The following is a 55,140-nucleotide window of genomic DNA, read 5'->3' as shown; positions in this document are numbered from 1 at the left end:
GTGGATGGTGATGGCATAGGCGGGGGTCAGCACGTCGAGCTCGTCGAACGGATAGGCGACCTCGCGGCCGTCGAAGCCCGCGATCAGATTCCCCTCCTCCGGATCGATCCGCAGCACCACGCCGAGATCGCCGTTGAAGACCTCGCGGTCGTAGTCGTTCTGCACCACCATCACCCGGTCGCCCGGCGCGAAGCGCCAGCCGAAGCGCTCGACGGAGTGAGCCGGGGCGGGATTCAGCACCTGCTGGAGCGCGTGGTTGAGGTGGCGGCTGCCGAGGGCGCCGCGGGTCATCGGGCAGAGCACCTGCACGTCCCGCACGGGATCGAGGCCGAAGCGGCGGGGGATGCGCGCCGTAACGATCTCCACCAGCCGCTCCGCGCCGACCTCCGGATCCTCGATCTCGACCAGGAAGAAGTCGCCGGAGGGATCCGGGCTGCCCTCCGGCATCCGTCCGGCCTTGATGCGGTGGGCGTTGACGATGATCCGGCTCTCCGCCGCCTGCCGGAAGACCTCGGTGAGGCGCGCCACGGCGATCCGGCCCGAGGCGATGACGTCGGCAAGCACCTGGCCCGGCCCGACCGAGGGCAGCTGATCGACATCGCCGACGAGCCAGAGCGCGGCGTGCCGCGGCAGCGCGCGGGTGAGCGCATTCATCAGCGGCACGTCGATCATCGAGGCTTCGTCGACGACGAGGAGGTCGCAGTCGAGGGGGTTCTGCTCCCCGCGCTGGAAGCCACCCCGGGCCGGATCGACCTCCAGCAGGCGGTGCAGGGTCTTGGCCGGGCGGCCGGTCTGCTCGCTCATGCGCTTCGCGGCCCGCCCGGTCGGCGCGGCGAGCAGCACGCGGGCCCGGACGGTGGCGAGCACCCGCAGCAGGGCATCGAGGGTGCTGGTCTTGCCGACGCCCGGCCCGCCGGTGATCACCGCGACCTTGGCTTCCATTACGGTGCGGGCCGCCTCCCGCTGCGAGGGCGAGAGCACCCGCCCCGTCTCGGCCTCGACCGCGGCCAGGGCCGGGTCGACGGCGATCTCGCCCCAGGGCAGCGGCGCGGTCGCGAGGGCAGCCAGCCGCTCGGCGATGGCGCGCTCCGCCCCGTGGAGCCCGCGCAGGAAGATGTGGGTCTCGCCCCCGATCGTGTCCGCCACCACCGATTCGCCGCCGATCTCCTCGACGAGCGCCGTGCGGGTGAGAGCGGGATCGACCCCGAGCAGATCGGCCGCCCGCGTGACGAGGTCGGGCACCGGCAGGGCGCAATGGCCGTCATCCATCGCCGCCTGCAGCGCATAGGCGATGCCGGCCCGGAGCCGGGCGGGGGCGGTCGGCGGCAGGCCGAGCTTCGTCGCGATGGCATCCGCGGTGCGAAAGCCGATGCCGCGCACGTCGCGGGCGAGGCGGTAGGGGTCCTCGGTCATCACCGCGACCGCCTCCGCCCCGTAGGTCTTGTAGATCCGCACCGCCCGCGCCGTGCCGACGCCATGCGCGTGGAGGAAGATCATGATCTCGCGCACGACCCGGTGCTCGGCCCAGGCGGCGACGAGCCGGGCGGCCCGCACCGGCCCGATGCCCGAAACCTCGGTGAGCCGCTCGGGCGCCGCCTCGATGACCGTGAAGGTGTCGGCCCCGAAGGCCCTCACGATCCGCTTGGCCATCTCCGGCCCGATGCCGCGCATCTGACCGGAGGCGAGATAGCGCTCGATCCCCTCCGCGCCGGTCGGCGGCGTGCAGGCGAGGGTGTCGGCACGGAATTGCAATCCGTGCGTCCGGTCGCTGACCCAGGCCCCCGTCGCGGTGATCCACTCGCCCGCCGCGACGGTGGGTGCGTGGCCGACGACCGGCACGAGGTCGCGCCGCCCGCGTGCCTTCACCTTCAGGACGCAGAATCCACTCTCGGGACTGTGGAAGGTGACGCGCTCGATCGTCCCCGCGAGGGCATCGCGGGGCGCTTCGGCGCCGCCGGCCCGCGGCGGGCGGCGCGTGGTGGAGGAGGCGTGCATCGGCTCACGGCAGAGATCGGGAGCAGGCAGCCCGGCCGCAAGGTTCCCTCGCCGCAAGCTTTCCCTACCAGGTCTCCGGCACCTCGCCCGGCGGGAGCGGCGGCGCGACGCGCTCGCGCGGCAGGCCGAAGCCCTCGGCGCGCCAGGGCCGGTGATGCCAGCGCGGCGGCCCGTCGAAGCCCGGCCCCTCGTCGCAGACGCGGACGCGCCGCACGACCTCCTCGCCATCTGCATCGATGCGGCGCTTCACGAAAACCCGGCAGGTCTCGTCCGCGCGGGAGAAGCGCGGGGGCGCCCAGCCGGGCCGGACGCCGTAGGGGGCGGGACGCGGCTCATCGAAATCGGCCGCGACGGCCGGGCCGGCGAGGACGAACGCGGTGGCGGCGAGCGCGCCGAGGCGGACGAGGCGGGACATGGGATGGGACTCCGGGGCGGCGCCGGATCGGGACCGCCGATGCCGCCACCCTGGGCCCGCGGTCTTGAACCCGCTCTGAAGTCGCCGTTCGGCCGGCATACAGACACGGCGCGCAGGCTGCCCGGAGCAGCACCTGATCGCAGGTCTGCCGGGTCGATGATCCGACGCTCGTGGGAGCCCAGCGGCCCTCATGCTGAGCAACCATTCGATCGAGGGCGGGGGTTGGCTGCCCCTGGCGGGAGCGCTCAAACGGCATGGCTTGGCTCAGGCGGGACGGTTCTCCGCCCATTCCCGGACGACTGCAGCGTCAGCGGAAGGAGATCCGGGAACCAGCACGAGGACTCGCCGCGAAGCGGCTCCGTTTGCCTCCAGCGTGGCTGGCAAACGGTCGCTGCGCGACTTTTCGTGCTGGATCCCGGGTCGCATTCCGCTGCCGCCGCATGCGCCCGGGACAGGGGGAGCGGGCGAGAGGAGGCCGGGCGAGACGACGGTCTCGAACAGTCCGTTCGGAAACCGGATCAGCTGCCACCGGCCAAGCCGACCCTGACGGATGAAGCGTCAGGATTCGCCACGCGCCGCGCCGCGCCCGAAGACGGTGCGTTTTCGACTGAGGAGCATGGTGATTGCCATGGGAGGGTTTCGGCCGTGACGCTCAGCGAGCGACCCCTCCGTCGACTGGTCGTCTCCTTGGCCGCAGGCGGATCACCCGCATGGTTGCCGCATCCACCGCCTCACGCGAGTAGAGGAGCGGCCGATAGGCCCGCTTCGACCAGGGCTCCGCATGGTCGGCGTAGTGGGGCGAGCGCGGATCGCCCGACTGGCCCGGCCCGTTGATGAACAGGCTCGCGTCCCAGTTCCCCACATCCACCACCATGCGGAAGGAGGCGCCCGTGGTCAGCCGGAACGTGTCGGTCCGGTAGCCGGTATTCATCACGGTAACGCCCGAGCCGCCGACCGGCAGCGGGCCGATGTCGTGTCCGGCGAACCCGACACCCGAGAGCGGATGGAGGAAATGGGCCTGGTGCAACCGCCCCCAGCGCCAGCCTTGCGGGTCCGGGCCGAGCCGGGCGATCCCGTCGCGGAAGGCCGCCGCCAGGGTTTCAGCGAGCAGCGCGTCGCGGGCCTCCCGGCCGAGGGGCGGTCGGGGCGCCTCGAGAAGGGCGAGCAGCGTCTCGGTATCGCCCGGGGCGAGCAGGGTCTCGGTCGCGGCATCGGGCGCGACGGCCCGGAGAAGTCCCGGGCGCAGGTGATTCACCCACCAGATCTCCGCGAGGGCCGCCGCCGCGCTGTCCTCGTGCAGGTGCCCGTCGAAGGCGACGAGCAGCGCCAGGGCGGCGCCGAGATCCCCCTCCCCCGCGAGCGCCCCGCTAGCGAGGCGGGCGAGGCGCAGGGCCGGAAGCGAGAGGTCGTCACCCTGGAGCGCCGCCGAATCGGCGAGCGCGTGGCGCGGCTGGCCGTCGAGCACGGCGGCGATGCGCAGGGCCCGCCAGGGCTCATGCCATTCGTAGCCGATCGCGTGCGGATATCCCGGCGGCAGGTTCATCTCGTTCGCGCTCGCCACGATGCCGCCGGGCGGATCGATGGCGCGCGGCAGATCCTCCGGGCCGACGAAGCCGTCCCATTCGTAGCGCCCGTCGCCCGGGACCGGCATCAGGCCATCCCAGTTCGGCCGGCGCGGCGCCTTGCCGGCGACGAACCACGCGATGCGGCCCGAGACATCCGCATAGACCTGGTTGACGCTCGGCGCCGACCAGTGCCGCAGGGCGGCCCCGAAGTCCTCCGGGCTCGCGGCGTCCAGATAGGCGAGGCTGCCGAGATAGGCGGCCGTTCCGGGCTCGCTCCACACGGTGCGGAGCGCGAAGGCGCGCCGGGCCACGCGGTCCTCCCACAGCACCGGCCCGTGGCGGGTGAAGGCGAGGTGCACGATCTCGTCCGGGCCGCCCCGGACCAGGATGCGCTCCTCGATCCGGCGCATCCCCTCCCAGCCATCGCCATAGCGGTAGAGGTCCGGATCCTCCGGATGGGTCTCGTAGACGCAGAGATCCTCCTGATCGATGGGCGAGATCGTGAGGCTGAAGGCCGCCCGGCCGTTATGGCCGATGGAGATCCCCGGCAGCGCCGGTTCGCCCGCGCCGATCACGTCGAGCCCCGGCGCGGAGAGATGCACCACGTAGCGCAGCGAGGGCAGCGTGTAGGCCCGGTGCGGGTCGCTCGCCAGGATCGGCCGCCCTGTCGCCGTGCGGGAGGGGGCGAGGGCCCAGTTGTTCGAGCCGTCCGGCGGAGAAGCGTCGAAGGAAAGCGGCGCATCGCCCGCCGTCACGGCGCCGTGCTCGTTCACCACGGCCCAGCGCCACGCCTCCTCCCGCGGGCAGGCGAGCCGGGCCGGCGTGAAGCCGACGCCCGCGGTCGCGAGCCGCACGACCTCGATCACGTCCGGCGGCACGCCCGGGGGGTCGAGCCCCTCGGGCACCTCCGGGACGTGGTCGGGCGCGAGCGCCTTGCGATAGGGGTCGAGGGCGAGGGCACCGCGCGCCGCCACCTGCGCACGGGCAACCTCGGAGAGCGCGTTGCGCGTCAGCGCGTGGCTGCGGATGCGCACGACGTCGAAGGCATCCCAGCGCGCGGGCCGCGTGCCCATGGTCGCGAATTCCGGCGGCAGCCAGGACGGGTCCGCCTCCGTGAGGCCGATGAAGGCGTTGAGGCCGGCCACGAAGGCTTCCGCGATCGCCCGCGCCTGCGGCGTGCCGTAGGCCGCCCACTCGGCCGCCTCGTCACCCCGGTAGAGGAAGAGCCGCGATGCGCGGTCCTGGGCGAGGTAGCCGGGCCCGAAATCGCCGGCGAGCAGGCCGAGGCCGCGCTTGCGCCAGAGATCGAGCTGCCAGAGCCGGTCCCGTGCGGCGTTGAAGCCCTGGACCAGGAAGGCGTCGTGCCGGCTCTCCGCCCGGATATGCGGCACGCCCCAGCGGTCGACGCGGATCTCCGCCGGGCGTTCGAGGCCGGGGATGTCCAGGGTGAGATCGGCCTGATTCATCGTTCCTCCTGCACGGCAGGCCGGCAGTCTCGGCGCCCCGCTCGCGCCTGTCCAATCGGGTCGGGCCTGCGGCAGACCCACTGGCCGCAGGCCCGAATCACCGTCATGCTTTTCCGGCAGCGGAGCGCGCTGCTCGGGGTGTCCTGCCGCAATGCATCCCGGCACCCGCCGCGCCCCTCATGCTGAGGCGCCGCTGCGATCGTGACCGAATCCCGGCCATCACCCGTCCGTCAGCGCCCGGCGAGTTCCTTCAGCAGGGCCTCGTGGAAGCGGTCAGGCGCCTCGACCTGGGGCGAATGGCCGAGATCCGGGAACTCGACCAGCTTGGCGTCCGGAATGCGCCGGGCCACCTCCGGGCCGAGAAGGTCGTAGCGCCCGAGCCTCGCGGCGAGGTCGGCGGGCGCGCGGTTGGCGCCCGGCGCGGTGCGGTCCTTATCCCCCACGACCAGCACGGTCGGCACGCGCAGGCGCTCGAACTCGTGCACGACCGGCTGGGTGAAGATCATGCCCGAGGTCTGGGCCTGGTTCCAGGCCACCCGTTCCGCCCCCGGCCCGCCATAGAGCCCCGCCTGCATCTGGACCCAGCGGTCGTATTCGGGCTTCCACTGGCCATCGTAGTAGAACTTGAGCTGGTAGGCCTTAATGCTCTCGAAGGTGGTCTTGCGCTCCTGGGCGAAGGACGCCTCGATGGTCTGGTAGGGAACACCCTTCTCCTGCCAGTCCTCCAGGCCGAGCGGGTCGACCATGACGAGCTGCTCGACCGCATCGGGATACATCAGCGCAAAGCGGGCGGCGAGCATGCCGCCCATCGAGTGGCCGATGACCGTCGCCTTGGCGATGCCGAGCGCGTCGAGCAGACCCTTGGTGTTCGCGGCGAGCTGGGGCAGGCTGAACTGGTAGCCGGCCGGCTTGGTCGACTTGCAGAAGCCGACCTGATCGAGGGCGAGCACCCGGAAGCCGGCTTCGCGCAGGGCCGCGATGGTCTTCTCCCAGGTGGCGGCGCAGAAGTTCTTGCCGTGCAGCAGCACCGCCGTGCGACCGTTCGGACGATCCGGCGCCACGTCCATATAGGCCCATCGCGAGCGTCTGGCCCTGCGAGGCGAAGCCATGGCGGCGCACCTCGTGCGGATAGGTGAAGCCTTCGAGTTCCGGACCATAGGTCTCGGCGGCCTGGGCGGTGCCGGCGGGCGCGAGGCCGAACGGGGCGACGATCAGGGCGGCGAGGGCGAGGCGGTGCGTCATGGGAAGACCTCCGGCGCGGGATGCGGGGCAGTCCCGCGCTTGCGTTTCCGCCGCCGCCCGCTCATATAGGCGCCGGGAGGTTGGCGGGGGACGTTTCACTCGCCAACCGGGTCAGGTCCGGAAGGAAGCAGCCCTAACGAGAACGAGCGGGTTCTCGTCCAGCCTCCCACCCTCATTCCACGAGAGCGCGCGCCGGGCTTGTCGCCCGCGCGCCCTCCGCGACCGCGGCGCATGGACGAGACCTCCGGCACGCCTCTGACCGACGAGCCGGGTTTCCCGGGTTTCGCCATGCCGGCCGCCCCGGGGCAGGCCGCCGCGCCCTACCGGGTGCTCGCCCGCAAGTACCGCCCGAAGGACTTCGAGGACCTGATCGGCCAGGGCGCCATGGTGCGCACCCTGGCGAATGCCTTCGAGGCCGGGCGCATCCCGCAGGCCTGGATGCTCACGGGCGTGCGCGGCGTCGGCAAGACCACGACGGCCCGGATCCTCGCCCGCGGCCTCAACTACGCCCTGCCCGACGACCCGCAGGCCGGCCCGACGATCCGCATGCCGGCCCTCGGCCTGCACTGCGCGGCGATCATGGAATCGCGCCACATCGACGTGCTGGAGATGGACGCCGCGTCCCATACCGGCATCGACGACGTCCGCCAGATCATCGACGGCATCCGCTATGCGCCGGTTTCCGCGCGCTACAAGGTCTACATCGTCGACGAGGTCCACATGCTGTCCGAGAAGGCGTTCAACGCCTTCCTGAAGACGCTGGAGGAGCCGCCGCCGCACGCGAAGTTCGTCTTCGCCACGACCGAGATCCGCAAGGTCCCGGTCACCATCCTGTCCCGCTGCCAGCGCTTCGACCTCCGCCGGGTCGAGGCCGGGACGCTGATCGCCCACCTGCAGAAGATCTGCGAGGCCGAGGGCGTCGCGGCGGAGCCGGAGGCGCTGGCCGGCATCGCGCGGGCCGCCGAGGGCTCGGTGCGCGACTCCCTGTCGCTGCTCGATCAGGCGATCGCGCATGGCGCGGGCCGGGTCACGGCCGAGACCGTGCGCGACATGCTGGGCCTCGCCGACCGGGCGCGGATCATCGACCTGTTCGAGGCCGCCATGCGCGGCGACGCGCCGTCCGCCTTCGCGGAGCTGCGCGCCCAGCACGAGGCCGGGGCGGATCCCTCCGTCGTCCTCCAGGACCTCGCCGAGTTCACCCATCTGGTCACCCGCCTGAAAGTGGCGCCCGAGACCGCCCGGTCCGACAGCGCGCTCAGCGAGGCCGAGCGGGCCCGCGGCAGCGACTTCGCCGACCGGCTCTCGGTGCGGGCGCTCTCGCGCGCGTGGCAGATCCTCCTGAAGGCGATCCCCGAGGTGCAGGCCGCGCCCCGGCCGCTCGCCGCCGCCGAGATGGCGCTGGTGCGGCTCATCTACGCCGCCGACCTGCCGACGCCCGACGAGGCGCTGCGGCAGGTGAAGGAAGGCGGCAGCGTCGTGCTTCCGCCCGGCGGGCGCCCGCCGCCCGCAGCAGCAGCGGGTCCCGCCCTGCGGGCGCTTCCCGATCCGCGGCCGCGGCCGGATCCCGCGGTGGCCCTGGCTCCGGCTCCGGCCCCGCAACCCGCTTCCCCCGCCGTCGAGGCCGCGCCGGCGGTGCGGCTGCGCCGCTTCGAGGACGTGGTGGCGCTGGCGGATGCCCGCCGCGACATCGGCCTCAAGGCCGCCCTCGAGCGGGACGTGCACCTCGTGCGCTTCGAGGACGGGCGGATCGAGTTCCGGCTCGCCGAGGGCGGGCGCGCGACGCTCGCCAATGACCTCGCCCGGGCGCTCGACCTGTGGACGGGCCGCCGCTGGGTCGTCGCGCTCTCCAAGGAGACCGGCGCGCCGACGCTCGCCGCCCGCACCAGGGCCGAGATCGAGAGCCGCCACCAGGGCGCAGCCGCCCATCCGCTGGTCCAGGCGGTCCTGAGAGGATTCCCGGGCGCGCAGATCATCGACGTGCGCGAGAAGGCGGCGGAAGCCACGCCGGAGGATCTCGCGCCGCCCGAGGAACCCGACGCCGACCTGTAGCGGCCGCCGCCTCCGCGCCCCACATTGCTGAAGACCGTTTCCAGAGGACACGCCATGCGCGACATCATGGGGCTGATGAAGCAGGCCCAGGCCATGCAGCAGAAGATGGCCGACCTGCAGAACGAACTCGATGCCGTCGAGGTCTCGGGGGCGGCCGGCGGCGGCGCCGTCTCCGTGACGATGACGGCGAAGGGTGTCGTGAAGGGCGTGTCGATCGACGCCTCGCTCATGGTTCCCGACGAGAAGGAGATCCTGGAGGATCTGATCGTCGCCGCGATGAACGATGCCCGCGCCAAGGGCGAGCGCGCCGCCCAGGAGCGGATGCAGGAGCTCACCAAGGGCCTGCCCCTGCCGCCCGGCATGAAGCTGCCGTTCTAGCCGCCCGCGCCTGCTCTCCCGGGGGATCGAAGATCCCACGTGAGGGTGGAGACGGTTCCGCAAGAAGCCGCGACCGTGCCGCTGCCAGCGCGGCGCTCAGTGCTTTGTTCCGAACCGTCATACGGCTTCAGGTTGATTCCTTCCGAGACGAGTTAAGTGCGGGGAACCCCTCTCCCGTGCGGGAGAGGGGTAGGGGTGAGGGTCCCGGACCGTGCAGCAAGCACCCACAACCGTGGTGCTGGCAGCGGGCCGGTTCAGGATACTTGCTGAACCACCTGGTCCCTCACCCCTGCCCCTCTCCCGCACGGGAGAGGGGTTCCCCGTGCTCTTCCCCGTGCTCCTCATTGCCATCAGGTTCGCCGTTCCATGCCCCAAGCCGTCGCCGGTCCGGAGATCGAGCGCCTGATCCAGCTCCTGGCCCGGATGCCGGGCCTCGGGCCGCGCTCGGCCCGCCGGGCGGCGCTGCAGCTCATCAAGAAGCGGGAGGCGCTGCTCGCGCCCCTCGCGGAGGCCATGCGGGTGGCTTGCGAACGCATCGTGGTCTGCCACGAATGCGGGAATGTCGACACCTCCGATCCCTGCACGATCTGCCGCGACCACAGCCGCGATCCCTCGATCCTGGTCGTGGTGGAGGACGTCTCGGACCTCTGGGCGCTCGAACGCTCGGGCGCCGTGACGGCCCGCTACCACGTCCTCGGCGGCGTGCTCTCGGCGCTCGACGGCATCCGCCCGGAGAACCTCAACCTGTCGCGCCTCGTCGAGCGGGCGAGCGTGCCGGAGATGCGCGAGGTCATCCTCGCCCTCAACGCAACCGTCGACGGGCAGACCACCGCCCATTACATCACGGAACTCCTCGCCCACCTGCCCGTGAAGGTCACCAAGCTCGCCCATGGGGTGCCGGTCGGCGGCGAGCTCGACTATCTCGACGAGGGCACCCTCTCGGCCGCGATCCGTCAGCGCACCGCCTTCTGAGGCCCGTCACCGCGATTTGACCCTGGGCGGACGAATCCCTATCTCGAAAATTCACGAGCGGCGCCCGTCGGCGCCCCGATCCGGTTTACCCGCATGACCATCCGCCCCCTCGTCATCCTTCCGGACGCGCGCCTGCGCGTGACCTCCGAGCCGGTCGGCACGATCACGGGCGAGGTGCGCAAGCTCGCTTCCGACATGCTGGAGACCATGTACGACGCGCCCGGCGTCGGCCTCGCGGCGATTCAGATCGGCGAGCCGACCCGCATCGTCACGGTCGACACCTCGAAGGACAAGGAGGCGCGCAACCCTCTGGTCCTTCTCGACCCCGAGATCGTCTGGGCCTCCGAGGAGACGCGCTCCTACGAGGAAGGCTGCCTGTCGATCCCCGAATACTACGCCGAAGTCGTGCGGCCCGACCGGGTGCGGGTGCGGTTCCGCACCCTCGACGGGGAGGTCGTGGAGCAGGAGGCCGACGGCCTTCTCGCCACCTGCCTGCAGCACGAGATCGACCATCTCAACGGCGTGCTGTTCATCGACCATATCTCGAAGCTCAAGCGCGACCGCGTGCTGAAGAAATTCGCCAAGGCGGCCAAGCGCGGCCAGGAAGCGGCCTGATCCGTCGTCGCCATGCCGCTCAAGGTCGTCTTCATGGGCACCCCGGATTTCGCGGTGCCGACGCTCGCCGAGATCGTCGGGAGCGGCCACGAGGTCGTGGCGGTCTACACCCGGGCCCCGGCCCCGGCTGGGCGCGGCATGGCGCTCAGGCCCTCTCCGGTCCAGGCGCTCGCCGAGCGGTTCGGCCTGCCCGTGCGGACGCCCGCGACCCTGCGGAGCGAGGAGGCCGTCGAGATCTTCCGCGGCCATGACGCGGATGTGGCGGTGGTGGTCGCCTACGGCATGATCCTGCCGCCCGCGATCCTCGACGCACCGCGCCTCGGCTGCCTCAACCTCCACGCCTCGATCCTGCCCCGCTGGCGCGGCGCCGCGCCGATCCAGCGCGCCGTGATGGCGGGGGATTCCGAGACCGGCGTCGCGGTGATGCGCATGGAGCCCGGCCTCGATACCGGCCCGGTGGCGATGCTGGAGCGGGTCGCGATCACGCCCGAGATGACGGCCGGGGAACTCCACGACCGGCTGATGCCGCTCGGCGCCGACCTGATGAACCGGGCCCTCGGGGCCCTGGAGCGCGGCGGCCTGACCTTCACGCCCCAGGCCGCGGAGGGAATCGTCTACGCCCACAAGATCACCAACGAGGAGGCCCGCCTCGACTGGGCCGAGCCGGCGCAGCGCCTCCACGACACGATCCGGGGCCTCTCGCCCTTTCCGGGCGCCTTCTTCATGGCCGATCTCGGCCGCGGGCCGGAGCGGGTGAAGGTGCTGCGCGCGAGCCTGGCCGATGGAAGGGCTGAGCCGGGCACGCTGCTCGATGCTCACGGCACCGTCGCCTGCGGCGAGGGCGCGATCCGGCTCCTGCGCGTGCAGCCCGCCGGCAAGGGGCCGATGGAGGCCGGCGACTTCCTGCGCGGCCGGCGCCTGGAGCCCGGCGCGCGCCTCGCCTGATCCCGATGCCCCGCTACAAGCTCGTGGTCGAGTATGACGGCACCGCCTTCGCGGGCTGGCAGCGGCAGGCTGCGGACCGCACCGTGCAGCAGGCCCTCGAAGAGGCGATCGAACGCTTCGTGAACCGGCCGGTCCGCGTCCATTGCGCCGGGCGCACCGATGCGGGCGTGCATGCCTCTCACCAGGTGGTGCATCTCGACCTTGACCGGGAGTGGCGCACCGACACGGTGCGGGACGCGACGAACGCGCATCTGCGGCCGGAGCCGGTCTCGGTGCTGAGCGCGGCGCGCGTCGGTCCGGACTTCGACGCCCGCCATTCGGCGCTGAAGCGCCATTACCGCTACCGCATTCTCAACCGCCGCAGCCCGCCGGCCCTCGCTCGCGGCTATGTCTGGCACGTGCCCTGGGCGCTCGACGCCGCGGCGATGCATGCGGCGGCCCAGACCCTGCTCGGTCGGCACGATTTCTCGGCCTTCCGCGCCGCCGAGTGCCAGGCCAGCAGCCCGCTGCGGACCCTCGACCAGCTCGACGTGGAGCGCCGCGGCGACGAGATCCTGGTGGCGACCTCGGCGCGCTCCTTCCTGCATCACCAGGTGCGCGGGATGGTCGGCACGCTGATGCTGGCCGGAAGCGGACGCCTCGACACGGCGGGCGTGCGCGCCGTTCTCGACTCGCGCGACCGGGCGCGCTGCGGTCCGCTCGCGCCGGCAGCGGGGCTGACGCTGACGGGGGTGGATTACCCGGAAGCAGCGCTGTCAGCCCCCGGCTGACTGAACCAGCGCGTGCGCTCCGGCCGCCACGGCGGCCACGATGCCGGCGCAGGCGAGCGTCATCAGGGCCGCGGCCGGTCCGGCGAGGCCGAGCGTCTGGCGCACAGCGGTGGCGTGGACGCGCAGCAGCACGACCGCGAAGGCGACGGCCTGCATGAGCGCGAGGCCCGGGGTCGAGAGCCCGAGCACCAGCATCAGCCCCGGCACGGACAGCACCAGGAAGGCGACGATGAGGATCCAGTTCGTCACCACGACAAAGGGCACGTAGAGCGCCGTCAGGCGCAGCCGCCGCGTCACGCCGATCATGGCGAGCGGCACGGAGAGGAAGCAGGCCAGCGTGCCGCCGATCACCGCCAGCGTCACATGGTCCGGGCGCAGGAGCGGCGCCCGGCCGAGATCGGCCGGCCCCCGCTCCAGGGCAAGCGCGATCACCACGGCCGGCGCCGCCAGCACGATCGCCCCGAAGGACCGCCAGAAGCCGCGCTCGCTGCAATCGAAGCGGCGCAGCGCGCCTGGCCGCCCGTTGAGGAGATCGGCGGTGCCGCGCAGGGAGCGGCCGATTTCGTCCACGCTGACCAGCATGGCGACACGGCTCCCGCGCCGGATCCAGCATCCGGCAATCGCGAGATTCTACTTTCGTCGTAGACCGGTCAAGCCCGCTTCTGCAGCGCAGCATCGCCCGGGAAATAGGCATCGAGCACCCGGCGGAAGATCGCGGTCAGCCGGTCGAGGTCGGCCAGAGCCGCCCGCTCGTCGATCTGATGCATGGTCTGCCCGACGAGCCCGAACTCGATCACCGGACAGGCATCCTTGATGAATCGGGCATCCGAGGTGCCGCCGGTGGTGGAGAGGGCCGGACGACGCCCCGTCTCGGCCTCGATCGCCGCCGTGACGAGATCCACGAAGGGATCCGGCTGCGTGAGAAAGGCGACGGCATTGGTCGGCTGGACGGCCAGGGTGTAGCGCACCGCGTTGCCCGCCGCGGCATCGAGGCGGCGGCGCAGCTCGGCCTCCAGGGTCGCAGGCGTCCAGAGATCGTTGAAGCGAATGTTGAAGACGGCCCGGGCCTCGGCCGGGATCACGTTCGAGGCCGGGTTGCCGACATCCACCGTGGTGAATTCGAGGTTCGAGGCGTCGAAATGCGCCGTGCCCGCATCGAGCGGCGCGGCGAGGAGCGCCCCCGCGAGACGGATCAGGCCGGGGATCGGGTTCTCGGCCCGGTGCGGATAGGCGACATGCCCCTGCACACCGTGCACGGTCAGCGCGGCGGTGAGCGAGCCGCGCCGGCCGATCTTGATCATGTCGCCGAGGCGGTCGGGGTTGGTCGGCTCGGCCAGGATGCAATGGTCGAAGCGCTCGCCCTTCTGCCTCGCCCAGGCCAGCAGCTTGACCGTGCCGTTGACCGCCGGCCCCTCCTCGTCGCCGGTGATCAGAAAGGCGATGGAGCCGCCGAAATCCGGCCCGCGCTCGGCCAGGAAGGCGAGGATTGCGGCGGCGAGGCAGGCGATGCCGCCCTTCATGTCGACGGCGCCGCGCCCATGCACCTCGCCCTCCTCCACGACGCCGCCGAACGGATCGTGGCGCCAGGCGGCGAGGTCGCCGGGCGGCACCACATCCGTATGCCCGGCGAGGAGCAGGCAGGGTCCCGCCGTGCCGATGCGGGCATAGAGGTTCTCCACGTCCGGCGTGCCGGGCTCGGAGAAGACCGGGCGCTCGACGGAGAATCCCGCCGCACCGAGCAGATCCGCCAGAAGGCTGAGCGCCCCGCCCTCGGCGGGAGTCACGGAGGGGCAGCGGATCAGGCCCTGGGTCAGGGCGAGAGGCGACGGGGTGTTCGGCACGGGCGGCCCCGGATTGACGGCGGGAACGGATCCGTAGAGCATTTTCCGACACAGTGGATCCCGGTTCGCCGCAGAAAATGATGCAAACATCCGGCTTCCGGCCGGTCGCATCCGGGTTTATGGGCCGGATATGACGAGTCTCACCCCCGACGAGATCGAGCGCTATGCCCGCCACATCGTGCTGCGCGACGTGGGCGGTCCGGGTCAGGCGCGGCTCAAGGCGGCGCGGGTCCTGGTGGTCGGGGCCGGAGGGCTCGGGGCGCCGCTGCTCCAGTACCTAGCGGCGGCCGGGATCGGCACGCTCGGCATCGTCGACGACGATACGGTCTCGCTGTCGAACCTGCAGCGGCAGGTCATCCACGGCACGCCGGATATCGGCCGGCCGAAGGTGGAGAGCGCCGCCGAGGCGGTGCGGCGGCTCAACCCGCATGTGCGGGTGGAGACGCAGGCGCTGCGGCTCACCGAGGGCAACGCGGAGGCGCTGATCGCCGGCTACGACCTCGTGGCGGACGGCTCGGACAATTTCTCCACGCGCTACACGGTCTCGGATGCCTGTTTCCGGGCGGGCAAGCCGCTCGTCACGGCGGCGCTCGGGCAGTTCGACGGCTCGCTCACCACCATCCGGGCGCATGAGAACGGGCCGGACGGGCGGCCGAACCCGACCTATCGCTGCCTCTTCCCCGAGCCGCCCCCGGCGGGCGCGGTGCCCACCTGCGCGGAGGCCGGCGTGCTCGGGGCGCTCGCGGGCCTCATGGGCTCGCTGATGGCGCTGGAGGTGATCCGCGAGATCACGGGCTTCGGCGAGGGGCTGGTCGGACGGCTGCTGATGGTCGATGCCCGCTCGCTGCGATTCGAGACGCTCGCCTATGCGTGGGATCCGGCCAACCCGCTCAGCGGAACGGCGGCTCGTCGAAGCTCCTGAGCTTGCGCGAGTGGAGCCCGCTGCGGTTGCGGCGGAGCGCGTCGAGGGTGGCGAGCCCGATCAGCAGATGCTCGCCCACCGCCCGCTCGTAGAAGGCGTTGGCGGCGCCCGGCAGCTTGATCTCGCCGTGGAGCGGCTTGTCGGAGACGCAGAGCAGCGTGCCGTAGGGCACCCGCAGCCGGTAGCCCTGCGCCGCGATGGTGCCGCTCTCCATGTCGACGCCGATCGCCCGCGAGAGATTGATGCGCCGCCGCTCCTGCGACCAGCGCAGCTCCCAGTTGCGGTCGTCGTAGGTGACGACCGTCCCGGTGCGCAGGCGGCGCTTGAGGGCCTCGGCCCGCTCGCCCGTGACGGTCGCCGCCGCCTCCTGGAGCGCCACCTGGATTTCGGCCAGCGCCGGGATCGGCACGTCCGGCGGCACGAGCTCATCGAGAATGCGGTCGCGGCGCAGATAGGCATGGGCCAGCACGTAGTCGCCGATCGTCTGCGACTGGCGCAGGCCCCCGCAATGCCCGACCATCACCCAGCAATGCGGGCGCAGCACGGCGAGGTGATCGGTGATCGTCTTCGCGTTCGAGGGGCCGACGCCGATATTGACGAGGGTGGTGCCCTGGCCGTCGCGGGCGACGAGATGGTAGGCCGGCATCTGGAACCGGTGCCAGGGCGAGGCGGCGATGAGCGCATCCGCCGCGGCCCCGGCGACCTCCTCGGCCGTCACCGCGATACCGCCCGGCAGGACGAGTCGCTCGTAGCGGTCGGGCGCCTCCGCCAGGGTCTTCAGCCCCACCCGCACGAACTGATCGACGTAGCGGTGATAGTTGGTGAGGAGGATCCAGGGCTGGATCGCCCGCCAGTCGGCACCCGTATAGTGCACGAGGCGGCGCAGGGAGTAATCGACCCGCGGCCCGTCGAAGAGGGCGAGCGGGCGCGGCTCGTCGCCGGCATCGAACCACAGGCCGTCCGCGATCTCGTCGCCGACGGTCGAGAGCATCGGGGTCGGGAAATGGCGCGCGAGGTCGCTCGAAGTCTGTTCGCCGCGGCTCAACTCCGCCCCGGGCTCGACCACGTAGGGATAGGGGATTTCCTGCGCACTCAGGCCCACCTCCATGGTGGCGCCGTAATCGGCGACGAGAGGGCGAAGCTGCTCCAGCAGGTAGGCCCGGAAATGAGCGGGCTGCGTCACCGTCGTGGCGTAGATGCCCGGCCCCTGGAACTTCGCGGTCGCCCGCTTGATGCGCGGCATCGGCCCGGCCGGCCGGTAGGTCAGGCGCAGCTCCGGGTAGCGGAAGCTCAACCGCTCGGAATGGTCGGGCGGCACGCCGTCCGCGAGGAAGCGGGTGAGGGCCGCCTGCAGGCTCTCGGTGGCGGAGGCGTGCAGGGCGGCGAGGCGATCGACCGCCGTCTCCGGATCCGGCACGGTCTCCATCGGTCTCAGTTCATCGGCGAACACGATCGCGCGGCCTCCTCACCCTGGGACGGCGGGAGCGTGACGCCGGCCCCGCCATCTCCCTGTTGCGGCGACCTTGCCTTCAAGGCAAGGCCGTAAAGCCTTGCCCCGAAGCCAAGACCGCAGGGCCTCGAAGGCCGCGCAAGGGATGCCCGATCCGGACCAACGCCAAAGCCCCGGCGAGGCGAACCTCCCGGGTGCCGATCCGAAGGCGGCGGGGACTCTTTCGCGGCCGCGCGATCAGCGCGGCGCCAGGATCATGATCATCTGGCGTCCTTCGAGCTGCGGCTCGCTCTCGACCTTGGCGACGTCCTGCGTCTCGGCCTTCACGCGCTCGAGCAGGCGAAGCCCGAGATCCTGGTGCGCCATCTCGCGGCCACGAAACCGCAGGGTCACCTTGACCTTGTCGCCTTCCTCGAAGAACCGCTGCACGGCCTTCATCTTGACGTCGTAGTCGTGCTTGTCGATGCCGGGCCGGAGCTTGATCTCCTTGACCTCGACCGTCTTCTGGCGCTTGCGGGCCTCGGCCTGCTTCTTCTGTTCGTTGAAGCGGTAGCGGCCGTAATCGAGCAGCTTGCAGACCGGCGGCGAGGAATTCGGCGCGATCTCGACGAGGTCGAGACCCACTTCCTCCGCGAGCTGCAGGGCGTCGAAGAAGCCCATCACCCCGCGGTTCTGCCCGGACTCGTCGATGAGTTGAACTTCACGAACGCCGCGGATGTCCCGGTTGGCGCGCGGCCCTTCCTTCTGCGGGGCCGGCATGGCTCTCATAGGTCTGCGAATGGCTGTGATCTCCTCGTTGTTGTCGCTGTCGGCAGATCCTTCCGCCCCTGAGCCTCAAGGGCGGTCGCGGGCGGCCGCGCGGACAAACTCGTGTGAACCGCGGCACCTTGGCTAAACCGCGCGAGATGTCAACTCGCCGAAACGGAACTTGGTTGCGATCCTGTGCTGAACGTGCGGAATCTTGTCTCCACGGGGCTCTGCCCGGACTTCCGGCTGGAGAGCATGCCCAGGAGACGTGGAGCCCGGCTTCGCCGCGGATATCCGATCGATCAAGGCCTTACATCGGGGCTTCGAGACGCTCCCAACGGAGTCTAAGCCGCAGCGCTCGGGCGGTGGAGAAGCGCCGCATAGACTGCGAGCGTGTCGGCGGTCATGCGTTCGAGCGAGAAATTCTGCTCGACGTGCCGGCGCGCCCGGCGGGCGAGGGCATCCCGGGCGCTCGCCCCGAGCTGGAGCGCCTCCGCCATGGATTCGGCGAGCGGCGCCACCTCCCCGGCCGGGACGCGCCAGCCGGTCCGTTCGCCTGCCGGCACCTCCGGCGGCGCCAGCACGGTCTCGCGCACTGCGCCGAGATCCGACACCACCACCGGCGTTCCGATCGCCTGCGCCTCGACCGCCGCGCGGCCGAAGGCTTCCGGGGCGGTGGAGGGGACCGCCACCACGGAGGCCGCCCGGAAGGCGGCCGGCATGTCGGTGCAATGCCCGACCCGCCGCACGAGGCCCGCGAGGTTGTGGGAGGCGATCAGGGCGTCGAGTTCACGCAGGTAGCCGGCGCGCCCCTGGTCGTCCCCCGCCAGAACCACCGCGAAGTCCCGCAGGCCCTGCGCCCGCAGGGCCGCTGCCGCCTCGATCAGCACGCGCTGCCCCTTCCAGGCGGTGAGCCGAGCGGCCATGAGAACGACCCGCTCGTGCGGGGCGACCCCCCAGGCCCGGCGCAGGGTCTCGACCCGGCCCGGTTCGACCTGCGCGGCCGAGAAGGCGAAGAGATCGGTCCCCCGATGGATCACCTGGATCCTCTCCTCGCCCGTCTGCGGGTGCGCCGCCCGGATCAGCTCCGCCGTGTAGTGCGAGTTGGCGATGACCATGTCGCCGCGGGCCATCACCGAGTTGTAGAACTGCTTGATCGGAGTCTTCCCCGAATAGCTGCCGTGATAGGTGGTGACGAAGGGCAGGCCGAGCCGACGCCGGGCCCCGAGCGCCACCCAGGCGGGGGCTCGCGAGCGGGCATGCACGAGCTGCACGCCCTCCGCCCGGCAGATCCGGGCGAGGCGCCCGACATTCAATGCCATGGCGACCGGGTTCTTGGTGCGCGCCGGGAAAGGCACCCAGACCCCGCCCTTGGCCTGCAACTCGCCCACGAGGCGGCCGCCTTCGCTGGCGACGAGCGCCCGGGCCCCCACCGCCGCGAGGGCCGCGGCCACATCGACCGTGGTGCGCTCCGCGCCGCCCGCGTCGAGTTCCGGGATGATCTGGAGCACGGTGGCGCCTGCCAGCGGGTGGCGGCTGCTGGCGGGAAACGGGGCGGCCTGGCTCGACGGCATGGGGCTCCAGGTCCTCGCTCGGAGAGCCACAGGGTCCGGCCCCCGGCCTGCGGCCGTTGCGCCCCCGCGCGCTCCCTGGTGTAGACATTCGGTGACGCCGAGCATGACGTGACCTTCTCCCGATCGGATTTCCGATCTGTAAACGCTCGGCCCCGGAGACCCTGCCCCACGATGGACCAGTCGACGCGCCCCGCCACCCTCATGCCCGTCGCGAGCGGCGGGCGGACCCGTCACATCGCGACGCTCGTGCGCGAGGGCAAGGGACCGCCCGTGGTCTGGCTCGGCGGCTTCCGCTCGGACATGCGCGCCACCAAGGCGGAGGCGCTCGATGCCTGGGCTGCGGCGCGGGGCCGCGCCTTCGTGCGCTTCGATTACGGCGGCCATGGCGAATCCGACGGAAACTTCGCCGATTTCACCATCTCCGACTGGCTTCAGGATGCCGAGGCGGTGATCGGGCGGCATGCCGCCGAGCGGCCGGTCCTGGTCGGATCCTCGATGGGCGGCTGGATCGCGCTTCTCGCCGCGCGCCGGCTGCGGCCAGCGGGCCTCGTCCTGATCGCCCCGGCGACGGATTTCACCGAGACGCTGATGTGGGCGCAGTTCTCCGGGGCGATCCGCCGGCAGATCTCCCAGGAGGGCGTATGGCTGCGCGATTCGGCTTATTCGCCCGAGCCGACGCCGGTCACCCGGGCGCTGATCGAGGACGGCCGGCAGCATCTCCTGCTCGACGGCCCGATCGATCCGGGCTGCCCCGTGCATATCCTGCAGGGGATGGCCGATCCCGACGTGCCCTGGCCGCACGCGATGCGCCTCGTCGAGAGGTTGCCGGCTCACGGCGTGGTACTCACGCTGGTCAAGGACGGCGATCACCGGCTTTCGGATCCGGCGAACCTGGCGCGGCTGACCGCGGCGGTGGAGGGGATCGCCTGAGGCGCCCGGCGAGGGGGCGCGGCCCCCTCCCCAGCGGGAGCGGGACCGGCCCGATGCCGCGAGGCTCGTCCGTCAGTGCACGCTCACGGCCTGAAGGTCGTGCGCCCAGGCATTGGCGATGGCCGCGTCGCGGCTATCGGTGAGCAGGATCGGCGCGCCGCTCGCGGACAGGAGCGCGAACAGGCTGAGGCCGGGCGAGAGGTCGGGCGCCTGCGGGAAGAGGCGCTTCACGTCTTCCGAACTCATCGGCTTGATATAGGCAACGTGACCCTCGCCGAGAGCCGCGAGTGCCTGGGGATCGAGGGTCAGGTTCCGGTCGGTCATGGTCGCCCTCCTTTACGAGGCGGCAGAGCGGTTGGTCGCAGCGGGCCCCGCAGCAGCCCGGCGATCAGGGAATAATGTGGTGAGCCTCATTCGGTTTCGCGCGTCGCGATGTCGATCCGCCGCACGATGCGCTCCGGCTCCGGGCGCGCAAGGTCGATCGAGAGCAGTCCGTTCGACAGATCGGCCCCCAGCACCTCCATGCCATCGGCCAGCAGGAAGGCGCGCTGGAACTGCCGCGCGGCGATGCCGCGATGCAGGAAGGTCCGGCTCTTGTCGTCGGTCTGCCGGCCGCGGACGATCAGCTGGCTTTCCTCCAACGTGACGTCGAGCTGCTCGCGGGTGAACCCGGCCACCGCCAGGGTGATCCGCAGGCGCTCCGGCTGCCGCTCGGTGCGGGCGAGCCGCTCGATGTTGTACGGGGGATAGCCGTCATTCGCAGCCTTGGCGACACGGTCGAGCGCCTGCTCGATCTCATCGAAGCCGAGGAGGAACGGATGCCCAAAGGGCGAGGGACGCGACATGGACGAACGAAGCCCTTCTGCGACGAGGCACTTCGAGACTCGAGCCCGCGGATGCAGCGCTCAGGCTGCCGGCGGACATCCGCCAGCGCTGCAGATATGGAAGCGGGCCGCCGGCCCATCAAGAGCCGCGGGCCGTCCCATGGCCAAGTCTCTCCTACCAAATCTCGCCGGGCTGCACACCGTGTTCCCGCGGCAACGCGGCGGGAAACCCGGCCTGCCGCGTCGCGCCCGGTGGGCACGGATCTGGCCGGCTCGCCACGGTTCGGCTAACGCTCGGCAGGTCCGTCTTCGCCCGGCTGCTCCATGGTGTCGAGGGTTCCGATGCGCCGTCCAGCCTGGCTTCCGGTCCTGATCCTCACGCTCGCCTTCGACCACGGCATCGCCTACGGCCAGGGCGCCACCTCGGTCGCGGCGCCGGCCATGGCGCTCTCGCCTCAGCCGCCGGAGGGCGCCGGCGGCGACCCGCAGACCGCCGTGGCGCAGCCCGAGACCTCGTCCAAGCCCTCCGCCAACGTGACCACGTCGATCCAGGGCCTCCTCGGCCCCTATGCGGATCCCGGCGGCATCCGCAGCTTCCTCGCCAAGCGCGGCATCGAGTACAGCCTGACCTATGTGGGCGAGGTGCTCGGCAACCTGTCGGGGGGGATCCGGCGCGGCGCGATCTACGAGGGGCGCCTCGACCTGCAGGTCGATGCCGACCTGGAACAGCTGGCGGGCTGGAAGGGCGCCACCTTCCATACCAATTTCTACCAGATCCACGGCACCGGCCTGTCCCGGTACTATATCGGCAATCTCGACGTGATCAGCGGCATCGAGGCCCTGCCGTCATCGCGCCTCTACGAGCTGTGGATCGAGCAGAAGCTCTTCGACGACCAGCTCGGTATCAAGATCGGGCAGATCGCCGCCGATACCGAGTTCATCGTCAGCCAGACGGCGACCCTGTTCGTGAACTCGACCTATGGCTTTCCCGACATCACCGGCGTGAACCTGCCGAGCGGGGGGCCGGCCTACCCGCTCGCGACGCCTGCCGTGCGTGCCAAATACACGCCCAACAAGAATTTCTCGCTCCAGGTCGGCCTCTTCAACGGCGATCCGGCCGGGCCGTTCAAGCCGGGCCTCGACCCGGATCCGCAGCGGCGCAACCGCACCGGCACGAATTTCCGGGTGAGCGATCCGCCGCTTCTCATCGCGGAGGCAGCCTATGCGTACAATCTCGACAGCGAGCACCGGGGACGGCTGGTGATCGACGAGCCGGGCACGATCACGCTCGGCGGCTGGTATCATTTCGGCCACTTCGGCAGCCCGCGCTTCGACCAGACCGGCCGCTCGCTCGCGGATCCGTCGACCACCGGCATCGCCCGCCGCTTCCGCGGCAATGGCGGCATCTACGGGATCATCGACCAGACGTTGTTCCGCGAACCCGACAAGAAGGACGAGGGGGCGAGCGCCTTCATCCGCGTCTCCGGTTCCCCCGGCGACCGCAACGTGGTGGATTTCTACGTCGATACCGGCATCGCCTACAAAGGCCTGCTGCCCGGCCGCTCGGACGACACCGTCGGCATCAGCCTGGCGTATTCGCGCATCTCGCAGTCGATCCGCGGGCTCGACCTCGACACGATCCTGGCGACGGGCGCGCCGCGGCCGGTGCGCAACTTCGAGGCGCAGCTCGAAGTCACCTACCAGGCCCTGATCGCGCCCGGGATCACGGTGCAGCCCGATTTCCAGTACGTCTTCCATCCGGGCGGCAACGCGGTGAACCCGCGCTCCCCCACCGGCCAACGGATCAAGAACGCCGCGATCCTCGGCCTCCGCTCCACCATCCGCTACTGATCCGGTTTCCGGACGATCGGTTCGGAGAGCGGATCACAGCGTCTCCGCCCCTTCCCGCTCTCCCTTTGCGGGCCCGTTCGGGCCTGCACGACTGGATCGGCAGCGGAATGCGACCCGGGACAGGGGGAGAGCGGGCGACAGCAGGCCGGGCGAGACGATCCTCGATCGTCTCCGGATGCATCGGGCGGACATCCTCTAGGGCTTTCCGGCGGCTTCGGATGCGGGAAGGTGCGCTCGGTGGCGTCGCCGGCCGCGGCCAGCCGGGTCACGGGCGGGGCTCGGTCCGTCCCGGCAGACGAACCAGCTTCTGGCTGATCCGGTCGCGAAGATCTGCCGGGAGATCGAGTTCGACGACCCGCCAGGTGAAGCCGCGCAGGCGCAGCCGCAGGCGGTACTGTCTCTCGCGCGGCTGGTCGGGCGGGTAGCTGAACACGACGCCCCGGAAGCCCCGCATCTCGGCCGTCCGCGCGAGGGCGAACAATTCGGACAGGGTGCGTCCCGAGAGGCCACGATCCTTCGGGCTCGCCCCGCCCTCCGGACGCGTGACGCCGAGGCGCTGTGGCCAGCCGTCATCCATGAGGTCGACGAGCATCTCGGGCGTCACCAGGGTTCCGACCACCGGCTCGACCAGGCTCGCAACCGCATCGGTGAGGATCTGGCGGTCGCGGGACGACAGGTCGGGCCTGGCCTCGATCGCCTGCATGGCCGCGGCCGTGGCCTGCCGGCTCAGCGACAGGCGTAAGGTGCGGAAGTTCACCCGCTGCGACAGAGCCGCAACGTCGCCCGTCCGGACGGCCTCGCTCAACCGGTAGAGCGCCAGATAGGGCGAGAGCGAGTAGACGAACCACGCCAGCACGAGGCCGAGGAACAGGCACCACCACCGCATGATGTCAGGTCGCCAGAGCCCTGGAGGCCGGGACGGGGCCGGACTTCATGCGTGGCGCGCGAAGGGGGCAAAGGCGGCGATCACCTGCTCGTAGACCGGCCGCTTGAACGGGATGATGAGCTCCGACAAGTTCGCCAGCGGCTCCCAGCGCCACGCCTCGAACTCCGCCTTGTGGGCGCCCCCGCCCGGCCGGTGGATGTCGATCTCGCTGTCTGCGCCCTCGAAGGCGAAGGCGAACCATTTCTGCGTCTGCCCCCGGTAGCGCCCCTTCCAGGGCTGGCCCGCCGCGAAGGTCGGGAGATCGTAGCTGAACCAGCCGGGCGCCTCCGCGAGGAAACGCACCGCCTCCGGGCGCACGTTCGTCTCCTCGTAGAGCTCGCGCAGGGCCGCCTCCCGCGGCGTCTCGCCGGCATCGATCCCCCCCTGCGGCATCTGCCAGGCATGAGCTCCCGTTTCCGCGGCGAGCGCCCCCTCCCCGCGCCGACGACCGGCGAAGACCAGCCCGTCGCGGTTGAAGAGGGCGATGCCCACGCAGGGACGATAGGGAAGATCGGCCAGGGAGGAGCCGACTGGTCGGGTGTCGTGATCTGCCATGGGGTGCTCGATCGAGCCTGTTTAAGCGGTGCCGCATTGTTTGTGCGAGAGAAGTCGCGGCCCGGCAAGGCGTCCGGCCGGTCAACGGCGCGTGCGCAGCGCGTGGCTCGCGGGGACGAGCAGGATGCCCCGGGCCTCGAGGTCGCGGCTCCAGCGGAGGATGCGCTCGACCGTGAGGGGCAGCGCCATGGCGGTCCCCAGGGCGAAGCCCTTGCGGCGGGCCGTTTCCTCGAGACGGGCGAGTTCGCGGTCGATGGCATCGGGCAGCGGCTGAGCGTCGACCACCGCATCCGCCCGCGCCACCGGTGTCCTGGTGCGGCGCCCGACCTCGAGGGCAAGCGAGCGCGGCGAGGACCCGTCGTCAAGGAAGCCGAGGCCCCTGGCGCCGATCTCGCGCAGCACCGGTTCGAGAGAGGCGGCCTCGCCGGTGAGGCGCGCTCCCATGTAGTTGACGACTCCGATCGCCCCGGGCACCCGGGCGAGCACGAAGGCCAGACGACCGGTATTCTCCGCCGGCTTGGCCCCGGCCAGCAGCGTCTGGGGACCGGGGTCGTTGTCCGGATAGTCGAAGGGCTCCATCGGCGCCTGGACCAGGACCTCGTGGCCGGCCTCGCGGGCGCGGGTCGCCGCCTTGCCGATGTCGCTGCCATAGGGCGCGAAGGCGAGCGTCACCGCGGGCGGGAGCCGGGTCACCGCCTCCTGGGTCACCGTCTGCCCGATGCCGAGCCCGGTCACCACGAGGGCGATCCGGCCGGCCGGCGCGGCGCCGCTGCGGAGGCTCGTCGCCTCGGGGCGGGCATAGATGTCGAGGGCGCGCGCCCCGTCCGGGCCGATGCGCGGGAGGACGCCGTAGCGCCCCTTCTCGACGAGGCGCGGATCGGGCGCCGGGGCAAGGCTCAGCTCGGCCGGATCGGGCACCCGGATCACCACCGCGTCGGGGACGGCGGCTCCCTCCGGGCGCGTGACCGCGACGCCGGAGGCACGCTCCACCTCCCCGGCCGAGCGGCTCCCGTCCGGGGCGGCGGGGGCGAGCGTGGGTTCCGGTGCGGGCGCGACGGGCTCGCGCAGGGTGATCGTCACGACGGCGTGAGGCTCGCCTCCGAGCGGATCCTCCGTGAAGGCGATCAGACAGGCGAGCGCCCCGACGAGGACACTGGAGCCGGCGGCCAGGATGGGGCGCACCGGAATGGCGGCGCGCCAGCGCGCGAGGCGGGAAGGCGCCTCGTTGCGTATCCCGAGTGGACGGGAGAGCACGTCGTTCGCGAGGGTCACGGCGTCGGATCCGGCCTGGAGCATCCTCCGACGAAGGGGGTCCTGGTTCGTCGCAGACAATGCAGCAACTTCAAAGGTCTAGAGCAGATTCCGCTCTTGCCTGAACGAAGGCCGCTCTGGCGACCGCGCCGAACGAAAAGGCCCGCAGCGACGGCCGTCCGACCGCCATTGCGGGCCCTCATGGTTAATGCCTGTTTAACGGCGGCCCACCGAAGGGCCGCGGCATCAGTTCGGGACGCCGGTCTTTGCCGTGTTGGCGGCGCCCTTCTGCACGCCGTGCAGCAGGTCGACGGCGGCGATGAGCTGCTTGTCCTTGGCCGGATCCGGCGGGACATAGGCCGATGAGCCGCCGCGCTCCTCCTGGTCCTTCTGCTTGAGGTGGCCCTTCAGGCCGGCCTCGCCCTTGGTCTCGTCCTTGCCCTTCAGGTCGTCGGGCACCTCCTGCAGCACCTCCTGGTCCGGCTCGATGCCCTTGGCCTGGATCGAGCGGCCGGACGGCGTGTAGTAGCGCGCCGTGGTGAGCCGAAGTGCGCCATTGCCGCCAAGCGGGATGATCGACTGCACCGAGCCCTTGCCGAAGGAGCGCGTGCCGAGGACGAGGGCACGCTTATGGTCCTGCAGGGCGCCGGCCACGATCTCCGAGGCCGAGGCCGAGCCGCCATTCACCAGGACCACCACCGGCTTGCCCTTGGTGAGGTCGCCGGACTTGGCGGAGAAGCGCTGCGTCTCGTCCGGGTTGCGGCCGCGGGTCGAGACGATCTCGCCCCGATCCAGGAACGCGTCGGACACCATCACGGCCTGGTCGAGCAGGCCGCCCGGGTTGTTGCGCAGATCGAGGACGTAGCCCTTGAGCTTGTCGCCGGGCAGGTCGTTCGTGAGCTTCTCGATCGCCGCCTTCAGGCCATCGAAGGTCTGCTCGTTGAATTGCGTCAGCCGGATATAGCCGATATCGCCGCCCTCGACCCGCGAGCGCACCGGCTTGATGCGGATCAGGTCGCGGTTGAGCGTGATCTCCAGCGGCTCCTTGGCCTCCTTGCGGGTGATCTTGAGCTTCACCGGCGAGTTGACCGGACCGCGCATCTTGTCGACGGCCTGGTTCAGGGTCAGGCCCTGGACCTGCTCGTTGTCGATCTGGGTGATGATGTCGTTGGCGAGAAGACCCGCGCGGGCGGCCGGCGTGTCGTCGATCGGGGTGACGACCTTGATCAGGCCGTCCTCCATGGTCACCTCGATGCCGAGGCCCCCGAATTCGCCGCGGGTCTGCACCTGCATGTCGCGGAAGCTCTTGGCGTCCATATAGCTCGAATGCGGATCGAGCGAGGTCAGCATGCCGTTCACGGCCGCCTCGATCAGCTTTGCCTCGTCCGGCTTCTCGACGTAGTCGGTCCGGATCTTTTCGAACACGTCGCCGAACAGGCTCAGCTGACGATAGGTCTCGGCGGAGGCCGCCACCGCGCTCGTACCCGAGAGCAAGTGGGTCTGGGTCGCCACCGTGGCGGTCCCGGCGCCCAGAATCGCACCGAACAGGACGAGGGAAACTTTGCGCATTATCCGCGAACCTTCTCGCTTGCCGCCTTGGCCCACCACGGCTCCGGGTCGATGGAGCCACCGTCTTTTCTGAACTCGACGTATAGGACGGGATCATTCCGCCCGCCGGCTCCCGCCGAAGGCGCCAAGCCCGTGTCCCCCATCGCGGCGACCGGCTCTCCGGCAAGCACGAACTGACCGACGTCCACGTTGATCTGATCCATGCCCGCCAGAAGGAGATAGTAGCCGTCGCCGGCGTTGATGATCAAGAGACGTCCATAGCTGCGGAAAGGCCCCGCATAGGCCACCCAGCCATCCGCCGGAGAGGACACGACGGCCTTTGGGCGCGTCGCGAGCGAAATGCCGCGGGTGGTTCCGCCATTGCCGTCGGCCACCCCGAACGCCCGGATCACCTCTCCGCTCGCCGGCCGCGGGAGCGAGCCCCGCACCTGGGCGAAAGGCATCTTCGGTGCCAGGCGGGCCGGATCGCGCAGGGCCGCGGCGGCGAAGCGCTCGCGGGTCTCGCGGCTCTCGGCCTCGGCGGCGCGGCGCGCCGCCGTGATCTCGCTGTCGAGCTTGTCGACGAGGTCCTTCAGGCTGCGGGCCTGGGTGGCGAGGCCGCCCGCCCGCTCGCGCTCGCCCGCGAGCCCCGTTTCCGCCTCGCCGAGGCGGGTCTGGCGGGCGGCAATGAGCGCGGTGAGCCGCTGCTGCTCGCCGGCCCATCCGGCGAGGTCCTTGCGCAGGGTCTCCCGGTCGGCCGCGATGAGGCCGCGCAGGCGTTCGAGTTCGGCGAGATCGCCGGCCAAGGTCTCGGCCTCGCCCTGGAGTTCGGGAACCACCGCGCCGAGCAGCATCGAGGTGCGGATCGCCGCCAGCACGTCCTCCGGCTGCACCAGCACGGCGGGGGGCGGACGCCGGCCCATCCGCTGGAGGGCGGCGAGCACCTCGGCGATGACGCCCCGGCGCGCCTGGAGGGAGCGCCGGATCGCGGCTTCGCTGGCGGTGAGCGTCTGGAGCCGGGTCTCCAGGGCGGCGATGCGATCCTCCGCTTCCTGCGCCTTGCGGGTCCCGTCCAGGAGGGCTTGGTTGAGGCGGGCGCGGTCGCCCTTCAGCTCCTCCACCTCCTTCTCCAGGCGGTCGCGGGTCGCGGCGCTCGCGGCGAGCGCCGCCTCGAGGGCCTTCAGGCTCTCGGCGCGCTGCTCCTTCTCGATCCGGGCCTGCTCGACGGGGTCGGGCTTGACGGATTCGGCCGCGACGGAGTCGGGCTTGGCCGGCGCACGCTCCTGCGCGGCGGCGGCCCCCGCGGCGACCAGCAGGGCGAACAGGACGACGAGACGAGTCACGGCGCGCCGCGGTGGTAGGGATGGCCGGCGAGGATGGTCATGACGCGGTAGAGCTGCTCCAGGACCAGCACCCGAACGAGCCCGTGCGGCAGGGTCGCGGCCCCGAAGGCGAACAGCAGGTCGGCGCGGCGCTTCACGCTCTCGCACAGGCCGTCGGCACCGCCGATCACGATCGCAAGGCCGGGACGGCCGCCGTCCCGCCAGGCGCCGACCTGCTCGGCGAGCGCGAGGCTCGTCACCGGACGGCCGCCCTCGTCCATCACGACGAGCGCGCTTCCGGGTGGCACCGCATCAAGGATCGCCGCCCCTTCCTCGGCGCAGCGGTCGGGTGCTCGGCGGGCGCGGCTCTCGGCGAGTTCCGTCACCTGCACGGCGGAGAAGCCCAGGCCGCGCGCGAGCGCATCGGCCCGCTCCCTGTAGGTCTCCACGAGCTCCCGTTCCGGCCCGCGCTTCAGCCGGCCGACGGCAACGAGGGCGAGCCGCACCGGGCCCCTCCCCTTATCCAGGATGGGTTCGTCAGCCGGCGAGGCGATCACCCGGCCGGTCGGCGCCCCACATCTTCTCGAGATTGTAGAAGTGGCGCACCTCGGGCCGGAAGATGTGGACCAGAAGGTCCCCGGCGTCGATCAGCACCCAGTCGCAGGCCGGCAGGCCCTCGACCCGGGCATTGCCGTGGCCGGCAGCCTTCAGCTCCTGCAGCAGCTTGTCGGCGATCGAGCCGACATGCCGGTGGGAGCGGCCGGAGGTGATGATCATGGCATCGGCGATCGAGGTCTTTCCGGCGAGGTCGATCTCGACCGTGTCCTCGGCCTTCATGTCCTCAAGGCAGCGCCGGGCGATCCCCATGAGAGCCTCGATGAGATCCTCGGCCGGCGGCGCCGCCGCCTCGGGCCGAGCGGGAAGCTCGTGGATGTGAGCCTCGTGGGAAGACGGTTGATTCAGTGCCGACCCCTGTCGATGCGCGCCCTGCGGCGCCAGGACTTCAAGATAAGGGGCTGTGCCCCCCGCTTTCAATACGGTGACGCCGCGGACCGTCATCTTGGCCGGGGATCGCCTTGGCCGGGGATCGACGGGCCGGCACCGCGCAGGGCGGTCGAGGACAGATCGGAGCGCGGCCCGTGCAGGAAGACCCAGGCGGGCGGGGCCGCCCGCACGAGACGCGCCGCATGGCGCTCGTCGAGGCGGAAGCGGTCCAGCGCCCGGCCCGCCGGCGCCGCGGTCGCCCTCAGCGTGAAGCCGGGTCGGTCGATCACGGCGATCGGCATCATCCGGGCGATCGCGCGCCAGCCCTGCCAGCGGTGGAAGCTCGCGAGGCTGTCGGCGCCCATGATCCAGACGAAGCGCAGGTCCGGCCGGTGCCGGACCAGCCACTCCAGCGACTCGCGGGTGTAACGGGCCCCGATCGCCGTCTCGAACGCGGTCACGGCGATGCGCGGGTCGCGGGCGATCGCCTCCGCTCCGGCGACGCGCTCCGCGAGCGGCGCCAGGATGCGGCGGTCCTTCAGCGGGTTGCCGGGGCTCACCATCCACCACACCCGGTCGAGGGCGAGGCGGCGCAGGGCCAGCCGGCTGACATGCAGGTGACCGGCATGGGCCGGGTTGAACGAGCCGCCGTAGAGGCCGACCCGCAGACCCGGCGCGCTCGGCGGCAGGCGGACGATCACCGCGGGCTTACAGCATCGGACCTGATTCGGGGATCAGGTCTGTTGCTGTATCTCTTTGTTTTCGCATCGTTTTTCGCCGAAAACCGGCATCCACTTTTCGGCACGATGCTGTATCTCTTTGTTTTCGCATCGTCTTTCGCCGAAAACCGGCATCCACTTTTCGGCACGATGCTCTAAGGCCGGATCTGGCCGGAGCCGTGCACGCGATACTTGAAGGTGGTGAGCTGCTCGACGCCGACCGGGCCGCGGGCATGCATCCGCCCGGTGGCGATGCCGATCTCGGCCCCGAAGCCGAACTCGCCCCCGTCCGCGAACTGCGTCGAGGCATTGTGCACCACGATCGCCGAATCGACCTCGGCCAGGAAGCGCTCGGCGGCGCCTGTGTCGTGCGTGACGATGGCGTCGGTGTGGTGCGAGCCGAAGGTCTCGATGTGGTCGATGGCGGCGTCGAGCCCCTCGACCACCCGCACCGCGATGACCGCGTCGAGATACTCGGTCCGCCAGTCGGCCTCGCTCGCCGGGGTCACGCGCGGATCGACCGCCCGCGTCGCCTCGTCACCCCGGACGGCGCAGCCCGCCTCCAGGAGGTCGAGGACGAGGGGAGCGAGGTGCGTGGACGCGCAGGCCCGGTCGACGAGAAGCGTCTCGGCGGCCCCGCAGATGCCGGTGCGGCGCAGCTTGCTGTTGCGCACGATGGTGCGGGCCATGGCGAGGTCGGCCGCCGCATGCACGAAGACATGGCAGATCCCTTCGAGATGCGCGAAGACCGGCACCTTGGCCTCGTTCTGGACCCGGGCCACCAGGTTCTTGCCGCCGCGGGGCACGATCACGTCGATGCAGCCGTCGAGGCCGCTCAGCATGGCGCCGACCGCGGCGCGGTCGCGGGTGGGCACGAGCTGGATCGCGTCCGCCGGCAGACCCTCGGCGACGAGGCCCTCCGTCATGGCGGCGGCGATGGCGGCGGCGCTGCGCAGGCTCTCGGAGCCCGCCCGCAGCACCGCGGCATTGCCGGCCTTGAGGCAGAGCGCGCCCGCATCGGCGGTGACGTTGGGCCGGCTCTCGAAGATCACGCCGACGACGCCGAGCGGCGTCGCGATGCGCTCGATGGAAAGGCCGTTCGGACGCTCGAAGGCGGCGAGCCGACGCCCGACCGGATCGGGCAGGCCGGCGATCGCCTCGACGGCGGCCGCGATGGCCTCCACGCGGGCGGGGGTGAGTTCGAGCCGGTCGAGGGTGGCGGCGGGCAGGTCCTTGGCGCGGGCCTCGGTCAGGTCGGCGCGGTTCGCCTCCAGGATCGCCGGGGCCGCGGCGCGGATGGCGGCGGCGGCGGCGCGCAGACCCCTGTCCTTCTGCTGGCCTGAAACGAGCGCCATGCGGCGGGCGGCGGCCCGGGCCTGGCGGCCGATCTCCCGCATGAGGGCGTCGACGTCGTCGGCCCCGGCACGGGCCTTCAGGGTGAGCACGGACACGGGCGAAGTTCCTGCGTAACGTTTAGGCGGCTCCGATCACGGGCGCGGTCCTCCATGCCATGCGGCCCCCATCAGCGACAAGCAGAGAGAGAGAGAGAGAGAGAGAGAGAGAGAGAGAGCCGCGCCTATTCGCCGACCAGAGCCATGTCGTCCCGGTGGATCATCTCTGCGCGACCGGGATAGCCCAGCACCGCCTCGATCTCCCGGCTGGAGCGGCCGATGATCCGCGTCGCGTCGTCGCTGTCATAGGCGACGAGGCCGCGCCCGAGGATCGTGCCGGAGAGGGAGCGGATCACCACGGCGTCGCCGCGCGCGAAAGCCCCCTCGATCCGCGCGACGCCGACCGGCAGCAGGCTCGCCCCGCCCTGCAGTGCCCTCTCGGCGCCGGCGTCGATCACGAGGCTGCCGCGAGGCTCGAGCGAGCCGGCGATCCAGGTCTTCCGGGCGGCGGTGGGCGTCGAGGCGGACAGGAACCACGAGGCCCGGGCCCCCATCGCCACCGCCTTCAGCGGGTTCTTGCCCCGCCCGTCCGCAATCAGCATGTGGGTGCCGCCGCCGGTCGCGATCTTGCCCGCCTCGATCTTGGTGCGCATGCCGCCGCGCGACAGGTCCGAGGCCGGCCCGCCGGCCATCGCCTCGATCTCGGGCGTGATCCGCTCGATGACGGGCAGGTGGCGGGCGGTCGGGTCGCTCGCGGGCGGGGCGGTGTAGAGCCCGTCGATGTCGGAGAACAGGACCAGCAGGTCGGCCCCGATCATGGTGGCGACGCGGGCGGCGAGCCGGTCGTTGTCGCCGTACCGGATCTCGGAGGTCGCGACCGTATCGTTCTCGTTGACGACCGGGACGGCGCGGACCTCCAGGAGCTTGAGGGTGGTCGCGCGGGCATTGAGGTAGCGCCGCCGCTCCTCGGTGTCCTTGGGCGTCACCAGGATCTGCCCGGCCGCGATGCCGTGATGCGCGAGCGCCTCCGACCAGTAGCGGGCGAGCGCGATCTGCCCCACGGCCGCCGCCGCCTGGCTCTCCTCAAGGCGCAGCGGCCCCGCGGAAAAGCCCAGCACCGTGCGGCCGAGCGCGATCGAGCCGGAGGACACGACCAGCACATCGACGCCGCGCCCGTGCAGATCCGCGATGTCCTCGGCGAGGGCCGCGAGCCAGGCATGGCGCAGCCGTCCCCTGGCGCGGTCGACGAGGAGCGCGGATCCGACCTTGAGGACGACGCGGCGGAACTGATCGAGGGCGGGTGTCATCGGGATGGCCGAAGCGGGATGAGGCTTAACCGCATAGCCGGAGACGGGCCGTCGGGACAGCCCCGCCGACGCCGGATGCCTCGGCGTCGTGGGAAGATCTCGGCGGTGACGATCGAGGCGCGGGTCGCGCCGGCCTCAGGGCTGCCAGGCCTCTGCGGGCTTCGCCTCCTCGGCGCTGGCCGCATCCATCGCCGCCATCAGGGCCCGGAGCGCCTCCGGCACGCCCTGGCGGGTCGCGGCGGAGAGGACGAGCGGCGGACGCCCGGCAGCCTCCTCCAGGCGGGCGACCTGCGCGGCCAGCGTCTCGGGATCGAGGATGTCGGCCTTCGACAGCGCGACGATCTCCGGCTTCTCCGCCAGGCCGTGCCCATAGGCGTCGAGTTCCGTTCGCACCAGTTGGTAGGCGGCCCCCGCATCTTCGCTGGTGCCGTCGACGAGGTGGAGCAGCACGCGGCAGCGCTCGACATGGGCCAGGAACCGGTCTCCGAGCCCGACGCCCTCGTGGGCGCCCTCGATCAGGCCCGGAATGTCGGCGAGCACGAATTCGCGGGCATCGACCCGCACCACGCCGAGCCCCGGATGCAGCGTGGTGAAGGGATAATCGGCGATCTTGGGCTTGGCGGCCGTCACGGTCGCCAGGAAGGTGGACTTGCCAGCATTCGGCAGGCCGACGAGGCCCGCATCGGCGATCAGCTTGAGGCGCAGCCACAGCCAGTGCTCCCGGCCCTCCTGGCCGGGATTGGCATGGCGCGGGGCGCGGTTCGTCGAGGTGGTGAAATAGGCGTTGCCGAAGCCGCCATTGCCGCCGCGAGCCAGCAGCACGCGCTGGCCGACCTGCGTCAGGTCGGCGATCTGGGTCTCGCGGTCCTCGGCCAGGATCTCCGTGCCGGCCGGGACCTTCAGCACCACATCCGCCCCCTTGGCGCCGGCCCGGTTGCGGCCCGAGCCGTGCTCGCCCTTCTTCGCCTTGAAGTGCTGCTGATAGCGGTAGTCGATGAGGGTGTTGAGACCCTCCACGCATTCGGCCCAGACGTCGCCGCCGCGGCCGCCGTCGCCGCCATCCGGCCCGCCGAACTCGATGAACTTCTCGCGCCGGAACGACACGCAGCCGGCCCCGCCATCGCCGGAGCGGATGTAGACCTTGGCTTCGTCGAGGAACTTCACGGCACGGACCTCCCTAAGCAGGTTTTTAGAAAAGTGCCTTGCGGTTTTCCGACAAAAACCTGCGACACATCAAAAACCTAAGAGAGACGAAGCGTTGGCCTGCCAACGCTTCGTCTCTCTTAGGCGTCAACGCGGGATGGCCGGAGGGCGTGCCCCTCCGGCCAGGATCGTCAGGCGCCCGGGCCCAGGCTCTCGCCCGAGGATGTGTGGCGGCCGAAGACGAGGCCCGCGGCGTGCCACGTCTTCAGGCTGTCCCAGGCGCGCCGGTCGAGGCGGAAATGATCGACCGGGAAGAGGCCGCCCCGGGCCGGGAAAGACCGCAGGCCCGACCCGACCGCAGCGAAGCCGCACTTCTCCAGCACCCGCCGCGAGGCCGGGTTGACGACCCGGGCCGACGAGGTGAGCGCCGCCCCCTCCGTATAGGCGAAGAAGGCATCGATCATCGCCCGCGCTGCTTCGGTGGCGAGGCCCTGCCCCCAATGCGGCGCGCCGAGCCAGTAGCCGAGATGCGGGCCGTCCTGCTCGTGGTCGGGCTCGATCCCGACCACGCCGATCAGCGTCTGCGGCTGGCGCCGGGGCGTGATCGCCATGGTGAGCGCCTTCCCCTCAGCATTGTCGCGCCGCGCCTGCAGGACGAACGCATCGGCCTCACGGGGATCGAGCGGATGCGGAATCCGCGCGGTCATCTCGGCGACGGCTTTCTCCCCGGCGAGGCGTACGATGGCCTGCGCATCGGCTTGGCGGGGCCAGCGCAGCCAGAGCCTGCGGGTCTCAAGCCGGAAAACGTCGTCGCGGGTGAGGTCGGGGAACATCGGCTGACTCCGATCCGACCGGGAAGGGCTAAAACCGCCCTCGCGCGGCCACGAGAACGACAAAGGGGAAGGTGGTGCCCCACCCTCCCCCCGGGTCTCGATCGGAGCTCGGCCGTTTCAGGGCCAGGACTTCGGATCCGCCGGGTCGGTGTGGGGAACACCGGCGGAGCTCCTTCGTCACTGGCTCCGTCGGCTTACTCTGCGGCCGCTTGGGCCGGAACGACCGTTACGTAAGCTCGGCCGTGTTTCTTCGCGAACTGGACGCGGCCGGCCGTGAGCGCAAACAGGGTGTGGTCGCGGCCCATCCCGACATTGGCGCCGGGATGCCAGCGCGTGCCGCGCTGACGCACGATGATGTTGCCGGCGATCACGGCCTCGTTGCCGAACTTCTTCACGCCGAGACGGCGGCCGTCGGAATCGCGGCCGTTGCGGGACGAGCCGCCTGCTTTCTTGTGAGCCATCGGGCTAACTCCTGAATCTTCCTAAGGGATCTGCGGCCGGCCTTGCTCAGGCGGCGCTGATTCCCGTGACGCGCACCACGGTGAAATCCTGGCGATGGCCGCGCTTGCGGCGCGAATTCTGCCGGCGGCGCTTCTTGAAGGCGATGATCTTCGGGCCGCGCTTCTGCGCGACGATCTCGCCCGCCACGCTGATGCCGGACACAGTCGGCGCGCCCACCTGCGTGGCCCCCTCGCCATCGGCGTAGAGGAGCACCTCGCCGAAGGTCACCGCCGTGCCGGCCTCGCCCTCGAGCTTGGCGATCGTGATGACGTCGTTGGCGGCGACGCGGTACTGCTTGCCGCCGGTCTTGATGACTGCGAACATCGTTCTGGTCTCGTGTTCCATCCGGGCTCCGGCGCGAGGCCGGGCACCGTCTTCTTGGCAGTTGACGCCCGGGCCGCCCGATGGGTTGCCGCGAACGCGACGGCGCGCGGACCGTCCGGTCCGCGCGCCAAGAATGGTTCACTAGCCGCGCAGCCCGCTCCGTGTCAATGCCGCGGAGGCGGCTTCGGCCCGCCCGGCGGGCCTTCCCGCCTCCGGTTGATTTCACGCGGCGCATCGCCGAAGACCGGTTGTCCGGATCAGGAGACCACGATGGAAGAGCTTGTTGCCCGGGTGACGCAGGCCACGGGTTTGGACGCGACCACGGCCCAGAAGGCGATCGGGCTCATCCTGGCCTTCCTGCAGAAGGAAGGGCCGACCGCGGAGGTGGACCACCTCATCGCGGCGATCCCCGGAGCCGCGGGGGTCGTGGCGCAGGCGGGCGACGGCGGGCCCGGCGAGGCCGGCGGCAGCCTGATGGGGATGCTGGGCGGCATGATGGGCGGCGGCGTCATGGCGCTCGGCCAGAAGCTCATGGCGACGGGCGTGTCGATGGGCCAGATGCAGCCCCTCGGCCGGGAGATCTTCGCCTATGGCCGCGAGAAGGCCGGCGAGGACGCCATCGGCCCGATCGTCGGTTCGATCCCGGGTCTGAGCCAGTTCATCTGATCCTTCGGCGGCTAAGGACGCAAGACGGCGCCGCGCCGCCCTGCGGGGTCCTGCCAAGCCCGATACAAGGTATTGATCGGGCTTGCTTTCCTGTGTCACAAAACCGTGCGCGCTTCGTGCTGTTGTCTCCCGCCAAGGCGGCAGGGCGCTCCGGTCAGGCGCGCGAGCAGGGGCCGCACGGGAATTCACGACCATGGCTCCGTTCCTCTCCCGCGGCCCGCTTCCGGCCGGGCGCGATGCCCGGGTTCCGACGCCCTTCGCGCGCCTGATGCAGCGCGCCGGCTCGGGGGAGGCGCGGCCCGGCATCGACCTGCGGGGCGTCGTCGCCCCGGCGCGGCTGTTTCCGCCCCTCATGCGGCGTCCGACCCACGGTCTCGACCCCGTGCTCGGCCGGATCGGCTCGCTGGAGGTGCGACTGGCCACAAGGCCGAAGGACATCCGGCGGGCCCAGCGCCTGCGCTACCGGGTCTTCTACGAGGAGATGTCGGCGGTGCCCTCCGGGCTCGCCGCGCTCAAGCGGCGCGACATCGACGAGTACGACGCGGTCTGCGACCATCTCCTCGTCATCGATCACGCGGCGACGGAGGCGAAGCCCTTCCGCAAGCCCCGCCCGAAGGTCGTCGGCACCTACCGGTTGCTGCGCCAGGACCAGGCGGACCGGCATTTCGGCTTCTACACCGCCGGCGAATTCGACATCGCGCCCGTCCTCGAGGCGAACCGGGACCTGCGCTTCCTGGAACTCGGCCGTTCCTGCGTGCTCAAGCCCTATCGCACCAAGCGCACGGTCGAGCTCCTCTGGCACGGGATCTGGACCTACGTGCTCCACCACCGGATCGACGCGATGCTGGGCTGCGCCAGCCTCGATGGCACCGATCCGGACCGGCTCGCCCTGCCCCTGAGCTTCCTGCATCACTTCGCCCGGGCGCCCGAGCGCTGGCGCGCCCGCGCCCTGCCGGAGCGCCACGTGGCGATGGACCGCCTCAGCCGCGAGGCGGTGGACCCGAAGGCGGCCCTCCAGGCCCTGCCGCCGCTGATCAAGGGCTATCTCCGGCTCGGCGCCACCTTCGGCGACGGCGCCGTGGTGGACCGGCAGTTCGGCACCACGGACGTGTTCGTGGTGTTGCCGGTCGCGGCGATCGCGCCCCGCTATATCGGGCATTTCGGGGCGGGGGCGGAGCGCCACGCCGCCTGACGCGGCCCGCCACGCCCTCGCCGCGGGCGGCCCGTCGCGATCTCGGATCGGGCCGCTCCGCAGGCCCGGGACACGTCCACGATCGCGAGACCCTGCCGCGCCGTCCCGGCGGAACGCTCGCCCGGCGGCATCCTGTGGGCCGGCCGAAGGCGGGCGGTTGCTTCGCGCAAACCCCGCATTTCTCCCCAATTGCCCTCGACGCCCGAACACGATGGGGTGTGCCGAAGCACGACCGAGGATCGCAGCGTGCGTCTAGATCGTTGGGGCCCGGCGGCTGACCGGGCGAGACAGGGCGAGGGCGAACGAGATGAGCGAGCGATCGAGAGAGAGGAGTCGCGTGTCCGGGCGCCGGCCACGTCGCACCAAGCACCGCGAGGTCTGCGTACCCCGCCGGATCCTCTACGCCGTGGACGTGCTGGATGCCTACATGCCGTGCGACGGGCTGCCCGCGAATGACAACGTCGCCATGCGCCGGCTCCGTCCGGTCGACCGCCGCCGCCGGTCGCCCGGTGTCTTCCTGAGAATCGTTCCGGCGCCGGAGAGCGGCGGGGAGGCGCGCCTCGCCCCCTGACGCCCCCGGGGAGGGCACGAGGAGCTTTGGTCGAATATCCGCCCTGACGGCGAGGCATCCCCGCCTTCCAGCCAGCCTCTCAGCAGGCTTGCATCGGCACGCCAACACTTCGCCTGCTCAGGCTTTTGGTCTGTCGCAGGTTTATGCCGGAAAACCGCCGGGCACTTGTCCGAAACCTGCTTAGGGCTCGCAGGGCATGGCGGCCGCGGTCTGGGAGACCAGGGCCGCGAGGTCGCGCAGGTCGGGTGACTGGCGGCGGCTGCGGGCCACGACGGCGGCCTCGCGCTGCAGGCGCGCATTGCAGGCGCAGGAGGGAATCCCTCCGGCCGGCGCGCAGGCATCGTGGTGCATGCACGCGACATCGAGGGCATCGGTCGGCGGCAGACCCGGACCGCGGCTGCCGGGGCCGCAGTAATTGCCGTGGAACACGAGCGAGCCGTCCGCCAGGGGATTCGCACCGGGCGCCAGGCGCGGCACCTCGACCTGCGGTACCGGCGGAGTCTCGATCACTACCCCCTGCGCCCAACCCGGGGCCGCAAGACCAAGCAGGCCGATCGACAGAATGACGATCGGCCTTACGAAGGTGCTCCCTTCCATGGGACTGCCCCTTGTGCCCTCTTCCCCTCACTGATCATGATGACATCCTTTCTCGACGAGGCAAGACGCCGACCACAACTGGTGCGGACTGGACAACCTGCGGCGATCCCGGGATGAGCGCCAGAGCCCGTTGACCTGTCGCGGCGCGAGCCATATGTTCCTGCTTTGTTCGAGAACCCGCTCCGGGAAGCCCCGACCCATGGCCCGTGCCTCGGCCGACAGGACGCTGTTCTTCTTCGAGAAGCCCTCGGCGATGCGTCAGCTGCAGCGCTTCTTCAAGGCGCCGACGACGATCTGTGTCTCCGCTGAAGGGCATCTTCTCGCCGCGCAGGAGCCCGCCGCGATCCGGCCGGCCTGGAAGGCGTGGCGCTTCGACGATCTGCCGATCGCCCTGGACGAGATCCCGGTCGCTTACGCGCGCAACCGTTCAGGCGCATCGCATGCCGGGCGCATCGAGGCGATCCGCGGCGCGCTGCAAGGGGTCGACCGCGTCATCATCGCGACGGATCCCGGGCGCGAGGGGTCGATGATCGCCTGGGAGGTCCTGGAGCATCTCGGCTACCGGGGCCGCGTGGAGCGGCTCAGGCTCGGCGCCCTCGACGAGGTCTCGATCCGCCGCGCCTTCGCGGCGCTCGCCCGCGAGCCGGATTCCGGCGAGCGGGACTATGCGGCCTATCTCGAGGCGCTCTGCCGTCGCTACGAGGACTGGCATCTCGGCCTCAACGGCACGCGGGCCGTGTCGCTGCGCCTGCGACCGCCGGCCTTCCGGGAGCCCTGGCGTTTCGGCGGCGTGCAGACGCCGACGCTCGCGATCCTGGCGGATCTGGAGCGGCGCATCCGGGACTTCGTGCCACGCGACTTCTTCAAGGTCGCGATGCCGGTCGAGACGGAGACGGGCGCGGCGCTCACCCTCTGGCACGCGCCCAAGGAGCGGATCTTCGACCGGGCGGAGGCGGATGCGATCCGCGAGGCCGCGGCCGGATGGTCGGGGCCGCTCTCGGTCGTCCAGAAGGACGTGCGCCGCCCCCCTCCCCGCCTGTTCTCGAAGGACACGCTCGCCCGGCGCTGCGCCAAGCGGTTCGGCTGGGATCCGCAGCGCACGGCCGCGACGGCACAGGATCTCTACGATTCCGGCTTCCTGAGCTATCCGCGCACCGAATCCGAGCACCTGCCCGAGAGCCAGAGCGGCGATGCGGCGGCGATCCTCGCGGCGATCGCCGGTTGCCTCGACGACGTCGCGGAGCTCGTGCCGGCCGGGGAGGCGATCGTGGTGCGGCGCGGCCCGCGCGGGCACTACGTGAAGGATCCGGGCGAGCACCACGCCATCGTCCCCCTGCGCAAGGTCCCGCGGCGCGGCGAGCTCGGCCCGGAGGCGTGGCGCCTATGGGAGCTGGTGGCCAAGTCCTACCTCGCCGCCCACCTGCCGGACGGCATCGACGCCCGCACCACCGTGGCGGCCGAGGTGGCGACGCCGCCGGGACCGAAGCGCTTCGCGGTGACGGGCAGCGTCGTGCGCGCGCCCGGCTGGCGGGCCGTCTATGGGAGCGAGGCCGAGGACGAGGATCCGGTCCCCGGCAAGGCGCGGCGCGACGATGAGCCGACGACCGGCCGCCTCCCGCCCCTGCGCGACGGCGCCGCCGCCCGAGCAACGGACGCCACGGTCGAGACCGCCGTGACCGAGCCGCCGCGGCGCATCACCCGGGGCGAGCTGCCCGTCGTCATGGGCCGCCTCATCGATCAGGTCGAGGATCCGGTGCTCCGGCGTGCGCTGGAGAATCCCGCCAACCCCAACGAGCCGCGCGGCCTCGGCACGGCCGCCACCCGCGATGCCGTGCTGCCGAAGCTGGAGAAGAGCCACTACGTGGTGCTGGCCAAGGGCAAGGATCCGGCGATCACCGTGACGGAGGCGGGGCTCGCCTTCATCGACGCCGTGAGGCGGGTCTTCCCGGCCTATGGCGATCCGGTCGGGCGGGCGGTGTTCGAGGCGGACCTCGCCGAGATCGGCCGCGCCCCCAGCCGTGCGGAGGCGGTCCGGCGGGCGGAGGAATTCCGCCAGCGGACGCGGGCGCGGCTCGACGCGCTGATCGCCGCGGTGGCGGGATCCGAACGGCTCGCCGTTGCGGCACCCTCTCCCGATGGGGCGGGGCGGCCGCCGACGCCGGCCATGGTCGCCTTCGCCACCGCGCTCGCTGCCCGCAAGGGCCTCCGGCTGCCGCGCGGGCTCAAGCAGGACGCCGCCATCTGCCGCCGGTTCCTCGATGCGCATGCGGAGCAGCGGGAAGCCGCCGCTCCGGGCGCGCCGCGACCACCCACGCCCGCGATGCGGCGCTACGCCGAGGCGCTCGCGCGGGAGAACGGCCTCGACAAGCTGCCGGACGACGCCGCGACCGACTTCTCGGCCTGCCGGCGCTTTCTCGATGCGCATGCGGCGCCGAGGCCGGACGCTCCGGCGAAGCCTTCCCCCCGCAAGCCGGCGCCCCGGCGCCGGACGAGGCCGCCGGCCGGCGCGGATCGCCACGCCGACACCTCGAACTGAACAGAAACCGCCCTGCATGCCTGCATGGAAGCCGCCACGCTCCTCGGCAGGTGAGCCGGTGGGGCTGCCACAGAAGGAAGCGCTCGGTCAGCCGGTTTCATACGGCTTCCGGTTGATCTGTTCGAAGACAAGAGGGCGCGGGAACCGCGGGATCCCCTCTCCCGTGCGGGAGAGGGGTGGGGGTGAGGGTCCCGGACCCTGCCGCAGTAAAGCTCTGACGGCGGTGCTGGCAGCGGCCCGGTTCCGTCTTCTTGCTGAACCACCTGGACCCTCACGCGCGATCTTCGATCGCCTGCCCCTCTCCCGCACGGGAGAGGGGTTCCCCGCGCAGGCTCGTCTCGGAACAGATCAACCGGAAGCCGTGTCATCCCTCAGGATCGCTCCGGCGGTTGGTATCACCGCATCGGCGCGTCGATCGCCGGGAGTTCGTTCGGTGGCAGTGGCGGCGCGCCCGGGGATGCAGGGAGCGGGGCGACACCGCGCGCGCGCATCGCCAGCGCGACCGTCAGCTTCTCGGCGGCCTCGGGCTGCATCACCGCCAGAACCTCCGCCATCTTGCGCGGATTCATGGCCACCACCACCGGCACCAGCACGTCGAGGGAAAGACGGTCGAAGACGCGGGCGGCATCCTTCGGCTTCATCGTCTCGTACATGGTCACGATCGGCTTGAGCGCAGCCGCCTCGCTCTCGGCCTTGCGGGCGGCGCCGCCCTCGGCCTTGTCCTCCAGGAACTTGAGGTCGTTGATGCGGCTCTCCAGCCGGCGCTCGGCATTCTCGATCAGCTGCTCGCGGGTGTCGAGGTCGCGGTTGCGCTGCTGGAGCGCCTCACGCCTTGCACCGAGCTTCTCCAGGATCGCCCGCTCGGCAGCGGAGCCGCTCTCCGGGGGCGCCTTCGCGGCCGGCTTCGGCAGGTCCTTGAGCGGATCCTTGGCCGCCTCGCCCTCCTCCTTCGGCAAGACCGAGCCGGTGACCGACGGATCGGCCGGCTCGGAGTTGGTCCGCGCATGGGCGAGAACCTGGGCGAAGTCCGTCCGACGCGGCGTCCCGTCTTCCGCCGCAAAGCCGATCAGCTTCAGCAGCAGGAGACCGCCGGCGGCGAGCGCCACCGCATCGATCAGGCGCAGCCGCAGGCTCGGGGCCCGCCAGGACGGCTTCGGGATCAGCTTGCCCGATGGCCTCGTCGGAAGCTTGCCGGCCGGCACCTTGCCGGGCGCGGCCTTGGCCGCCGGCTTGGCCGGGACGCCGGCGAGCGCGGCGGCGAGCCGGCGCAACTGCGGGCTCATGCGGCCTGGCTTTGGAGCCGGCTCAGGGCGCGCTCGCTGAGGGCCCGCGCGGCCGCCGCGGCGGCGCCGAGCCGTTCGGCGGTCGAGACCGCGGGCGCTTCGGGCATCGCGACCGGCCTGGGCTCGGCCGGCTTGAGCCCGGCGGATCCGGGTGCGGCCGGCACAGGCGACACCGCCGGACGGGCCTGGGCGACGATCCGGCCGATGCGGGTCACGACCTCCTCACCGGCCCGGACGCCGTCCGCGAGCCCCGCCGTCATCGCCTCGGCCACGGTGAGGCGCTCGGCGAGCGTGCGTTCGCATTCGCCGAGCGTCGCCCGGAGGCCGGTGATGGCGCGCTCGGCGGATTCGGTGGCGACCATCAGGTCGCCGATGGTCCGGCGCAGGGCGGCTTCGTCGGCCTTGAGGCGGGTGATGCGGCGGCTGAGACGTACCGAGGAGACGATGCTCGCCACGAGCAGGACGGCGACGAGCCCATCGGCCAGCATCCCGACGAGGGCGGTCATGGAAGCGGCCCTTCCTCACGGGTATCGGGCATGGATCAGCCGTCCTTCTGGTTCTTCATGGAGGCCTCGAAGGCCGCGAAGGTGGTGCGGGCGCGCCGCAGGGGGCGGGTGACCTGGACGGCGATGCTGTCGTCGAGGCGCCCGATCCGGCCCTGCGTGAGCGCCCAGTCGCCGCAGCGCAGGGTGATGAGGTCCGTGGGCTTGGCGTCGAACATGATGGTGTCGCCGACCTCGAGCGAGAGGACGCGCCGCAGCGGCAGCGTCATCTCGTGGAGGACGGCCTCGACCGCGAGGTCGGCCTGCCAGATTTCGGTGGCGAGATGCCCTTCCCAGACATGGTCGCGCCCGAGCTTCTCGCCCATGAAGCTCTGCAGCAGCAGGTCGCGGATCGGCTCGATCGTGGCGTAGGGGAAGAGGATCTGCAGGAGGCCGCCGCGGCCCTCCATGTCGAGCTTGAGGTCGATGAGGATGGCGGCGTTGGCCGGCCGCGTGATGGTGGCGAAGCGGGGGTTCGACTCGATGCGGTCGATCTGGAACCGCACGGGCGAGAGCGGCTGGAAGGAGGCTTCGAGATCGCCCAGGATGATCTCCAGCATCCGGCGCACCAGGGACATCTCGATGCTGGTGAAGGGCCGCCCGTCCAGGCGGATCGTCGTGGTGCCGCGCTTGCCGCCGAGCAGCAGGTCGAGGGTCGCATAGGCGAGGCTCGAATCGACCGTGAGGAGGCCGGAATTCTCCCACAGATCGGCCTTGAACACGCCGAGCAGGGTCGGCATCGGGATGGCGTTGAGGTAGTCGCCGAACCGCACCGAGGTGATGTTGTCGAGGGTGACTTCGACGTTGTCCTGGAAGAAGTTGCGCAGGGAGGTCGACAGCAACCGGATCATCCGGTCGAAGACGATCTCCAGCATCGGCAGGCGTTCGTACGAGACGACGCCCGAATCGACGATGGCGCGGATGCCGCCAGCGCCCGAGGCCGAGAGCTCCCTCAGCGAGAAGCCGAGGACCTGGTCTATCTCCTCCTGGTTGAGGATGCGGTCGTTGCCGGCGAGTTCGGGGAGGTTCTCGGCCTCGCTCTCGTCGATCATGGTGGCCCATTCGGCCGCCATGTCGTTCACCTGGGTGGTGGTGCCCTGCTCGGCGAGCGCCGCCCCCCATTCCTCGGCCAGCGAGGCGTCGCCGCCGCCCTGCTCGGCGAGCGCCGCCGCCCAATCGTCGTCGAGGATCCCGTCGTCCGGACCGGCCACCTTCCGCGCCCCTACTGGATCACGAATTCCTTGAACAGCACAGCGTCGACCTTGGCGGGATAGACCGCGACGTTGACACGGCGCAGCAATTCCTCGCGCAGGCGATAGGTGCCCATCGATCCTTCGAAATCCGTAGGCCGGAGTTCGCGGATATAGACCTGGAACGCATCCTCGACGCGCGGCATCAGCGGCTGGATCTCCGCCGCCACTTTCGCGTCCCGCACCTCCAGGGCGACCTTGAGCTTGATGAAGCGGGTCTGGCTCTGGCCGATGTCGGAGGTGAGGTTCATCACCATCTCGCGCAGGTCCATGAAGGCGACGGGCGCCTTCGTCTCGGCGGCCTGCTTCTCCGCATGGGCGGCGCGGCTCTTCAGGAACAGGTACCCGCCTCCTCCACCGCCGAGCAGCAGGACGGCCGCGAGCGCGATCAGGACGAGCCTCTTGCGCGATCCCCCGGGGGGCCGGGCCTCGCCCTCGGCGCCCTCCTCGTCGTCGGGGGCCCTCTTCGGCTTCTTCGCCATGGCTCGCTGTAATCCCGTGCCCGCCCGAACAGGGGGCTGGCCCTCCGGCAGGTAAAGGAACACGGTTAACGCGTCGTTAAGGCGGCAAAAGCTGCCGGGTCGAACCTGCCGCGCGGCCGGACCGGCGGCAGCGCCGGATTCCTTGTCCGTTGACATAAGCCATTCCGAATAAAGGTTTCTTCGGCGCCGGCACGAATGGCATGACGCCTGCGTTTACCATCCCGCCAGCCCTGGAGGGCGGCGGGTGGAGCGCTGAGGCGACGATGCAGAACGCGCAGTTGATCGGTCTCTCGGCCCAGGTGGCGCTGGGGCGCGAACTCGAGGTGATCGCCAACAACATGGCGAACGTCTCGACGACGGGCTTCAAGGCGCGCACGACCCGGTTCCAGGAATACCTGATGCCGAAGGCGAGCGCCGAGACCTTTCGGCGGCCGGACCGGCGCCTCTCCTACGTGATCGATGCCGGCACGCCGCTCGACCTGTCGCAGGGGCCGATCGAGACCACCGGGAATCCCCTCAACGCGGCGATCCGCGGCGACGCCTTCTTCGCCGTGCAGACCCCGCAGGGCGAGCGCTACACCCGCAACGGCGCCTTCGAGCTCAACGCGCAGGGGCAGCTCGTCACCAGCGACGGCAACCTCGTGCTGGGCGATGGCGGGCCGATCCAGTTCAACCCGCAGGAGACAGGCGCGGCGATCGGGCCGGACGGCACGATCTCCACCAATCAGGGCAATCGCGGCAAGCTGCGCCTCGTCCGCTTCTCCGATCCGCAGGCGCTCAGCAATGCGGGCGCGAACCTCTACGCCGCCACCGCCGCCCCGCTGCCCGCAGGGACGCAGGCCCGGGTGGAGCCGGGCGCAGTGGAGCGCTCGAATGTCAGCCCGGTTCTCACCATGACCCGGATGATGGAGGTCAACCGCATCTACGCGCTCGTCTCAGACTCAGTCTCGCGGATGGACGCCCTGCGCGGCAGCGCCATCCAGCGCCTCGCCGATATCGGCACCGCCTAGAGGACTTGAACCATGCGCGCGCTCTACGCCGCCGCCACCGGCATGGCGGCCCAGGAACTCAACGTCCAGGTCATCTCCAACAACATCGCGAACCTGCGCACCACCGGCTACAAGCGCCAGCAGGCGCATTTCCAGGATCTGCTCTACCAGAACCTGCGCCGGGCGGGCTCGGCGACCTCCGACCAGGGCAACCAGCTGCCGGCCGGCCTCGCCCTCGGCTCGGGCGTGAAGACCACCTCGACCGCCCGCGTGATGAGCCAGGGGACGCTGTCCTCGACGGAAAAAACCTACGATATCGCCATCCGCGGCGAGGGTTTTTTCCAGATCACGCTGCCGGACGGGCGCACCGCCTACACGCGGGACGGTTCCTTCGACCTCGACTCGCAGGGGCAGATCGTCACCCGGGACGGCTACCTCATCAATCCCAGCATCACCGTCCCCAACAACGCGACCGGGGTCACCATCAGCGCCTCGGGCATGGTGCAGGCCACGGTCCCGGGCCAGACCGCCCCGCAGAATCTCGGCCAGATCCAGCTCGCGCGGTTCGTCAACAAGGTCGGCCTCGAATCGATCGGCGACAACCTCTTCACCGAGACCCTGGCCTCGGGACCGGCCATCACGGGCAATCCGGGCGCCGAGGGCTTCGGGAACCTGCAGCAGAGCTACCTCGAAGAGGCGAACGTCAATGCGGTCACCGAGATCTCGTCGCTGATCGCGGCGCAGCGCGCCTACGAGATGAACTCGAAGGTGGTCACCGCCGCCGACCAGATGCTCTCCACCACCTCGCAGATGTTCCGCGGATAGCGCGCCAAGAGCTTCGATCCATGAGCTTCGATCCCCGAGACCCGCCGGCACGCGCCTGCGCCATCCTCAATCCGGGCATCATCGGGCGCACCGCCCTGGCGCTGATCGCGCTCTGGCTCCTCACCCTGCCGGTGCTGGCCGCCGGGCCGGTGCGGCCCTCGCTCAAGGGCGACATTACCGCCCGGCGCGACGTGGTCACCCTCGGCGACCTCGTCGAGAATGCGCCGGCGGATCTCGCGGAACGGCCCCTGTTCCGGGCGCCGGCCCTCGGCACCACCGGGACGATCCAGGTGCGCCGCATCGCCGAGGCGGCGGCCACGCTCGGCCTCGAACCGCCGGAGAGCGGCGGGCGCCTGCAGATCACGGTGCAGCGGGCGGCGCGCCGCATCGCCGGGCCGGAGATCGAGGCCGCGGTGGCAGCGGCCTTGGCGCGCCAGCAGGGCCTCGATCCAAAAAACCTCGCGATCGCCTTCGACGGCGAACCGCCGGTGCTGACGGTGCCGGTCGACCTCGACGGGCCGGCGAGTGCGGTGGAGGTCGCCTATGACCCGCGCAGCCGCCGGGTCTCCGCCCTCGTCACCGTCGGCGCGCGGCAGGCCTCGCTGCGCGTCTCAGGGCAGGTGATCGAGATGATTGAGGTCGCGGTGCTCACGCGCGCCCTGGCGCGGGGCGAGAGTGTGGGCGCGGCGGACGTGACGGTCCAGCGCCGGGCCCGCGACGGGTCGTCCGCAGACGCCACCGCCGACGCGGCCTCTCTCGTCGGGCAGGTGGCGCAGCGCGCCCTCGCCCCCGGCCAGAAGCTGCGCGCGGGCGACCTTGCGCGGCCCGAACTCGTGCAGCGCGGCGAGACCGTGACGATCCTGTACGAGGGTCCGGGCGTGAGCCTCGCGCTGCGCGGGCAAGCCAAGGAGGGCGGGCCGCTCGGTGCCGTCGTCGCCGTCGTCAATCCCGTCTCCAAGAAGGTGCTGCAGGCGACCGTGAGCGGGCCCGGCCGGGTCAGCGTCGGCCCGCCCAAACCCGCCAGCCTCGCCGCCCTCCCCGCCCAGCCGTGAGCGCCATGTCCCGTCCGGTCCGCCTCGCCCTGCCGACGCTGCTCGCGCTCGGGCTCTCTGCCTGCAACACCGTCGACCGCCTCGCCAATATCGGCGCGCAGCCGGCCCTCTCGGCGATCGAGGACCCGACCGCCCAGGCCGGCTACAAGCCCGTGCGGCTGCCGATGCCGGAGGTGCAGCCGGTCTCCTACGCGCCGAACTCGCTCTGGCGCACGGGCTCGCGCGCCTTCTTCAAGGATCAGCGCGCCGCCAAGGTCGGCGATCTCGTCACCGTGAAGGTCAACGTCACCGACAAGGCGAACCTCAACAACGAGACCAAGCGCTCGCGCTCGAACTCGGAATCGTTCGGGATCCCGAACGCCTTCGGGCTCGAGACGAAGACGAAGTTGCTGGGCGGCGCCGATCCGGACAAGCTGCTCACCGCCGACTCGACCACGAGCAACGACGGGGCGGGCTCGATCCAGCGGGCCGAGACCGTGACGACGAACGTCGCCGCGATCGTCACGCAGGTGCTGCCGAACGGCAACCTCGTGGTCGAGGGCAAGCAGGAGATCCGGATCAATTTCGAGGTGCGCGAGCTGATCGTCGCCGGCGTGATCCGGCCGGAGGATATCGAATCCGACAACACCATCGATTCGGCCAAGATCGCGCAGGCCCGAATCGCCTATGGCGGACGCGGCCAGATCACGGACGTGCAGCAGCCCCGTTACGGGCAGCAATTCCTGGACATCATGCTGCCATTCTAAAGAAACCGACCTGCGTGGAGGCCGCCCCGCTCCTCATGCTGAGGTGCTGCGTAGCAGCCTCGAAGCACCCCGGAGCGGTGATCCAGGCCACCCGGAGCTTGGATGAGCGTTCAGGGGTGCTTCGAGGGCTGCTACGCAGCACCTCAGCATGAGGAGCGGGGTTGGCTGCCACGGAAGGATGTGCTCGTTCAGCCGGCTTCATCCGTCAGGGTCAGCCCAGCCCGGTGGTGGACTGATCGCAGGACCGATCCGGCGGCCGGCTCCCGGCCGTTCAGCGCCGCGCCGCGCGCGCGGAGCGCTCCATCGGCGTATAGGCGATCCGCGCATGGGCTTCGCAATAGGGCAGCCCAGGCTGGCGCTTGGCGCAGCAGAAGCGGAATTCACGGCCCAGCGGATCGCCGACCGGGAACCGGCACGACCATTCCTTGAGCAGAAGGATCGGATGCAGCGGCTCCTCCGGCTCCGCCGGCTTGGAGTCGTTGGCGGGGGCCTGCACCTCCGTCGCGAAGTTCTTCCGCGCCAGCCCCAACCGATGGATCTTGCCCATTACCGCGTTGCGGTCCTTGAGCCCGAGCCGCTTCGCGATCTCGGAGCCAGTCAGGCTCTCGCTCCACAGCCGCTTGAGTTCCTCGATCCGCTCGTCCGTCCAGGTCGACATCGCCATCCCGTCGATCTCTCGTGAGTTGACGTGTCGGCCATCCGGGACCCGGATTCCAGCCGCCGGGGGGGCGGCCGGGAACCTATCCACCGCGAATCGCGGCCGTTCCGGCGCATCGCCCCCCCGAAGGCAGGTTACACACCTCAGGCGTGCGATTTCAGTCGTCGCGGTAGACGCGCTCGCGGCGTTCGTGGCGCTCCTGGGCTTCGAGCGACAGGGTCGCGATCGGGCGGGCCTCCAGGCGCTTGAGCGAGATCGGCTCGCCGGTCTCCTCGCAGTAGCCGTAGGATCCGTCCTCGATGCGCGCCAGCGCCGCGTCGATCTTGGCGATCAGCTTGCGCTGACGGTCGCGGGCACGCAGTTCGATCGCACGGTCCGTTTCCGATGAGGCACGGTCGGTCAGATCTGGATGGTTCTCATTCTCCGTCTGCAGGGCGACCAGGGTGTCCTGGGCCTCGCGCAGGATGTCCTGCTTCCAACTCAACAACTTGCGGCGGAAATACTCGCGCTGCCGTTCATTCATAAAGGGTTCGGCATCGCTGGGGGCATAACCGTCCTCGATCACGACCTTCGCCATCACGCCCCTCGAGACATCTGAGTTATCGCGGCCGGCGCCGTTCGGTGCAGGCGTATAATCGAGCCGAGAGAGCCCGACAACGTGCTGTGGTTGTCACGCAAGGTCCGGACCGGACGGGCCATCGCCCGCTGCTGCAAAAGCGCCACGCGGACCGCGGGCCTGCAGCCCCCTCCGGAACCAGGATCGCTTCGGCGAGGCGCCGACCGGGCGGGCAGGCAGGCGCGGCGCCCACGGCGGGACGGTGGCAGGAGCGCGCAGGAGTTGAGCGGCCCCAGGTCGCTGCCGCGCGCCGCGGGCTTCCGGCATGAGTTCACCACCGGCCGAGCCGACCTTGAGGGATGAAACCGCGGCTGACTGAGCGCTCCCGCTCATGGCACCCAACCTCGGCCCTCATGCTGAGGCGCCGCCGCAGGCTGCCTCGAAGCACCCCGGACCGGTGTTCCCAGTCACCCGGAGCTTGGACGAGCGTTCAGGCGTGCGTGCCGGCTGATGCCGGCCAGAGGCTTGCGGCGCAAGCACCTCAGCATGAGGAGCGAAGCGGCTTCCACACGCCCGTTTCGGTTTAGCGGGAATATGCCCGCCCAAAATAGCGGCCCGGAAGCAGAGACATCCGCGGGATCCGGAGCAGCCGGCGCGGATCCTGCTAGCCGGCGACGCCGAGCTTCGCGAGTTCCACTTCCGCCCGCAGCTCGATCTGCCCGATCAGATCGTCGAGGCGCAGGTCGCCCGTCGGGCCCGGCCGCTCGGCCAGCCGGCCGGCGATGGCCTTGAGATCGGCCGTGCTCACGCGCCCGCCGAGCAGCGCCGCCTTGAGGCGGTCGAGGGCATCCAGGAGGTCGTGGCCGCGCCGGGCATGTCTGCGGCGGCGCTCGGCCGGATCCTCGGCCTCAGCCTGGAGGGTGAGGATCGCATCGAGGCCGGCAAGCGGCGCAGCACTGCCGGCGCTCGCGGCGGCCCGCGGCGGCAAACCGGTCGCGACCGCGAAACTCTGGCTCGCGTCGGCGGGGCGCTTGGGCACCGCGCCCGGGCCGGCGGTCGCGAAGCGGGGATCGACGCGCATAGCGCACCTGGGAGGGTTGGTGACTTTGGGCACAGCCTCCGCCGGCATGGTGAATGAAGCGTAAAGGTCCCGGCAGAATCTGCCGGGCCGGCCGAAACCGCCCGGGTGGAAAAAGCCGCCGGCCGCTGCCGCCCACAGCGGACAATCAGACTTCCCAATGGCTTGCCGATACCGAAAGACGTGGCACGGTCCTGGCAGGGACAGGTCAGCATGCCCGGAACCCGTCGCCCGATGCGCCTTCTGTCCCTCCTCGCCCTGCTGTCGGCCCTCGCGATCATGGTGGGCGCGTCACCGGCGCTCGCCCTGTCGCGGGTCAAGGACCTTGCCGCGATCGAGGGCGTGCGGCCGAACCAGCTCGTCGGTTACGGCATCGTGGTCGGCCTCAACGGGACGGGCGACACGCTCAACAACGTGCCGTTCACCAAGCAGTCGGTGCAGGCGATGCTGGAGCGGCTCGGGGTCAATACCCGCGGCGCGACGATGCGCACCGCGAACCTCGCCGCCGTGATGGTGACGGCGAATCTGCCGCCTTTCGCCACGCAAGGCACGCGGATCGACGTGACGGTGTCCTCGCTCGGCGACGCCAAGTCGCTCCAGGGCGGCACGCTCCTGGTGACGCCGCTCCTGGGCGCGGACGGCGAGGTCTATGCGCTGGCCCAGGGCTCGCTCGCCATCGCGGGCTTCCAGGCCGAGGGCGATGCCGCGAAGATCACCCGGGGCGTGCCCACGAACGGGCGCATCGCCAACGGCGCGATGATCGAGCGCGAGATCGAGTTCAAGCTCAACCAGCAGCGCATGCTGCGGCTCTCGCTGCGCAACCCGGACCTCACCACCTCGAAGCGGATCGCCGCGGCGATCAACGACTTCATGGGTGCCGACACCGCCGAGCCCACCGACCCCTCGACGGTCACCCTCCAGGTTCCGGCCCGCTACCAGGGCAACATGATCCGGCTGCTCACCGAGATCGAGCAGCTCAAGGTCGAGCCCGACCAGACCGCCCGCGTCGTCATCGACGAACGCTCGGGCATCATCGTGATGGGCCGCGACGTGCGCGTCTCCACCGTGGCAGTGGCGCAGGGCAACCTCACCGTCACCATCACCGAGCAGCCGCAGGTGAGCCAGCCCGAGCCGCTGTCGCAGGGCACGACCGTGGTGGTGCCGCGCACCGCCCTCAAGGTGGATACCGGCGACCGCAACAAGCTCGCCCTCGTCAAGGAGGGGGTGAGCCTGCGCGAACTCGTCGATGGGCTGAACGCGCTCGGCGTCGGCCCGCGCGACCTGATCTCGATCCTGCAGGCCATCAAGGCGGCGGGCGCCCTCCAGGCCGACATCGAGGTGATGTGACGGCCCACCCCTCTCGGAGACTTACCCCATGATCCCTCTCGCTCCCCTCGCCGCCACGACCGCGATCGCCGGGGCCCAAGCGCTCGCCGGCGTCGCCGGCACCGTGCTGAGTGCCGCCACGGGCTCGGCCGACAAGGTCAGGAAGACCGCACAGGACTTCGAATCGATGTTCCTGGAGCAGACCCTCGACAAGCTCAACGGCTCGACCGGCACGGACGGCCCGCTCGGCGAGAACGGCACGGGCGGAGGCGTCTACCGCTCGATGCTGAACAAGGAATACGCCCAGAGCATCGTGAAGAGCGGCGGCGTCGGCATCGGCGACCAGGTGATGCGCGAGATGCTGCGGATGCAGGAGGCCGGCCATGCCGCCTCGGCCTGAGCCTCTGCGCGTCTCCGACACGGCCGGCGCCGAGCGGCTCGTGGCCGAGACGCTGCAGCGGATGCAGGAGCTCGAAGGGGTGCTGGAGCGCGAGAGCGCCCATATCCGCGTCGGCCGGCTGCGCGAGGGCCTCGCGGACGAGGCCCACAAGACCGCGCTGGCGGGCGCCTACCTGCAGGGCCTCGAAGAGGTGAAGGCGAATGCGGTGGCGCTTGCCCGCTTCACGCCGGCGGGCGTCGCCGCCCTCCGTGAGGCGCATCGCCGCTTCGCCGCCGCGATCGAGACCAACCAGGCGGTGCTCGCCACGGCGCGGGCCGTGTCCGAGAGCCTGATGAAATCGCTGTCGAGCGAACTCGCCCGCGCCGCGCAGCCGCAGGGCTACGGGGCCCGGCGCGCGATGCCCTCGCCCTATGGCCCGGTCCGGGCGACGCCCCTCGTCCTGTCGCGCAGCCTGTGACGGCCGTCAGCGCGTCGCCGAACCGGCGCGCAGGCGGATGAAGGTGCGGGCCGGGCCGAGCTCCGTCTCGGTCCGGGCATCGACCGCGAGGCGTCCCTCGGCGCCGATGGCGGGGGCGGCCGCGTGGGGCGCCCGCGCCATTGCCAGCGCTTCGCCCGCCGCTGCAGCCGCGCCTGTGAAGACCGATGAGTGCCGGGCCTCAGGCCGCCATTTCGGTCGGCAGACCAAAGGCCTTCGCCGATGCAGAGCGGGCCAAGGTCGCGAGCAGATCCGTCTGGGTGATGATTCCGAGAATTGTCCGGTCCGCGGCGGTGATGATGATCGCGTGCGTCCGTCCGTCGGTCAGCATCGGGACCAAGCCGACGGCCGGGTCATCGGGGCCAGCCGTCCTGGCTTTGGACATCGCCTCTCCGATGCTGTCCGAGCCTTGAAGCGCCAGCTCCCGCAATCCCAGCGCTCCGATCAGCCGACCGGCCGCATCCACGACGGGCAGCGTCCTGATGTTGTGGGCGAGCAGAAGCTCGCGTGCCCGTTCGACGGTCTCGTCCGAGCGAATGGTGATCACATCGCGCGACATGGCCTCGCGGCAGGTCAGATTACCCTGTGTGCGCACGAGTGCGTGGAGTTCGACCTGCCGTAAGAGCCGGTCGAGATCGGAGCGGTCGATGTCCAAGGTCTCGTCCAGCGCGACCAGCGCCGCATCGACGTCTTCGGGCTTGAACCCAACGCGAATCGGCGCGGGCAGGTCGGCGGTTCCGTGGGTGTTCACGGGCGCCATGACAGGAACGTGCGGGTAGTTGCGGCGCGAGAGCTTGTGGAACGCGATGCCGAGGGCAACCAGGATGATCGAGTTGATGCAAACCGGAAAGAACGGGAACAGGTAGCCGGAAGAAGTGACCGCCGGACCACCGATGAGCGCCGTCAAGGCAGCCGCTCCGCCGGGCGGGTGGAGGGAGCGGGTGAGCGACATCGCGGCGATCGCCAGCGAGACGCCAACGCCGATCGCCAGCACGGGATCGGGGATCAGATGGGCAGCGATGACGCCCACGATCGCGGAGATCGTGTTGCCGCCGATGATCGGCCAGGGCTGAGCAAGCGGACTCGCGGGCACCGCGAACAGCAGGACGGCCGAAGCCCCCATCGGCGCGACGATGAGCGGGATGTGCGGCCCCTCTCCGAAGAAGCAACCACAGATCAGACCGGTGAGCGCAATGCCCACCATGGCTCCGAGACAGGCAATGAGGCGCTCTCGCAGCGTCGCACCGGCAAGGATCGGCCTGAACAGACGGAAGCGGAGAATGCGTCCGTCATGCCGTGGAGAGCCAATGGGTTCGGGCATGCTAGAGCTCGCCTCATTGCAGAAGAATTCTGTCGATCGACGGATTGAAGCAATCCGGCTCGCGGCTACGGAACCGGTCCTTCGTCGGGCACGCGCGTCGGGATGAGCGCGGTTATGGAGTTGCCGGCTTCCTGCTCGCCGGTTGATCTGCCAGCCGGACGCCTGCGCGGGTCGATCCCGCAGAGCCACCATCTCGGCAAAGCGCATGGTCACGAAGCGCATGACGCTGACCATGCCGGTCAAGCCTCCCTCGCGGCCGCGCACGGGCGGCGCTCCCGCGCCGTCGAGGCTCTGGCCGGTCGCCGGGGGCCGGCGAGGACCTCCCGGTGGCGTGTGCGCGGCCGTTCAGAGCGCCGACTGGGGCAACGGTGGCGGGAGCGAACGGGGACGGCATCAGCAGCCTTCAAAGGTGGATTGTCGAGAGACCTTCTAGCGACCAACCCGGGGCGGTGCAACTCTGGTATGCAGTATGCCTAATTCCAGGGCGCAACGCACCTGGCCCGCTTCACGGATTGAGTCTTGCGCATCTGATCCGCATCGGGGAGCAGGAGGCGCGGCGGAGATCGATCGCCAGAATCGCGCGCCTATGGCGTCGCAGAGACTCACCGCGTGGCGGTGATGCACCGGCTTCGGAGGCCGCCGTCGGGGATCGCAGGCGGTGCGGTGGTTCGACCGAAGGCCGGGTCAGATAAGGCCGAAGGTGCTGGATTTGCCCTTGGGACGGCGCGTTGCCTTGATGCCGCTGATGTCGATCTGGATGCTGCCGCGCAAGTCGAGGCTTTTGACCACCATCAGGTCGGCCCGGACATCCGTGTTGCCAGCCTGGTGGACGTCGCTGCCCGGCATGTAGATCCCGCCTTGGGCGTTGAAGTTGCTGTTGCCCTGGAGGTCGAGGCTCGGGCTGCCGACGATGCTGAAGCCCTGGTAGCTGCCCAAGGATGGGGCGGTGATGTTCAGGTCGAGCGTGCCGCTGCCCTTGGTCTTGATGCTGGAGGTCGTGTCGAAGACGAGCGTCACGCCGTTTCCGGTGATGGTGAGGGCGTCGTTCCCGCCGACATTGATGGTCGCGCCCTTGAAGTAGAAGGTGCCTGACTGGAAAATGTAGTTGTTTTTGTTGGGGATCGTCCCGGTGTAGCAGCCCGGCAGGATGGTGGTGACAGCGGTCGGGAAGGGCTGGCAGGACATCCCGCTCATGTCCACCGCGAGGCCGAACGGGTCGCCCTGCAGGGCGCAGATGCGGG

Annotated in this window: 55 protein-coding genes, 1 other RNA gene and 1 pseudogene (2 of these 57 running past the window's edge); 21 read left to right on the top strand and 36 right to left on the bottom strand. The window is 70.8% G+C overall.

Features of this window, described 5'->3' with window-relative positions; all coding sequences use genetic code 11:
- The 4 genes and pseudogenes from recD2 to MNOD_RS22415 all read right to left on the bottom strand — a co-directional run.
- A protein-coding gene (gene recD2, locus MNOD_RS22430) for an SF1B family DNA helicase RecD2 (RefSeq protein ID WP_015931254.1) crosses the window boundary here: on the bottom strand, positions 1–1,995 show its 5' portion. 213 nt of this gene lie to the left of the window's left edge; the window shows 1,995 of its 2,208 coding nt (coding positions 1–1,995); it begins with the start codon at positions 1,993–1,995; its stop codon lies beyond the left edge, outside the window.
- Positions 1,996–2,059: 64 nt separating this feature from the next.
- Complete coding sequence (locus MNOD_RS22425; protein WP_015931253.1) at positions 2,060–2,410, bottom strand: hypothetical protein; 351 nt, start codon at positions 2,408–2,410, stop codon at positions 2,060–2,062.
- Positions 2,411–3,062: 652 nt separating this feature from the next.
- Positions 3,063–5,441 (bottom strand): penicillin acylase family protein, encoded by a 2,379-nt coding sequence (locus tag MNOD_RS22420; RefSeq protein ID WP_015931252.1) that lies wholly within the window; start codon positions 5,439–5,441, stop codon positions 3,063–3,065.
- Between the two features lie 230 nt (positions 5,442–5,671).
- Positions 5,672–6,683: pseudogene (locus tag MNOD_RS22415) on the bottom strand (alpha/beta fold hydrolase).
- Positions 6,684–6,757: 74 nt separating this feature from the next.
- Between MNOD_RS22415 and ffs the strand changes: the two are divergent.
- The 7 genes from ffs to truA all read left to right on the top strand — a co-directional run bounded on the left by ffs (position 6,758) and on the right by truA (position 12,412).
- Positions 6,758–6,854, top strand: an RNA gene (gene ffs, locus MNOD_RS41175) — signal recognition particle sRNA small type.
- 60 nt (positions 6,855–6,914) lie between these two features.
- Positions 6,915–8,732 (top strand): DNA polymerase III subunit gamma/tau, encoded by a 1,818-nt coding sequence (locus MNOD_RS22410; protein ID WP_015931251.1) that lies wholly within the window; start codon positions 6,915–6,917, stop codon positions 8,730–8,732.
- 54 nt (positions 8,733–8,786) lie between these two features.
- Complete coding sequence (locus MNOD_RS22405) at positions 8,787–9,110, top strand: YbaB/EbfC family nucleoid-associated protein (RefSeq protein ID WP_015931250.1); 324 nt, start codon at positions 8,787–8,789, stop codon at positions 9,108–9,110.
- A 366-nt stretch (positions 9,111–9,476) separates the two neighbouring features.
- Positions 9,477–10,082, top strand: coding sequence for a recombination mediator RecR (gene recR / locus MNOD_RS22400; RefSeq protein WP_015931249.1), 606 nt, complete (start codon positions 9,477–9,479; stop codon positions 10,080–10,082).
- Between the two features lie 93 nt (positions 10,083–10,175).
- Entirely contained in the window at positions 10,176–10,697 is a 522-nt protein-coding gene (def, locus tag MNOD_RS22395; protein ID WP_015931248.1) for a peptide deformylase, read from the top strand.
- A 12-nt stretch (positions 10,698–10,709) separates the two neighbouring features.
- Positions 10,710–11,642: a methionyl-tRNA formyltransferase gene (fmt, locus tag MNOD_RS22390; protein WP_015931247.1), complete on the top strand. Its 933-nt coding sequence runs from the start codon at positions 10,710–10,712 to the stop codon at positions 11,640–11,642.
- Positions 11,643–11,647: 5 nt separating this feature from the next.
- Positions 11,648–12,412, top strand: a complete 765-nt coding sequence (gene truA, locus MNOD_RS22385) for a tRNA pseudouridine(38-40) synthase TruA (RefSeq protein WP_015931246.1) — start codon at positions 11,648–11,650, stop codon at positions 12,410–12,412.
- On the opposite strand, the gene MNOD_RS22380 is transcribed toward truA, so the two are convergent.
- Together MNOD_RS22380 and dapE are read right to left on the bottom strand one after the other, a co-directional pair.
- Positions 12,398–12,994, bottom strand: a complete 597-nt coding sequence (locus MNOD_RS22380) for a hypothetical protein (RefSeq protein ID WP_015931245.1) — start codon at positions 12,992–12,994, stop codon at positions 12,398–12,400. The two genes, truA and MNOD_RS22380, sit on opposite strands and share 15 nt — an antisense overlap.
- A gap of 68 nt (positions 12,995–13,062) precedes the next feature.
- Positions 13,063–14,295 (bottom strand): succinyl-diaminopimelate desuccinylase, encoded by a 1,233-nt coding sequence (gene dapE / locus MNOD_RS22375; protein WP_015931244.1) that lies wholly within the window; start codon positions 14,293–14,295, stop codon positions 13,063–13,065.
- An 88-nt stretch (positions 14,296–14,383) separates the two neighbouring features.
- On the opposite strand from dapE, the gene MNOD_RS22370 reads away from it, so the two are divergent.
- Entirely contained in the window at positions 14,384–15,175 is a 792-nt protein-coding gene (locus tag MNOD_RS22370) for a HesA/MoeB/ThiF family protein (protein ID WP_015931243.1), read from the top strand.
- On the opposite strand, the gene MNOD_RS22365 is transcribed toward MNOD_RS22370, so the two are convergent.
- The 3 genes from MNOD_RS22365 to MNOD_RS22355 all read right to left on the bottom strand — a co-directional run bounded on the left by MNOD_RS22365 (position 15,144) and on the right by MNOD_RS22355 (position 18,946).
- Positions 15,144–16,625 carry an AMP nucleosidase gene (locus MNOD_RS22365; RefSeq protein ID WP_015931242.1) on the bottom strand — a complete coding sequence of 494 codons (1,482 nt, stop codon included), beginning with the start codon at positions 16,623–16,625 and terminating at the stop codon, positions 15,144–15,146. The genes MNOD_RS22370 and MNOD_RS22365 overlap by 32 nt on opposite strands.
- A 237-nt stretch (positions 16,626–16,862) precedes the next feature.
- Positions 16,863–17,384, bottom strand: coding sequence for a translation initiation factor IF-3 (gene infC, locus MNOD_RS22360; RefSeq protein WP_244424548.1), 522 nt, complete (start codon positions 17,382–17,384; stop codon positions 16,863–16,865).
- A gap of 332 nt (positions 17,385–17,716) precedes the next feature.
- The gene (locus tag MNOD_RS22355) at positions 17,717–18,946 is read right to left on the bottom strand and encodes a glycosyltransferase family 4 protein (RefSeq protein WP_015931240.1); all 1,230 of its coding nucleotides are present in this window, start codon (positions 18,944–18,946) and stop codon (positions 17,717–17,719) included.
- 171 nt (positions 18,947–19,117) lie between these two features.
- Between MNOD_RS22355 and MNOD_RS22350 the strand changes: the two genes are divergently transcribed.
- Positions 19,118–19,876 carry an alpha/beta hydrolase gene (locus MNOD_RS22350; RefSeq protein WP_015931239.1) on the top strand — a complete coding sequence of 253 codons (759 nt, stop codon included), beginning with the start codon at positions 19,118–19,120 and terminating at the stop codon, positions 19,874–19,876.
- Positions 19,877–19,948: 72 nt separating this feature from the next.
- Here the strand turns inward: MNOD_RS22350 and MNOD_RS22345 are convergent, their stop codons facing one another.
- Positions 19,949–20,200, bottom strand: a complete 252-nt coding sequence (locus MNOD_RS22345; protein WP_015931238.1) for a BQ00720 family protein — start codon at positions 20,198–20,200, stop codon at positions 19,949–19,951.
- An 86-nt stretch (positions 20,201–20,286) separates the two neighbouring features.
- Positions 20,287–20,721 (bottom strand): Hsp20 family protein, encoded by a 435-nt coding sequence (locus MNOD_RS22340; protein WP_015931237.1) that lies wholly within the window; start codon positions 20,719–20,721, stop codon positions 20,287–20,289.
- A gap of 321 nt (positions 20,722–21,042) precedes the next feature.
- Between MNOD_RS22340 and MNOD_RS22335 the strand changes: the two genes are divergently transcribed.
- Positions 21,043–22,551 carry a carbohydrate porin gene (locus tag MNOD_RS22335; RefSeq protein WP_015931236.1) on the top strand — a complete coding sequence of 503 codons (1,509 nt, stop codon included), beginning with the start codon at positions 21,043–21,045 and terminating at the stop codon, positions 22,549–22,551.
- Positions 22,552–22,816: 265 nt separating this feature from the next.
- Here MNOD_RS22335 and MNOD_RS22330 read toward each other — a convergent pair whose 3' ends face one another.
- From MNOD_RS22330 to rplU, 14 genes are all read right to left on the bottom strand, one after another.
- Positions 22,817–23,437 carry a DUF2939 domain-containing protein gene (locus MNOD_RS22330; RefSeq protein WP_015931235.1) on the bottom strand — a complete coding sequence of 207 codons (621 nt, stop codon included), beginning with the start codon at positions 23,435–23,437 and terminating at the stop codon, positions 22,817–22,819.
- Positions 23,438–23,482: 45 nt separating this feature from the next.
- Entirely contained in the window at positions 23,483–24,031 is a 549-nt protein-coding gene (locus MNOD_RS22325; protein ID WP_015931234.1) for an RNA pyrophosphohydrolase, read from the bottom strand.
- A gap of 81 nt (positions 24,032–24,112) precedes the next feature.
- On the bottom strand, positions 24,113–25,327 hold the full coding sequence (locus MNOD_RS22320; RefSeq protein ID WP_015931233.1) for a divergent polysaccharide deacetylase family protein: 1,215 nt from the start codon (positions 25,325–25,327) through the stop codon (positions 24,113–24,115).
- A 201-nt stretch (positions 25,328–25,528) separates the two neighbouring features.
- A complete protein-coding gene (locus MNOD_RS22315) occupies positions 25,529–26,851 on the bottom strand; it encodes a S41 family peptidase (protein ID WP_015931232.1) in 1,323 nt (440 codons plus the stop codon).
- Positions 26,851–28,173, bottom strand: a complete 1,323-nt coding sequence (locus MNOD_RS22310; RefSeq protein ID WP_015931231.1) for a murein hydrolase activator EnvC family protein — start codon at positions 28,171–28,173, stop codon at positions 26,851–26,853. Before MNOD_RS22310 ends, MNOD_RS22315 begins: the two co-directional genes overlap by 1 nt.
- Positions 28,170–28,658: a 23S rRNA (pseudouridine(1915)-N(3))-methyltransferase RlmH gene (rlmH, locus tag MNOD_RS22305; RefSeq protein ID WP_015931230.1), complete on the bottom strand. Its 489-nt coding sequence runs from the start codon at positions 28,656–28,658 to the stop codon at positions 28,170–28,172. Before rlmH ends, MNOD_RS22310 begins: the two co-directional genes overlap by 4 nt.
- A 31-nt stretch (positions 28,659–28,689) precedes the next feature.
- Entirely contained in the window at positions 28,690–29,019 is a 330-nt protein-coding gene (gene rsfS, locus MNOD_RS22300) for a ribosome silencing factor (protein ID WP_015931229.1), read from the bottom strand.
- A gap of 188 nt (positions 29,020–29,207) precedes the next feature.
- The gene (locus tag MNOD_RS22295) at positions 29,208–29,837 is read right to left on the bottom strand and encodes a nicotinate-nucleotide adenylyltransferase (RefSeq protein ID WP_015931228.1); all 630 of its coding nucleotides are present in this window, start codon (positions 29,835–29,837) and stop codon (positions 29,208–29,210) included.
- A gap of 173 nt (positions 29,838–30,010) precedes the next feature.
- Positions 30,011–31,306, bottom strand: a complete 1,296-nt coding sequence (locus tag MNOD_RS22290; protein WP_015931227.1) for a glutamate-5-semialdehyde dehydrogenase — start codon at positions 31,304–31,306, stop codon at positions 30,011–30,013.
- A 125-nt stretch (positions 31,307–31,431) separates the two neighbouring features.
- Positions 31,432–32,553, bottom strand: coding sequence for a glutamate 5-kinase (gene proB / locus MNOD_RS22285; protein WP_015931226.1), 1,122 nt, complete (start codon positions 32,551–32,553; stop codon positions 31,432–31,434).
- Positions 32,554–32,688: 135 nt separating this feature from the next.
- Positions 32,689–33,717, bottom strand: a complete 1,029-nt coding sequence (gene obgE, locus MNOD_RS22280; protein ID WP_015931225.1) for a GTPase ObgE — start codon at positions 33,715–33,717, stop codon at positions 32,689–32,691.
- A gap of 170 nt (positions 33,718–33,887) precedes the next feature.
- Positions 33,888–34,529: a GNAT family N-acetyltransferase gene (locus MNOD_RS22275; RefSeq protein WP_015931224.1), complete on the bottom strand. Its 642-nt coding sequence runs from the start codon at positions 34,527–34,529 to the stop codon at positions 33,888–33,890.
- A gap of 194 nt (positions 34,530–34,723) precedes the next feature.
- Positions 34,724–34,990: a 50S ribosomal protein L27 gene (rpmA, locus tag MNOD_RS22270; RefSeq protein WP_015931223.1), complete on the bottom strand. Its 267-nt coding sequence runs from the start codon at positions 34,988–34,990 to the stop codon at positions 34,724–34,726.
- A 46-nt stretch (positions 34,991–35,036) separates the two neighbouring features.
- Positions 35,037–35,354, bottom strand: a complete 318-nt coding sequence (rplU, locus tag MNOD_RS22265; RefSeq protein ID WP_015931222.1) for a 50S ribosomal protein L21 — start codon at positions 35,352–35,354, stop codon at positions 35,037–35,039.
- A gap of 270 nt (positions 35,355–35,624) precedes the next feature.
- On the opposite strand from rplU, the gene MNOD_RS22260 reads away from it, so the two are divergent.
- From MNOD_RS22260 to MNOD_RS22250, 3 genes are all read left to right on the top strand, one after another.
- Positions 35,625–36,020 (top strand): hypothetical protein, encoded by a 396-nt coding sequence (locus MNOD_RS22260; RefSeq protein WP_015931221.1) that lies wholly within the window; start codon positions 35,625–35,627, stop codon positions 36,018–36,020.
- 193 nt (positions 36,021–36,213) lie between these two features.
- Positions 36,214–37,212, top strand: coding sequence for a l-ornithine N(alpha)-acyltransferase (gene olsB, locus MNOD_RS22255; RefSeq protein WP_015931220.1), 999 nt, complete (start codon positions 36,214–36,216; stop codon positions 37,210–37,212).
- Positions 37,213–37,549: 337 nt separating this feature from the next.
- Positions 37,550–37,783 (top strand): hypothetical protein, encoded by a 234-nt coding sequence (locus MNOD_RS22250; RefSeq protein ID WP_043749246.1) that lies wholly within the window; start codon positions 37,550–37,552, stop codon positions 37,781–37,783.
- Positions 37,784–37,963: 180 nt separating this feature from the next.
- Here MNOD_RS22250 and MNOD_RS22245 read toward each other — a convergent pair whose 3' ends face one another.
- Positions 37,964–38,380 carry a phospholipase A2 family protein gene (locus MNOD_RS22245; RefSeq protein WP_015931218.1) on the bottom strand — a complete coding sequence of 139 codons (417 nt, stop codon included), beginning with the start codon at positions 38,378–38,380 and terminating at the stop codon, positions 37,964–37,966.
- A 199-nt stretch (positions 38,381–38,579) separates the two neighbouring features.
- Here MNOD_RS22245 and MNOD_RS22240 point away from each other — a divergent pair, with 199 nt between their 5' ends.
- Positions 38,580–40,916, top strand: coding sequence for a type IA DNA topoisomerase (locus tag MNOD_RS22240; RefSeq protein ID WP_015931217.1), 2,337 nt, complete (start codon positions 38,580–38,582; stop codon positions 40,914–40,916).
- Positions 40,917–41,311: 395 nt separating this feature from the next.
- Here MNOD_RS22240 and MNOD_RS22235 read toward each other — a convergent pair whose 3' ends face one another.
- The 4 genes from MNOD_RS22235 to fliL are packed head-to-tail and all read right to left on the bottom strand — an operon-like array spanning position 41,312 to position 44,473.
- Positions 41,312–42,199, bottom strand: a complete 888-nt coding sequence (locus MNOD_RS22235) for a MotE family protein (protein ID WP_015931216.1) — start codon at positions 42,197–42,199, stop codon at positions 41,312–41,314.
- On the bottom strand, positions 42,196–42,705 hold the full coding sequence (locus tag MNOD_RS22230; RefSeq protein ID WP_015931215.1) for a DUF6468 domain-containing protein: 510 nt from the start codon (positions 42,703–42,705) through the stop codon (positions 42,196–42,198). The genes MNOD_RS22235 and MNOD_RS22230 overlap by 4 nt, the downstream gene beginning before the upstream one ends.
- Positions 42,706–42,740: 35 nt before the next feature.
- Positions 42,741–43,952 carry a flagellar motor switch protein FliM gene (gene fliM, locus MNOD_RS22225; RefSeq protein WP_015931214.1) on the bottom strand — a complete coding sequence of 404 codons (1,212 nt, stop codon included), beginning with the start codon at positions 43,950–43,952 and terminating at the stop codon, positions 42,741–42,743.
- Between the two features lie 11 nt (positions 43,953–43,963).
- Positions 43,964–44,473 (bottom strand): flagellar basal body-associated protein FliL, encoded by a 510-nt coding sequence (gene fliL / locus MNOD_RS22220; RefSeq protein ID WP_043749242.1) that lies wholly within the window; start codon positions 44,471–44,473, stop codon positions 43,964–43,966.
- A 263-nt stretch (positions 44,474–44,736) separates the two neighbouring features.
- On the opposite strand from fliL, the gene flgF reads away from it, so the two are divergent.
- From flgF to flgH, 4 genes are read left to right on the top strand one after another with little or no spacing between them, the layout of a single operon-like run.
- A complete protein-coding gene (gene flgF / locus MNOD_RS22215) occupies positions 44,737–45,483 on the top strand; it encodes a flagellar basal-body rod protein FlgF (protein WP_015931212.1) in 747 nt (248 codons plus the stop codon).
- Positions 45,484–45,495: 12 nt separating this feature from the next.
- The gene (flgG, locus tag MNOD_RS22210) at positions 45,496–46,287 is read left to right on the top strand and encodes a flagellar basal-body rod protein FlgG (RefSeq protein WP_015931211.1); all 792 of its coding nucleotides are present in this window, start codon (positions 45,496–45,498) and stop codon (positions 46,285–46,287) included.
- Positions 46,288–46,307: 20 nt separating this feature from the next.
- A complete protein-coding gene (gene flgA, locus MNOD_RS22205; RefSeq protein WP_015931210.1) occupies positions 46,308–47,339 on the top strand; it encodes a flagellar basal body P-ring formation chaperone FlgA in 1,032 nt (343 codons plus the stop codon).
- A gap of 5 nt (positions 47,340–47,344) precedes the next feature.
- The gene (gene flgH, locus MNOD_RS22200) at positions 47,345–48,085 is read left to right on the top strand and encodes a flagellar basal body L-ring protein FlgH (RefSeq protein WP_015931209.1); all 741 of its coding nucleotides are present in this window, start codon (positions 47,345–47,347) and stop codon (positions 48,083–48,085) included.
- 271 nt (positions 48,086–48,356) lie between these two features.
- On the opposite strand, the gene MNOD_RS22195 is transcribed toward flgH, so the two are convergent.
- The 3 genes from MNOD_RS22195 to MNOD_RS22185 form a co-directional block, all read right to left on the bottom strand.
- A complete protein-coding gene (locus MNOD_RS22195) occupies positions 48,357–48,749 on the bottom strand; it encodes a GcrA family cell cycle regulator (protein ID WP_015931208.1) in 393 nt (130 codons plus the stop codon).
- Between the two features lie 151 nt (positions 48,750–48,900).
- Positions 48,901–49,320: an RNA polymerase-binding protein DksA gene (dksA, locus tag MNOD_RS22190; protein ID WP_012333933.1), complete on the bottom strand. Its 420-nt coding sequence runs from the start codon at positions 49,318–49,320 to the stop codon at positions 48,901–48,903.
- A gap of 643 nt (positions 49,321–49,963) precedes the next feature.
- Positions 49,964–50,380 (bottom strand): flagellar assembly protein FliX, encoded by a 417-nt coding sequence (locus MNOD_RS22185; RefSeq protein WP_015931207.1) that lies wholly within the window; start codon positions 50,378–50,380, stop codon positions 49,964–49,966.
- Positions 50,381–50,590: 210 nt separating this feature from the next.
- On the opposite strand from MNOD_RS22185, the gene MNOD_RS22180 reads away from it, so the two are divergent.
- The 3 genes from MNOD_RS22180 to MNOD_RS22170 are packed head-to-tail and all read left to right on the top strand — an operon-like array spanning position 50,591 to position 52,560.
- A complete protein-coding gene (locus MNOD_RS22180) occupies positions 50,591–51,724 on the top strand; it encodes a flagellar basal body P-ring protein FlgI (protein ID WP_015931206.1) in 1,134 nt (377 codons plus the stop codon).
- 28 nt (positions 51,725–51,752) lie between these two features.
- Positions 51,753–52,103, top strand: coding sequence for a rod-binding protein (locus MNOD_RS22175; RefSeq protein ID WP_015931205.1), 351 nt, complete (start codon positions 51,753–51,755; stop codon positions 52,101–52,103).
- Positions 52,087–52,560, top strand: a complete 474-nt coding sequence (locus MNOD_RS22170) for a hypothetical protein (RefSeq protein ID WP_015931204.1) — start codon at positions 52,087–52,089, stop codon at positions 52,558–52,560. Before MNOD_RS22175 ends, MNOD_RS22170 begins: the two co-directional genes overlap by 17 nt.
- Before the next feature lie 6 nt (positions 52,561–52,566).
- Here MNOD_RS22170 and MNOD_RS45765 read toward each other — a convergent pair whose 3' ends face one another.
- From MNOD_RS45765 to MNOD_RS22160, 3 genes are all read right to left on the bottom strand, one after another.
- The gene (locus MNOD_RS45765) at positions 52,567–52,701 is read right to left on the bottom strand and encodes a porin (protein WP_015931203.1); all 135 of its coding nucleotides are present in this window, start codon (positions 52,699–52,701) and stop codon (positions 52,567–52,569) included.
- Between the two features lie 58 nt (positions 52,702–52,759).
- Positions 52,760–53,899, bottom strand: coding sequence for an HPP family protein (locus MNOD_RS22165; protein WP_015931202.1), 1,140 nt, complete (start codon positions 53,897–53,899; stop codon positions 52,760–52,762).
- A gap of 684 nt (positions 53,900–54,583) precedes the next feature.
- A protein-coding gene (locus MNOD_RS22160) for a TadG family pilus assembly protein (RefSeq protein ID WP_015931201.1) crosses the window boundary here: on the bottom strand, positions 54,584–55,140 show its 3' portion. The gene runs 667 nt beyond the window's last position; the window shows 557 of its 1,224 coding nt (coding positions 668–1,224); the start codon falls outside the window, past its right edge; the stop codon is at positions 54,584–54,586.

The sequence above is a fragment of the Methylobacterium nodulans ORS 2060 genome, from assembly GCF_000022085.1.
GTDB lineage: Bacteria > Pseudomonadota > Alphaproteobacteria > Rhizobiales > Beijerinckiaceae > Methylobacterium > Methylobacterium nodulans.
Note: the sequence above shows the minus strand (reverse complement) of the source record. Positions and strands in the feature narration are given on the sequence as shown.

Coding starts and splice junctions, on each gene's coding strand:
- MNOD_RS22425 (WP_015931253.1), bottom strand. CDS start 2,410: ATGTCCCGCCTCGTCCGCCTCGGCGCGCTCGCCGCCACCGCGTTCGTC.
- MNOD_RS22420 (WP_015931252.1), bottom strand. CDS start 5,441: ATGAATCAGGCCGATCTCACCCTGGACATCCCCGGCCTCGAACGCCCG.
- MNOD_RS22410 (WP_015931251.1), top strand. CDS start 6,915: ATGGACGAGACCTCCGGCACGCCTCTGACCGACGAGCCGGGTTTCCCG.
- MNOD_RS22405 (WP_015931250.1), top strand. CDS start 8,787: ATGCGCGACATCATGGGGCTGATGAAGCAGGCCCAGGCCATGCAGCAG.
- recR (WP_015931249.1), top strand. CDS start 9,477: ATGCCCCAAGCCGTCGCCGGTCCGGAGATCGAGCGCCTGATCCAGCTC.
- def (WP_015931248.1), top strand. CDS start 10,176: ATGACCATCCGCCCCCTCGTCATCCTTCCGGACGCGCGCCTGCGCGTG.
- fmt (WP_015931247.1), top strand. CDS start 10,710: ATGCCGCTCAAGGTCGTCTTCATGGGCACCCCGGATTTCGCGGTGCCG.
- truA (WP_015931246.1), top strand. CDS start 11,648: ATGCCCCGCTACAAGCTCGTGGTCGAGTATGACGGCACCGCCTTCGCG.
- MNOD_RS22380 (WP_015931245.1), bottom strand. CDS start 12,994: ATGCTGGTCAGCGTGGACGAAATCGGCCGCTCCCTGCGCGGCACCGCC.
- dapE (WP_015931244.1), bottom strand. CDS start 14,295: ATGCTCTACGGATCCGTTCCCGCCGTCAATCCGGGGCCGCCCGTGCCG.
- MNOD_RS22370 (WP_015931243.1), top strand. CDS start 14,384: ATGACGAGTCTCACCCCCGACGAGATCGAGCGCTATGCCCGCCACATC.
- infC (WP_244424548.1), bottom strand. CDS start 17,384: ATGCCGGCCCCGCAGAAGGAAGGGCCGCGCGCCAACCGGGACATCCGC.
- MNOD_RS22355 (WP_015931240.1), bottom strand. CDS start 18,946: ATGCCGTCGAGCCAGGCCGCCCCGTTTCCCGCCAGCAGCCGCCACCCG.
- MNOD_RS22350 (WP_015931239.1), top strand. CDS start 19,118: ATGGACCAGTCGACGCGCCCCGCCACCCTCATGCCCGTCGCGAGCGGC.
- MNOD_RS22345 (WP_015931238.1), bottom strand. CDS start 20,200: ATGACCGACCGGAACCTGACCCTCGATCCCCAGGCACTCGCGGCTCTC.
- MNOD_RS22340 (WP_015931237.1), bottom strand. CDS start 20,721: ATGTCGCGTCCCTCGCCCTTTGGGCATCCGTTCCTCCTCGGCTTCGAT.
- MNOD_RS22335 (WP_015931236.1), top strand. CDS start 21,043: ATGCGCCGTCCAGCCTGGCTTCCGGTCCTGATCCTCACGCTCGCCTTC.
- MNOD_RS22330 (WP_015931235.1), bottom strand. CDS start 23,437: ATGCGGTGGTGGTGCCTGTTCCTCGGCCTCGTGCTGGCGTGGTTCGTC.
- MNOD_RS22325 (WP_015931234.1), bottom strand. CDS start 24,031: ATGGCAGATCACGACACCCGACCAGTCGGCTCCTCCCTGGCCGATCTT.
- MNOD_RS22320 (WP_015931233.1), bottom strand. CDS start 25,327: ATGCTCCAGGCCGGATCCGACGCCGTGACCCTCGCGAACGACGTGCTC.
- MNOD_RS22315 (WP_015931232.1), bottom strand. CDS start 26,851: ATGCGCAAAGTTTCCCTCGTCCTGTTCGGTGCGATTCTGGGCGCCGGG.
- rsfS (WP_015931229.1), bottom strand. CDS start 29,019: ATGGGGATCGCCCGGCGCTGCCTTGAGGACATGAAGGCCGAGGACACG.
- proB (WP_015931226.1), bottom strand. CDS start 32,553: ATGACACCCGCCCTCGATCAGTTCCGCCGCGTCGTCCTCAAGGTCGGA.
- MNOD_RS22275 (WP_015931224.1), bottom strand. CDS start 34,529: ATGTTCCCCGACCTCACCCGCGACGACGTTTTCCGGCTTGAGACCCGC.
- rpmA (WP_015931223.1), bottom strand. CDS start 34,990: ATGGCTCACAAGAAAGCAGGCGGCTCGTCCCGCAACGGCCGCGATTCC.
- rplU (WP_015931222.1), bottom strand. CDS start 35,354: ATGTTCGCAGTCATCAAGACCGGCGGCAAGCAGTACCGCGTCGCCGCC.
- MNOD_RS22260 (WP_015931221.1), top strand. CDS start 35,625: ATGGAAGAGCTTGTTGCCCGGGTGACGCAGGCCACGGGTTTGGACGCG.
- olsB (WP_015931220.1), top strand. CDS start 36,214: ATGGCTCCGTTCCTCTCCCGCGGCCCGCTTCCGGCCGGGCGCGATGCC.
- MNOD_RS22245 (WP_015931218.1), bottom strand. CDS start 38,380: ATGGAAGGGAGCACCTTCGTAAGGCCGATCGTCATTCTGTCGATCGGC.
- MNOD_RS22240 (WP_015931217.1), top strand. CDS start 38,580: ATGGCCCGTGCCTCGGCCGACAGGACGCTGTTCTTCTTCGAGAAGCCC.
- MNOD_RS22235 (WP_015931216.1), bottom strand. CDS start 42,199: ATGAGCCCGCAGTTGCGCCGGCTCGCCGCCGCGCTCGCCGGCGTCCCG.
- MNOD_RS22230 (WP_015931215.1), bottom strand. CDS start 42,705: ATGACCGCCCTCGTCGGGATGCTGGCCGATGGGCTCGTCGCCGTCCTG.
- fliL (WP_043749242.1), bottom strand. CDS start 44,473: ATGGCGAAGAAGCCGAAGAGGGCCCCCGACGACGAGGAGGGCGCCGAG.
- flgF (WP_015931212.1), top strand. CDS start 44,737: ATGCAGAACGCGCAGTTGATCGGTCTCTCGGCCCAGGTGGCGCTGGGG.
- flgG (WP_015931211.1), top strand. CDS start 45,496: ATGCGCGCGCTCTACGCCGCCGCCACCGGCATGGCGGCCCAGGAACTC.
- flgA (WP_015931210.1), top strand. CDS start 46,308: ATGAGCTTCGATCCCCGAGACCCGCCGGCACGCGCCTGCGCCATCCTC.
- flgH (WP_015931209.1), top strand. CDS start 47,345: ATGTCCCGTCCGGTCCGCCTCGCCCTGCCGACGCTGCTCGCGCTCGGG.
- MNOD_RS22195 (WP_015931208.1), bottom strand. CDS start 48,749: ATGGCGATGTCGACCTGGACGGACGAGCGGATCGAGGAACTCAAGCGG.
- dksA (WP_012333933.1), bottom strand. CDS start 49,320: ATGGCGAAGGTCGTGATCGAGGACGGTTATGCCCCCAGCGATGCCGAA.
- MNOD_RS22185 (WP_015931207.1), bottom strand. CDS start 50,380: ATGCGCGTCGATCCCCGCTTCGCGACCGCCGGCCCGGGCGCGGTGCCC.
- MNOD_RS22180 (WP_015931206.1), top strand. CDS start 50,591: ATGCCCGGAACCCGTCGCCCGATGCGCCTTCTGTCCCTCCTCGCCCTG.
- MNOD_RS22175 (WP_015931205.1), top strand. CDS start 51,753: ATGATCCCTCTCGCTCCCCTCGCCGCCACGACCGCGATCGCCGGGGCC.
- MNOD_RS22170 (WP_015931204.1), top strand. CDS start 52,087: ATGCCGCCTCGGCCTGAGCCTCTGCGCGTCTCCGACACGGCCGGCGCC.
- MNOD_RS45765 (WP_015931203.1), bottom strand. CDS start 52,701: ATGGCGCGGGCGCCCCACGCGGCCGCCCCCGCCATCGGCGCCGAGGGA.
- MNOD_RS22165 (WP_015931202.1), bottom strand. CDS start 53,899: ATGCCCGAACCCATTGGCTCTCCACGGCATGACGGACGCATTCTCCGC.